Annotated in this window: 42 protein-coding genes and 8 pseudogenes; 16 read left to right on the forward strand and 34 right to left on the reverse strand. The window is 67.7% G+C overall.

Going from position 1 to position 45,924, the window contains the following annotated elements:
- Positions 1-1,513, forward strand: a 1,513-nt coding sequence (locus G205_RS22920) for an HNH endonuclease signature motif containing protein (protein WP_009358375.1), incomplete at its 5' end; no start/stop codon positions are given.
- 63 nt (positions 1,514-1,576) lie between these two features.
- Here the strand turns inward: G205_RS22920 and G205_RS13025 are convergent.
- A complete protein-coding gene (locus G205_RS13025) occupies positions 1,577-2,203 on the reverse strand; it encodes a TetR/AcrR family transcriptional regulator (protein WP_009358376.1) in 627 nt (208 codons plus the stop codon).
- 130 nt (positions 2,204-2,333) lie between these two features.
- Between G205_RS13025 and G205_RS13030 the strand changes: the two genes are divergently transcribed.
- The gene (locus G205_RS13030; RefSeq protein WP_009358377.1) at positions 2,334-2,600 is read left to right on the forward strand and encodes a hypothetical protein; all 267 of its coding nucleotides are present in this window, start codon (positions 2,334-2,336) and stop codon (positions 2,598-2,600) included.
- A gap of 48 nt (positions 2,601-2,648) precedes the next feature.
- Here the strand turns inward: G205_RS13030 and G205_RS13035 are convergent, their stop codons facing one another.
- From G205_RS13035 to G205_RS13100, 14 genes and pseudogenes are all read right to left on the reverse strand, one after another.
- Positions 2,649-3,581, reverse strand: a complete 933-nt coding sequence (locus G205_RS13035) for a 4-phosphopantoate--beta-alanine ligase (protein ID WP_009358378.1) — start codon at positions 3,579-3,581, stop codon at positions 2,649-2,651.
- A gap of 2 nt (positions 3,582-3,583) precedes the next feature.
- A complete protein-coding gene (locus G205_RS13040) occupies positions 3,584-4,477 on the reverse strand; it encodes a Rossmann-like and DUF2520 domain-containing protein (protein WP_009358379.1) in 894 nt (297 codons plus the stop codon).
- A complete protein-coding gene (locus G205_RS13045) occupies positions 4,470-6,113 on the reverse strand; it encodes a PH domain-containing protein (RefSeq protein ID WP_009358380.1) in 1,644 nt (547 codons plus the stop codon). Before G205_RS13045 ends, G205_RS13040 begins: the two co-directional genes overlap by 8 nt.
- Positions 6,110-6,622 carry a PH domain-containing protein gene (locus G205_RS13050; RefSeq protein WP_009358381.1) on the reverse strand — a complete coding sequence of 171 codons (513 nt, stop codon included), beginning with the start codon at positions 6,620-6,622 and terminating at the stop codon, positions 6,110-6,112. Before G205_RS13050 ends, G205_RS13045 begins: the two co-directional genes overlap by 4 nt.
- Positions 6,603-7,148 carry a DUF3180 domain-containing protein gene (locus G205_RS13055; protein ID WP_009358382.1) on the reverse strand — a complete coding sequence of 182 codons (546 nt, stop codon included), beginning with the start codon at positions 7,146-7,148 and terminating at the stop codon, positions 6,603-6,605. The genes G205_RS13050 and G205_RS13055 overlap by 20 nt, the downstream gene beginning before the upstream one ends.
- A complete protein-coding gene (folK, locus tag G205_RS13060) occupies positions 7,145-7,690 on the reverse strand; it encodes a 2-amino-4-hydroxy-6-hydroxymethyldihydropteridine diphosphokinase (RefSeq protein ID WP_009358383.1) in 546 nt (181 codons plus the stop codon). Before folK ends, G205_RS13055 begins: the two co-directional genes overlap by 4 nt.
- The gene (gene folB, locus G205_RS13065; RefSeq protein WP_009358384.1) at positions 7,687-8,118 is read right to left on the reverse strand and encodes a dihydroneopterin aldolase; all 432 of its coding nucleotides are present in this window, start codon (positions 8,116-8,118) and stop codon (positions 7,687-7,689) included. Before folB ends, folK begins: the two co-directional genes overlap by 4 nt.
- 14 nt (positions 8,119-8,132) lie before the next feature.
- The gene (folP, locus tag G205_RS13070; protein WP_009358385.1) at positions 8,133-9,053 is read right to left on the reverse strand and encodes a dihydropteroate synthase; all 921 of its coding nucleotides are present in this window, start codon (positions 9,051-9,053) and stop codon (positions 8,133-8,135) included.
- 11 nt (positions 9,054-9,064) lie between these two features.
- On the reverse strand, positions 9,065-9,709 hold the full coding sequence (gene folE / locus G205_RS13075; RefSeq protein ID WP_009358386.1) for a GTP cyclohydrolase I FolE: 645 nt from the start codon (positions 9,707-9,709) through the stop codon (positions 9,065-9,067).
- Between the two features lie 9 nt (positions 9,710-9,718).
- Entirely contained in the window at positions 9,719-11,782 is a 2,064-nt protein-coding gene (ftsH, locus tag G205_RS13080) for an ATP-dependent zinc metalloprotease FtsH (protein ID WP_009358387.1), read from the reverse strand.
- A gap of 189 nt (positions 11,783-11,971) precedes the next feature.
- Positions 11,972-12,343, reverse strand: coding sequence for a VOC family protein (locus G205_RS13085; protein WP_009358388.1), 372 nt, complete (start codon positions 12,341-12,343; stop codon positions 11,972-11,974).
- 3 nt (positions 12,344-12,346) lie between these two features.
- Positions 12,347-12,898 carry a hypoxanthine phosphoribosyltransferase gene (hpt, locus tag G205_RS13090; RefSeq protein ID WP_009358389.1) on the reverse strand — a complete coding sequence of 184 codons (552 nt, stop codon included), beginning with the start codon at positions 12,896-12,898 and terminating at the stop codon, positions 12,347-12,349.
- Between the two features lie 30 nt (positions 12,899-12,928).
- A complete protein-coding gene (tilS, locus tag G205_RS13095) occupies positions 12,929-13,993 on the reverse strand; it encodes a tRNA lysidine(34) synthetase TilS (RefSeq protein ID WP_200859162.1) in 1,065 nt (354 codons plus the stop codon).
- 138 nt (positions 13,994-14,131) lie between these two features.
- A pseudogene (locus G205_RS13100) lies at positions 14,132-15,206 on the reverse strand (zinc-dependent metalloprotease).
- Between the two features lie 514 nt (positions 15,207-15,720).
- Between G205_RS13100 and G205_RS21940 the strand changes: the two are divergent.
- Positions 15,721-15,867 (forward strand): hypothetical protein, encoded by a 147-nt coding sequence (locus G205_RS21940; protein WP_160166612.1) that lies wholly within the window; start codon positions 15,721-15,723, stop codon positions 15,865-15,867.
- A gap of 10 nt (positions 15,868-15,877) precedes the next feature.
- On the opposite strand, the gene dacB is transcribed toward G205_RS21940, so the two are convergent.
- Positions 15,878-17,398: a D-alanyl-D-alanine carboxypeptidase/D-alanyl-D-alanine endopeptidase gene (dacB, locus tag G205_RS13105; RefSeq protein ID WP_009358392.1), complete on the reverse strand. Its 1,521-nt coding sequence runs from the start codon at positions 17,396-17,398 to the stop codon at positions 15,878-15,880.
- 155 nt (positions 17,399-17,553) lie between these two features.
- Between dacB and G205_RS13110 the strand changes: the two genes are divergently transcribed.
- Entirely contained in the window at positions 17,554-18,042 is a 489-nt protein-coding gene (locus G205_RS13110) for an inorganic diphosphatase (protein ID WP_009358393.1), read from the forward strand.
- 197 nt (positions 18,043-18,239) lie between these two features.
- A pseudogene (locus G205_RS13115) lies at positions 18,240-19,581 on the forward strand (carboxylesterase family protein).
- Between the two features lie 9 nt (positions 19,582-19,590).
- Here the strand turns inward: G205_RS13115 and G205_RS20680 are convergent.
- On the reverse strand, positions 19,591-20,421 hold the full coding sequence (locus tag G205_RS20680; RefSeq protein ID WP_009358394.1) for an alpha/beta fold hydrolase: 831 nt from the start codon (positions 20,419-20,421) through the stop codon (positions 19,591-19,593).
- 125 nt (positions 20,422-20,546) lie between these two features.
- On the opposite strand from G205_RS20680, the gene G205_RS13125 reads away from it, so the two are divergent.
- Positions 20,547-21,245, forward strand: coding sequence for a DUF429 domain-containing protein (locus G205_RS13125; protein WP_009358395.1), 699 nt, complete (start codon positions 20,547-20,549; stop codon positions 21,243-21,245).
- A gap of 49 nt (positions 21,246-21,294) precedes the next feature.
- Here the strand turns inward: G205_RS13125 and G205_RS13130 are convergent.
- Positions 21,295-23,729: pseudogene (locus tag G205_RS13130) on the reverse strand (phosphoketolase family protein).
- A 179-nt stretch (positions 23,730-23,908) separates the two neighbouring features.
- Here G205_RS13130 and G205_RS13135 point away from each other — a divergent pair.
- The gene (locus tag G205_RS13135) at positions 23,909-24,508 is read left to right on the forward strand and encodes a hypothetical protein (RefSeq protein ID WP_009358397.1); all 600 of its coding nucleotides are present in this window, start codon (positions 23,909-23,911) and stop codon (positions 24,506-24,508) included.
- A 34-nt stretch (positions 24,509-24,542) separates the two neighbouring features.
- Here the strand turns inward: G205_RS13135 and G205_RS13140 are convergent, their stop codons facing one another.
- The 4 genes and pseudogenes from G205_RS13140 to serS form a co-directional block, all read right to left on the reverse strand.
- Positions 24,543-25,127 (reverse strand): histidine phosphatase family protein, encoded by a 585-nt coding sequence (locus G205_RS13140; RefSeq protein ID WP_009358398.1) that lies wholly within the window; start codon positions 25,125-25,127, stop codon positions 24,543-24,545.
- A 94-nt stretch (positions 25,128-25,221) separates the two neighbouring features.
- Positions 25,222-26,091: an HAD family hydrolase gene (locus G205_RS13145; protein WP_009358399.1), complete on the reverse strand. Its 870-nt coding sequence runs from the start codon at positions 26,089-26,091 to the stop codon at positions 25,222-25,224.
- A gap of 198 nt (positions 26,092-26,289) precedes the next feature.
- Complete coding sequence (locus G205_RS13150; RefSeq protein ID WP_009358400.1) at positions 26,290-27,303, reverse strand: hypothetical protein; 1,014 nt, start codon at positions 27,301-27,303, stop codon at positions 26,290-26,292.
- Between the two features lie 185 nt (positions 27,304-27,488).
- Positions 27,489-28,768 (reverse strand): annotated as a pseudogene (gene serS / locus G205_RS13155) (serine--tRNA ligase).
- Positions 28,769-28,860: 92 nt separating this feature from the next.
- Here serS and G205_RS13160 point away from each other — a divergent pair.
- Positions 28,861-29,915 (forward strand): annotated as a pseudogene (locus G205_RS13160) (diacylglycerol/lipid kinase family protein).
- An 88-nt stretch (positions 29,916-30,003) separates the two neighbouring features.
- Here the strand turns inward: G205_RS13160 and G205_RS13165 are convergent.
- The 3 genes from G205_RS13165 to G205_RS13175 all read right to left on the reverse strand — a co-directional run bounded on the left by G205_RS13165 (position 30,004) and on the right by G205_RS13175 (position 31,608).
- Positions 30,004-30,210, reverse strand: a complete 207-nt coding sequence (locus G205_RS13165) for a hypothetical protein (protein ID WP_009358403.1) — start codon at positions 30,208-30,210, stop codon at positions 30,004-30,006.
- A 91-nt stretch (positions 30,211-30,301) separates the two neighbouring features.
- Positions 30,302-31,282, reverse strand: a complete 981-nt coding sequence (gene pheA, locus G205_RS13170; protein WP_009358404.1) for a prephenate dehydratase — start codon at positions 31,280-31,282, stop codon at positions 30,302-30,304.
- Positions 31,282-31,608 (reverse strand): rhodanese-like domain-containing protein, encoded by a 327-nt coding sequence (locus G205_RS13175; protein WP_009358405.1) that lies wholly within the window; start codon positions 31,606-31,608, stop codon positions 31,282-31,284. The genes pheA and G205_RS13175 overlap by 1 nt, the downstream gene beginning before the upstream one ends.
- A 196-nt stretch (positions 31,609-31,804) precedes the next feature.
- On the opposite strand from G205_RS13175, the gene G205_RS13180 reads away from it, so the two are divergent.
- The 5 genes from G205_RS13180 (at position 31,805) to G205_RS13200 (ending at position 34,861) form a co-directional block, all read left to right on the forward strand.
- A complete protein-coding gene (locus G205_RS13180) occupies positions 31,805-33,211 on the forward strand; it encodes an amidase (protein ID WP_009358406.1) in 1,407 nt (468 codons plus the stop codon).
- Between the two features lie 126 nt (positions 33,212-33,337).
- On the forward strand, positions 33,338-33,565 hold the full coding sequence (locus G205_RS13185; protein ID WP_009358407.1) for a hypothetical protein: 228 nt from the start codon (positions 33,338-33,340) through the stop codon (positions 33,563-33,565).
- Between the two features lie 99 nt (positions 33,566-33,664).
- On the forward strand, positions 33,665-33,868 hold the full coding sequence (locus G205_RS13190; RefSeq protein ID WP_009358408.1) for a hypothetical protein: 204 nt from the start codon (positions 33,665-33,667) through the stop codon (positions 33,866-33,868).
- Between the two features lie 108 nt (positions 33,869-33,976).
- On the forward strand, positions 33,977-34,336 hold the full coding sequence (locus G205_RS13195) for a hypothetical protein (RefSeq protein ID WP_009358409.1): 360 nt from the start codon (positions 33,977-33,979) through the stop codon (positions 34,334-34,336).
- Between the two features lie 75 nt (positions 34,337-34,411).
- Complete coding sequence (locus G205_RS13200; RefSeq protein WP_035753026.1) at positions 34,412-34,861, forward strand: LapA family protein; 450 nt, start codon at positions 34,412-34,414, stop codon at positions 34,859-34,861.
- A gap of 86 nt (positions 34,862-34,947) precedes the next feature.
- On the opposite strand, the gene G205_RS13205 is transcribed toward G205_RS13200, so the two are convergent.
- Positions 34,948-35,541, reverse strand: a complete 594-nt coding sequence (locus G205_RS13205; protein WP_009358411.1) for a DUF4190 domain-containing protein — start codon at positions 35,539-35,541, stop codon at positions 34,948-34,950.
- A 57-nt stretch (positions 35,542-35,598) separates the two neighbouring features.
- The gene (locus tag G205_RS13210; RefSeq protein WP_009358412.1) at positions 35,599-36,171 is read right to left on the reverse strand and encodes a LysE/ArgO family amino acid transporter; all 573 of its coding nucleotides are present in this window, start codon (positions 36,169-36,171) and stop codon (positions 35,599-35,601) included.
- Between the two features lie 94 nt (positions 36,172-36,265).
- Here G205_RS13210 and G205_RS13215 point away from each other — a divergent pair, with 94 nt between their 5' ends.
- Positions 36,266-37,207, forward strand: coding sequence for a LysR family transcriptional regulator ArgP (locus G205_RS13215; RefSeq protein WP_009358413.1), 942 nt, complete (start codon positions 36,266-36,268; stop codon positions 37,205-37,207).
- A 528-nt stretch (positions 37,208-37,735) separates the two neighbouring features.
- Here G205_RS13215 and G205_RS22925 read toward each other — a convergent pair.
- Positions 37,736-38,095, reverse strand: a pseudogene (locus G205_RS22925) (nuclease-related domain-containing protein); the annotation flags it as partial.
- A 248-nt stretch (positions 38,096-38,343) separates the two neighbouring features.
- On the opposite strand from G205_RS22925, the pseudogene pgm reads away from it, so the two are divergent.
- A pseudogene (pgm, locus tag G205_RS13225) lies at positions 38,344-40,007 on the forward strand (phosphoglucomutase (alpha-D-glucose-1,6-bisphosphate-dependent)).
- Here the strand turns inward: pgm and G205_RS13230 are convergent.
- Positions 40,004-40,546 carry a 2'-5' RNA ligase family protein gene (locus G205_RS13230; protein WP_009358415.1) on the reverse strand — a complete coding sequence of 181 codons (543 nt, stop codon included), beginning with the start codon at positions 40,544-40,546 and terminating at the stop codon, positions 40,004-40,006. The pseudogene pgm and the gene G205_RS13230 overlap by 4 nt on opposite strands.
- 102 nt (positions 40,547-40,648) lie before the next feature.
- Entirely contained in the window at positions 40,649-41,254 is a 606-nt protein-coding gene (locus G205_RS13235; RefSeq protein WP_009358416.1) for a malonic semialdehyde reductase, read from the reverse strand.
- A gap of 193 nt (positions 41,255-41,447) precedes the next feature.
- Between G205_RS13235 and G205_RS13240 the strand changes: the two genes are divergently transcribed.
- Positions 41,448-42,806, forward strand: coding sequence for a uracil-xanthine permease family protein (locus G205_RS13240; RefSeq protein ID WP_235046913.1), 1,359 nt, complete (start codon positions 41,448-41,450; stop codon positions 42,804-42,806).
- Here the strand turns inward: G205_RS13240 and G205_RS13245 are convergent.
- The 4 genes and pseudogenes from G205_RS13245 to G205_RS13260 form a co-directional block, all read right to left on the reverse strand.
- Entirely contained in the window at positions 42,803-43,642 is an 840-nt protein-coding gene (locus tag G205_RS13245; RefSeq protein ID WP_009358418.1) for an SGNH/GDSL hydrolase family protein, read from the reverse strand. The genes G205_RS13240 and G205_RS13245 overlap by 4 nt on opposite strands.
- Positions 43,639-44,481: a GAF domain-containing protein gene (locus G205_RS13250; RefSeq protein WP_009358419.1), complete on the reverse strand. Its 843-nt coding sequence runs from the start codon at positions 44,479-44,481 to the stop codon at positions 43,639-43,641. The genes G205_RS13245 and G205_RS13250 overlap by 4 nt, the downstream gene beginning before the upstream one ends.
- A 169-nt stretch (positions 44,482-44,650) precedes the next feature.
- Positions 44,651-44,917 carry a hypothetical protein gene (locus G205_RS13255; RefSeq protein ID WP_235046914.1) on the reverse strand — a complete coding sequence of 89 codons (267 nt, stop codon included), beginning with the start codon at positions 44,915-44,917 and terminating at the stop codon, positions 44,651-44,653.
- 169 nt (positions 44,918-45,086) lie between these two features.
- Positions 45,087-45,766, reverse strand: a pseudogene (locus G205_RS13260) (GntR family transcriptional regulator).
- Positions 45,767-45,924 lie beyond the last annotated feature (158 nt).

Consider the following 45,924-nt stretch of genomic DNA (forward strand, 5'->3'; position numbering starts at 1 on the left):
CCCCGCCGCCGTAGCCCTCGCGGACCACTTCCTGGACCCCGACGCACCGAACCCGGCCCGCGGCTGCCCCGCCGCGAACCTTGTGCCGTCCCGGCTGCGGGCCAAGGTCCGGGCCTGGCGCGAACGCCACCACCCCTTATCCATCGAAAAACGCCACGCAAGGTCCGCGGTGGACCGGCGGGTCGAATTCACCCCGGACCGCGACGGCATGGCGTGGTTCGCGGTCTATATGCGGGCAGACTGCGCGTTGGCGGCCTGGAACAAAACTACAGCCATCGCCCGCGGCCTCCAGGGCCCCAACGAAACCCGCACTCTTTCCCAAATCAGGGCCGACGAAGTCGCCCGACGCCTCCTCGCCCCCGCCCAAGCCATAACTACCACCACAGACGCCAGCACCGGCGCCGGCTCCGGCTCCGGCTCCGGCTCCGGGCTGAGCATGGCCTCCCCGGCCGGCGGCGGGGACACGACAGGCGCCGGTGGCGGGGACACGGAAGGCGACGAGGTTCAACATGTTGCGGAGGAACAGTTCCCGGATGAATTCCTCGGGCTCGCCACACTCGTCGGATCAGACGAACCAGCAGCGGACCTCGGCATCCCCGACAACACTCACCTCGGAACCAACAGTCACATCGACGCAACCAGTAACCCTGCCACCCAGGACAACAGCGCCGGCCAAGCAGGAACCAGCACCAACACCAGCGGCCAGGCAGGAACCAGCATCACCACCACGTCCCCTGACGCCAGCCCCGAAACCGGGAACGTCCCCACACCCCGCACCGACGTCCTCGTCACCGTCCCCGTGTTCGCCCTGCTCGGCATGACTGACGAACCGGCCACCCTCGACGGCTACGGCCCGATCCCCGCGTCGATGGCCCGCAAACTCCTCGCCGACGGAGCAGAGTCCTTCACCCGCGTCCTCATCGACCCGCGCGACGGCGCCCCACTGGAAATCGGCCGCACCAGCTACCGGCTCACCAAAGCAATGCGGCAAGCCCTGGCCCTCAGGGACGGCAAATGTACCTTCCCCGGTTGCAACAACAACGCCCTCGACAACGAAGCCGACCACCTCCGAGCGTGGCAACACGGCGGAACCACCGGAATCAGCAACCTGGCACAACTCTGCCCAAAGCACCACCGGCTTAAACACAACAGCGGCTGGACACCCACCCAAGCAACAAAAAACGAACCACCAAGCTGGACCTCACCCACCGGCCGCACCTACCCCGCCGAACAACCCGACCGGGAACCAACCACCTGGCCAGACAACGTCCTGCTCAAGGAGATGAATACTGTGCCGCATCTGCTGGATCCCCCATGTGAAGAGCCATCCTGGGAAGAACCAGAAGACGACAACCTCATCGACGCCGACGACATCGCACCCTACGACCCCGTCTGGGACGACTTCTACAACATGCCCATCGAACTCCCACCGGATCCAGAAAAGGACCTAACCCTCAGGGGCAGGACCCTTAGCGATTGGGCTTCAGGCGTCCCATCCTTGCTTCACACCTGAACGCGCCCGAAGAACCCAGCTACGGCTGAAGCCACGCAAACCTGCGGTACGACGGTTAGCGAATCAGGAACCGGGCCGGTGGTGCTCAATCAGCCAGCCCGCCATCTGCTGCGCGCGCTTGTTGGCTTTCATGTCACCCTCGGTAGCGGAAATGATGGACCCCTTCATGAGGATGTGCCAGGACCGGGAAAACTCCTCCGGACGGACTAGCCCGGCTTCCTCCGCCAGCACCTGCACATGGCCCCGGATCTTCGCCAGGTAGTCGATGCTGGCCTGGCCCAGCGGGTGGGCCGGACCCATCTCCAGCAGGACGTTGATGAAGGAGCAGGCCTCGAAGTCTTCCCGGAGGAACCAGTCCCCAAACACGTCGAAGATGGCCAGCAACTGCTCTTCGGGAGTGCTGCCGCGGCGGCGGGCCTCGGAAACAATGGCTTTGACGGTCCACTCTTTGTCACGCTGCTCAAGGAAGGCCAGGACCAGGGAATCCTTTGACGGGAAGTGCCGGTAGAACGTCGCCTTGGCCACGCCCGACTTCTCGATCAGCTCGTTGACCCCCACATCGCGGACACCCCGCCTGGAGAAGAGGTCATAGGCGACCGTCAGGATTTTCTCCACGGAGCCGGCAGGACTGATCGCCGCATCTGCCGCCGGAGGGGCGGCAGGCGGTGTGAATTCTGCCTCGGGATTCATTGCAATCCCAGTCTATCGTGGGGAAGACAGACCGGTCTTTCCCGCTGTAATGTTTTTCCTACGCGCAGTGCTACGGACACCGTGGAGGCCAGCCACACCGGCCACTTCGGATTGGTGCAAGGAGGCCCCTATGTCAGCAGAGCGGTTGTTCCAAAGCGTGCCTTCGGATCCCGACCCCTGGATGGCCGGCGATACCCCTGCCGAGATCAGGCAGTTCGCCATCGAATCCCTCCGGTGGCAGGCACAGGAAATCATCGACGAACTGCTCTGCAGCAAGGATCCCAGCGAAGAGCTCTCCCGCGCGAGGCTACGACGGTGCGTGGCCCGGAACCCCGGCCGCCCCGAACGGGCACTCCTCGAACAGCTCATGACCAACCGCGAGCACCCCGGACTGTAGCCGGCGGAAAGGCCCCTTGCGCCCGGGTCGCGGTTCCAGGGGTGCCGGTCACGAATTCAGGGGCGCGTTGTCGATCAGGCGTACCGGCCCCACCTTTGCGGCGATGAGTGCCAGCGCCTCGCCACGGAACGGGGTCTCGCGGCAGTTCTCGGCAAGCGGCTCCAGGGTGGCGGGATCCACCACATCGAAGTAGTCCAGCTCCACGAGCGGTTGGGACTTCACCAGGTCTACGGCCGATTCCAGGTCCAGCGGCTCCCGCGCGGCAGCCCGCGCCTCCAGCAGCCGCAGCGCCCGGGACAGCACCAGCGCCGCCTCCCGCTCGTCGTCCGAGAGGAACCGGTTACGGCTGGACAGCGCGAGTCCTTCCGCGGACCGGACGGTGGGAACCCCCACAATCTCCACCGGGAAGTTCAGATCAGCCACCATGCGCCGCACCAGCGCCAGCTGCTGGGCGTCCTTCTGCCCGAAGTATGCGCGGTAGGCCGGGAGCCGGGTTCCGGCACCATCGGCTACTGCCGGACCGGAACCGGGGAGCCCCGCGGCAGGGATGCCGTAGTGCAGCAGCTTGGCCACCACGGTGAGGGCGCCGTCGAAGTGCCCGGGGCGGGAGGCGCCCTCCCACTTCTCCCCCAGCCGTCCGGACGTGATCCGCACCAGCGGTTCCCCGCCGGGATAGACCTCCTCCACCGAAGGCGCGAAAGCCAGGTCCACGCCTTCCGCGTCCAGCAGCGCAAGATCCGCGTCCAGCGTGCGCGGATAGCGGTCCAGGTCCACTGCATCGCCGAACTGCAGCGGGTTGACGAAGATGCTGGCCACCACCACATCGTTCTGCGCGACGGCGGCACGCGCCAGGGCGGCATGGCCCTCGTGAAGCGCGCCCATGGTGGGCACCAGGGCCTGGGACACGCCCTGCTTGGCGGCCAGGAGCCGGGCACTCTCGGCGTGCAGTTCCGCCACTGTGGTCACGAGCTTGATGGGCATCGTCAGTCCTCCCTCTGTTCCAGGGCGTGCCGCAGCCCGTCCAGCTGATCGGGTTTCAACAGTCCGCGCCCTTCGGCCCGCCGCGCCGTGGCCCGTGCCATCGCCAGGTAGGCCTCCAGCACGTCGCCCTGCCCGCCACCGTCGTACTCGCGCAAAGCTTCCGCGTGCGCTCTCACCGTTCCGACGTCGCCCCGCGCCACCGGTCCGGTCAGGGCAGATTCGCCCGAGGCCAGTGCGTTTTCCAGGGTGGCGCGCAGCAGCGGGCCAAGCATGCGCTCGGGCTGCTCCACGCCCACCTCGCCCAGCAGCTGGGAGGCCTGCGCCACTAGGGTTACCAGGTGGTTTGACCCGTGCGCCAGCGCTGCATGGTAGAGCGTGCGGTCTGCCTCGGCGATAACCACCGGTTCCGCCCCCATCTCCACCACCAGCGCTTGGGCAATAGGAAGCATGGCCGCGTCCGCGGTGACCCCGAAGGTGCAGTCGAGCAGCCGGGTAAGGTCAAGGCTCATCCCGGTGAAGGTCATGGCCGGATGCAGTGCCAGCGGAACCGCACCCGCGGCACGCACGGGATGCAGGACGCCCACCCCGAACCGGCCCGACGTATGTGCCACCAGCTGGCCCGGCTGCCACGCACCCAGGGTGGCCAGCCCGTCTACGAGATCCGGCAAGGCATCGTCCGGCACCGCGAGCAGCACCAGTTCCGCGCGCTCCACGATGTCCTGCACCTGCAGGACCGGAACGCCGGGAAGCAGCGATTCAGCCCGCTCACGGCTTGCATCAGACACCGCAGACACCCCGACGACCGCATGTTCCGCTGCGCGCAAGGCGGCGCCAAGGACCGCCCCCACTTTCCCTGCACCAATGATTCCGACGCCGAGGCGTCCGGGCTTAGCCATGCTGGCGGCCTTCCTGTTGATCGTGGGCAGGGCTTTCCGCGGGCTGGACCACCGGCCCCGGTTCAGCTGCGGCCGGTGCTGGTTCAACTGCACCCGGCGCCGGTTCAACAGCACCCGGCTGCGGTTCAATCCCTGCCGGTGCCACCTGCCGGAGCCATTGTTCTGTGGTTTGCCGCTTCCTGGCGAGCCTGGCCCTGGCTGACTGGGCGTCGAACAGCGCGAGTGCCTCGTGGCTGTCCGCCTGGGCCAGCCGGGGAGTGACCGGGCCCGCCGTGGTGTGCAGGACCAGGTCGGCAACACCGAACCGGCGCGCCAGAGGTCCCTGGTGCAGCGCCATGGACTGGGTTCGCTGGTGCGGCACCACCACAAGTTCCCGCCACCACCGGCCGGAGCGGATGAGCAGGGCAGTGCCGGTGGCCGTGAAACCGTTCCGGCGCCAGCCCAGCGGGGCAAGAAGCCGTGCGCGCCGCGGCGTGGTGACGAAGCCGCCCTCGGAATCCAGTCCGGTGAGGCCGGCACCAAAAACAGCAGCCGGCTGGTCCGTGCCGGGATCCGGCAGCACCAGCGCGAGCATGCCCATGACGTCCTCGAGCTTCCCCACGGGCAGGAGCGTGGTGCGCGATGTCCCCTCCCCCGCGTTCTCCGCCAGGCCGTAGCCGGCAACGTTGACCTGCATCCGGTACCAGCCGAACGGCCGCCACAGCGGCGGCTGGGTGATCTTCAGGGCCTGGATCCGGCCGGGCGGGAGCGTCTGCGCCTGCGTGTCCAGCAGCCCGTACCGGAGCCGGATGCCGTCCGGCGAGATGGCGGCAGTGAAGTTGTAGCCCTTGTTGAACAGGTTCCAGTAGCTCGCCGCGAGGCCCAGAGCCGCCGGAATCAGGTACAGGTAGAACCCCTGGTTGTCCGTGACGGCGGACAGGACCACGGACACCACGGCGCCCAGGGCCACGAAAAAGCTTTGCTCACTGAGCAGCAGCGAACCGACAAGGCGCGACGGCGGCACCGCAAGCACCGGGAGTTCCGGCGCCTCGGGCGCGGCCTCCCCCGCCCCTTCCGGGCCGAGGTCCACACCTGCGGCCCGGGCGAGGATGGTGGCGCGGAGCTGCCGGGCCTCGTCGATCTTCAGGTAGGCCAGGCGCACGGCTGACTCCCCGGCGTCGGCCACCTCGAACCTCAGTTCGGCCAGGCCGAAGATCCGGGCGAGCAGCGGCTGCACGATGTCGATGGCCTGCACCCGGTCCAGCCTCGCCTGCCGCTGCTGGCGGAACAGGAAGCCGGTGTTGACCCTGACGTAGCCGCCGGATACCTGGTACTTGGTGAAGTACCAGGTGAGGACGAAACCCAGCACGGTGAGCAGCAGCACGGTCCCGCCGCCGGCCAGCAGGAACGGCGCCCGGCCTGCCAGCCCTTCCTCGAACACGGGCCGGCCCTGGAGCGACCGCTCGAAAATGTCGCGGCCGAAGAAGAAACCGATCGCCACCAGCGCCAGCCAGCCCCGGACGAACGGCGAGGCTGGGTGCACGCGCAACCACTCGCCGTCGGGCGCCAACTGGCCTGCAGCGGGCGGCGGGGAGGCGGCCGGCAGGGGCGCGTTTGCAGGCCCGCCCGGGCCGGGGATCCGCCCGTCAGCGGTCACAGCCCTGCCAGCCTGGCTTCGCCCCGGGCTGCCAGCTGTTCACGGAGCCGGGCGCCTTCGGCTGCGGGCAGGCCCGGGATCCTGGCGTTGGTTCCGGGCGACGCGGTATGCAGCTTGAGCGTGCACAGGCCAAGCCCGCGTTCCACCGGCCCCACCCCGATGTCCACGTACTGCATCCGGCCGTACGGAACGGCCATAGTGCGCTGGAAGAAGATTCCGGTGCGGATCAGGAGGTCGTCGTCCCGTTCTGCATAGCCAATGGCGCGGACCTGGCGCGGGATCAGCACCAGCCGCCAGACAGCAACCACGAGCATCCCGGCGGGAACGGCGACGGCCAGCCAAAGCGGCGGCCAGATCCACCAGCCCAGGAGCACGAACACCAGGGGCAGGGACAGCAGCAGTACGGCAACCACGTTGCCCAGGGCCCACTCCACCAGGCGGACCGTGACGTACTTGGGCGAGACCCGCTGCCAGACGATGCCCGGCGGATCAATCGCCCCGGTATGCATATTCGCCTTCCCCTGCGGCCTCCCCGCGGACCGCGCGGCCGGGCTTGCCGTCCACGCCCTTGGTGTCGCCGTCCTCCGGCGGGATCCGGCAGAAGCGCTCCACCAGCAGGCCCACCACGATCATCACCAGTCCGCCGCCGGCCATGGCCAGGGCCAGCCAGGTGATGCCCTGGTCGCTGCGGAGGCTCCAGATGCGCAGCTGGTCCAGGAAAATGCCCACGTGCCAGCCCAGGAGTACGGTGCCTGCGTAGGCGCATGCCTGGGCGAGGACCAGGGTGCGGGCGGCCAGGAGCGGATCCAGCACGGTCTTCTTTTTGGTGCTGTCCTTGAGGCTGTTGCGCCACCGCAGGACGCGGATCCCCAGGATGAGGGTGATGGCCACGATCACGCCCATGGTGGCGAGGGCGGTGGCAGGCAGGACCGGAGTGGCCATGCTGTACCGGCTGGTGACCACTGTGGCCGACCAGCCGGCAACGGCCAGGATGACGCCGATGACCAGGAGGCGCAGCGGGCTGATGGGCTTCATCGTTCCTCCACCGCCCCGGCCGTGGGCATACCGTCGAAATCCCCGAAGCCGTCGAACGGCGCCAGGTCTTCGAAGTCGTCAGCCCGGGCAGCCAACGCGCTGATGCGTTCACCCTCCAGCGTTGCGGCGGGTTCAATCAGGGACCAGGGGTACAGGACGAAGGCCCGGCTGGCGGCCCGGGGATGCGGCAGCGTGAGCACGGGGTTGTCGCTGCGGAGGTCCCCGTAGGTGATGATGTCGACGTCGAGCGTCCGCGGTCCCCAGCGCACCTCCCGTACCCGGTGGTGCTTGTTCTCCACCGCATGGCAGTGTGCCAGCAGCTCGAGCGGGGAAAGGCTGGTTTCCACCGTGATGACCATGTTCAGGAAGTCGGGCTGGCCTGGCGGGCCACCCACCGCTTTGGTCTGGACGATCGGGGACACGTCCAGGAGCCGTACTTCCGGCGGGTCAACGAGGTCCCCCACCGCTTCGGACAACGTGTCGTTCCGCTCCCCCAGGTTGCTGCCAAGGGCCAGCACCACCTTGGCATAGCCGGCATTCACGCCGTATCCCCCTCCACGGGCCTCTCCCCGTGCGCGGACCGTTCCCGCCGGGCCGGCTGTTCCCGGTGCACGGGCTTCTCGCGGTGGACAGAGACTGCCACATCGCCGAAGGGCACCTCGATGGGTGCCTGCGGCTTGTGCACGGTGATGTCCACCGCCCGGAGTGGGAATTCCGCCAGCAGGCTGTCGGCAATCCTGACAGCCAGGGCTTCGATCAGATTCAGCGGTTCACCCGAGACCCATTCGGTAATACGCTGCGCAACCTCGCCGTAGTGCGCTGTGTCGGCGACGTCGTCGGATTCCGCCGCCTTGGCGAAGTCCAGGTACAGGACTGCGTCCACGACAAAAGGCTGGCCGTCGCGGCGTTCGAAATCAAAAACGCCGTGATGGCCGACGGCGGTCACACCGGTCAGCGTAATCCTGTCCATGGGTCCCCCGGCCCTTACGTCGTTGTGGAGGCGGCCGCGAGGCGGGCGGCGACCTTGACGGCGTCCAGGCTGGCGCCGACGTCGTGCACGCGGACCGCCCAGGCGCCGCGGTAGGCGCAGATGGCGGTGATCGCGGCGGTGGCGGAGTCGCGCTCCTCAGGAGAGGCAGACTTGCCGGCCACGGTCAGCAGGGTTCCCAGGAACCGCTTGCGGGAAGCACCTACCAGGACCTTGTGGCCCAGGCTGTCCAGCTGGTCCAGGTTCTGCAGGAGCTCCCAGTTCTGCGCGTCGTTCTTCGCGAAGCCGAGGCCTGGATCGATGATGATCTGCTCCTGGCTGACGCCCGCGGCGTAGAGCTTGTCCCGCACGCCGGCGAGTTCGGCCACCACTTCCCCGGCCACATCCGTGTATTCCGCTAGGGAATTCATGGTCCGGGCGTCGCCGCGGCGGTGGGTGAGGATGTACGGGACCTTGGAAGCGGCCACGAGTTCGGCCATCTCAGGTTCGATGCTGAGGCCGGAGATGTCGTTGATGATCGCCGCGCCGGCGGCCACTGCGGCAGCAGCGGTGGAGGCGTGGGTGGTGTCGATGCTGACCAGCGCCCCCGCCTTGACCAGGGCCTCGATGACGGGAATGACGCGGCGCTGCTCTTCTTCCGGGCTGACGTCCTCAGCGCCCGGGCGGGTGGATTCGCCCCCGACGTCGATGATGTCCGCTCCGGCGTAAAACATACGCAGGCCGGCGGCGATGGCGCTGTCCGCGGTGGCATGCTTGCCGCCGTCGCTGAAGGAATCGGGCGTGACATTCAGGATTCCCATGACCAGGGTGCGGTCGGTGGGAAGGTCTTCGAAGCGCGCTGCCGGGCGCGGTTTGCGCAGGATGGGCAGCGGCGAGGTTGCGGGCCCGGTTCCCGGGGCTGCAGCTAGTGAGTCCATGGTCTGTTTGGTTACCTTCCGAGGATGAGGCTCATGGCTTCGGCACGGGTGGCCGGGTCATGAAGCTGCCCGCGGACCGCGCTGGTGACGGTCTTCGCTCCGGGCTTGCGGATACCGCGCATTGACATGCACATGTGCTCGCATTCGACAACAACGATGGCGCCACGCGGGTTGAGGTGGCGGACCAGTGCTTCGACGATCTCAGTGGTGAGCCGCTCCTGTACCTGGGGGCGGCGGGCGTAGATATCCACCAGCCGGGCCAGCTTGCTCAGCCCGGTGATTTTTCCGTCATGCGAGGGGATGTAACCAACGTGGGCCATTCCGTGGAACGGCACCAGGTGGTGCTCGCAGGTGGAGTAGAAGGGGATGTCCTTGACCAGGACCAGTTCCTCGTGGTCCAGGTCGAAGGTGGTGGACAGGACGTCCGCCGGGTCATGGTGCAGCCCGGCGAACACTTCCGCGTACGCCTTGGCCACCCGTTTCGGGGTGTCGACCAGGCCGCTGCGGTCGGGGTCCTCGCCGATGGCCAGCAGGATTTCGCGGACGGCCGCCTCGATCCTTGGCCGGTCCACTTTCTGGTGCTTGGAATGGGAGGAACCATCCTCCGCCAGGGTGTCGGCGGAAGCGGGAACGTCGTCGTCGTCGAAGGAAGTCACGAAGAAAGCTTAGCCGCGAAGGGCGTCAGGCCCCGAGTCCGTGACCCCGCCCTTGAACGGTGCATCCTCCGGGACGCCCTGCGGATGCGGGGGCTGGGCGTCCAGCGGCTCGTCCAGGCGGGCCTGCTTGGCTTCCTCCTGCGCCTCGCGTTCGGCCCGTTCCCGCGGCGTTTCCACGGGCCCGGCCATCTGCACCGGCCGGGTCTCCTTGGACAGCCACACCTCGCGGAAGTCGCGCTTGCGGACGTCACGGAAGATGTCGGCAATCTCGGCCTGGTTCAGCGTTTCGCGTTCCAGCAGTTCGAGGGCCAGGCGGTCCAGGACGTCGCGGTTCTCGGTGAGGATGGCGTAGGCCTCGTCGTGGGCCTGGTCGATCAGGCGGCGCACTTCCTCGTCCACCACATAAGCGATCTGGTCCGAGTAGTTGCGCTCGTGCCCGGCGTCGCGGCCCAGGAACGGCTCGCCACCGCCCTGTCCGAGGCGGACGGCGCCCACGCGCTCGCTCATGCCGTATTCGGTGACCATCTTGCGGGCGGTGCCGGTGGCCTTCTCGATGTCGTTCGATGCGCCGGTGGACGGGTCGTGGAAGACGATCTCCTCGGCCACGCGGCCACCCATGGCGTAGGCCATCTGGTCCAGGAGTTCGTTGCGGGTTACGGAGTACTTGTCGTTCTCCGGGACCACCATGGTGTAGCCGAGGGCGCGGCCGCGGGGCAGGATGGTGATCTTGGTGACCGGCGCGGAGTTGCGCAGCGCGGCCGCCACCAGGGCGTGGCCGCCTTCGTGGTACGCGGTGATCTTGCGTTCGTGTTCCTTCATGACCCGGCTGCGCTTCTGCGGGCCGGCCATGACGCGGTCGATGGCCTCGTCCAGCGCACGGTCATCAATCAGGTTGGCGTTGGAGCGGGCCGTGAGCAGCGCGGCCTCGTTGAGCACGTTGGCAAGGTCCGCGCCCGTGTAGCCGGGGGTCTTCTTGGCGACTGCCTTGAGGTCGACGCCGGGGGCCATCGGCTTGCCCTTGGCGTGTACCTGCAGGATCTGGTCGCGGCCGATCAGGTCCGGGGCATCCACGCCGATCTGGCGGTCGAAGCGGCCCGGACGGAGCAGCGCGGGGTCCAGCACGTCGGGACGGTTGGTGGCGGCGATGAGGATCACGTTGGTCTTGACGTCGAAGCCGTCCATCTCAACCAGCAGCTGGTTCAGGGTCTGTTCGCGTTCGTCGTTGCCGCCGCCGATGCCGGCACCGCGGTGGCGGCCGACGGCGTCGATCTCGTCAACGAAGATGATGGCCGGGGAGTTGGCCTTGGCCTGCTCGAAGAGGTCGCGGACGCGGGAGGCACCCACACCGACGAACATTTCCACGAAGTCGGAACCGGAGATGGAGAAGAAGGGGACGCCGGCCTCGCCGGCGACGGCGCGGGCCAGGAGGGTCTTACCGGTGCCCGGAGGGCCGTAGAGGAGTACGCCCTTGGGAATCTTGGCACCGACGGCCTGGAATTTGGCGGGTTCCTGCAGGAATTCCTTGATTTCCTGCAGTTCCTCGACGGCCTCGTCGGAGCCGGCGACGTCCGCGAAGGTCACCTGCGGCATGTCCTTGCTGACCATCTTGGCCTTGGACTTGCCGAACTGCATGATCTTGGAGCCGCCGCCCTGCATACGGGTCATGAGGAACCAGAAGAGTGCGCCAAGGAGGATGACGGGGATCAGGAGGGACAGCAGGCCGGAGAACCAGTTGCTCTCGATGGGCTGGTCCGTGTAACCCTGGGCCGGACGGGCATCGGTGACAGCTTTAACCACGTCTTCCGCGCGGGCGTCCACGAAGAAGAACTGGACGCTCTTGCCCTTGTCCTGGCCGTCCAGGTTCAGGTTGTCCCGCAGCGTCAGGTCAACCCGGTTTTCGCCGTCGAAGATCTTTGCCTGCTCCACCTGGTCGCCGGCGAGCAGTTCAAGGCCCTTGTCGGTGTCGATCCGTGCCGCACCGCCGGGAGCCAGCGTCGCAAAAGCCACCAGGAGCAGACCGACCACGACGACGATCCAGATGCCCGGGCCCTTGAAAAAGTTCTTAGCTTTCATCTGTTCGGGGGCTGGCCCCGTCCCTTCTGGTAGTGCTGCACGGCGAGTAGTTTGCGCGCGTGATGGTGCTGCGTCAGCTTCTAGCTATACACCGTCCGGAGTAGATCACGCATGGTGAAAAGCAAAAGTTCCCTGTAGGCGTACGGGCGCCGGGGCTGGCCCGGGGACTGCTGGGTACACACGCGGCACCTACACGTGCTGGTCCAGGTAGACGGGGTTGCCGTCCGGATCTGCCAGGATCGCGCTTGCGGGGCCCGTTGTTGCCTCGTCCGCCTCGGCGTCGAACCTGGCGCCCTGGGCCTTCAGCTGCCGCTGGAGTTCACGGACATCCGTGAACGACCCGAGCGCTTCGGCGTCCTGGTTCCAGCCGGGGTTGAAGATCAGCACGTTTTTCTCAAGCATCCCCTGGAACAGCCCGATGTTCGCGTGGCCGTTCTTCATGATCACCCAGTTCTGGGCCGGATCCCCGGCGTACTGCGTGAAGCCCAGTTTCCCGTAGAACTCCATGGACGCCGCAAGGTCCTCCACGGCGAGGCCTACCGAAAAAGCGCCGAGTTCCATGGCTTACTCGTATACGTGCGGGGCCAGCGTGCCCACGAAGTCCAGGTTGCGGTACTTCTCGGCGTAGTCCAGGCCGTAGCCCACCACGAACTCGTTGGGGATGTCGAAGCCCACGTACTTGACGTCGATTTCCACCTTGGCGGCGGTGGGCTTGCGGAACGCGGTGCAGATTTCCACGGACGCGGTGCCGCGCGATTCCAGGTTGGTCTTCAGCCAGGACAGGGTCAGGCCGGAGTCGATGATGTCCTCGACGATCAGCACGTCCTTGCCCATCAGGTCCGTATCGAGGTCCTTGAGGATGCGCACCACGCCGGAGGACTGCGTGCCGGAGCCGTAGGAGGAGACAGCCATCCAGTCCATCGAGATGTGGCTGTGCAGCGCCCGGGCCAGGTCGGCCATGACCATGACAGCGCCCTTGAGCACGCCCACGATGAGGATTTCGCGTCCCTCGTAGTCCTTGTCGATCTGGGCTGCGAGTTCGGTGATCCGCTGCTGGATCTGTTCCTTGGTGTAGAGAACGTGCTTGAGGTCTGCCTGGACGTCGTTTGAATCCACCAATGGCTCCTGTGTAGATGCGGGGTGCGACTATTTTGTGGGCGGCTTTTGATGCCGGAACACTAGCTTCCCACAGCGCGGCCCTCCACGGGGAACGGATCCGGGCTGATCCGGCCCGGCATCGTCCGGGGCGCTTTCCAGTTCAGCCAGCGACAACCGGTACACGCCTACTCCGCCAGGAAGCTGGACGGGACCCGCGGAGCCCTGCCGCCGCAGCAGCGCCTCCGCCGCAAGGAGCCGCTGGTAGCTGGGCTGTTGCCCGCCGACGTCGGCCGCTGCCTTGGCGATCACGCGGAACCGGATGGCGGGGGCCAAGGCGCGCAACGCCTCCTCGGGGAGGGCGACGTCGGGACCGGTCCGCTCGGCCAGGGCGGCGTAGGTGCTTTCGGCCACATCCTCGAGGTAGTCGGCGTCGAGCTGCAGGATGGCTGCCGTCCGGGCCAGGGATTCGGCAACGCCCGGACCCAGCTTCTCCTCAAGGTGCGGGAGGACCTCCACCCGGGTGCGGGACCTGGCGAAGGACGGGTCAGCGTTGGTGGGATCGTGCCAGGGCTCCAGTTCCTCCACGGCGCAGATCTCCTCGGTATCCGCGCGCCGGAGGCCCAGGAACGGCCGCAGCAGGACGCTGTTTCCCTGGCCCCGGCGGGCAGGCCGCATGCCGGCGAGGGAACGGGTTCCCGAGCCGCGGGCAAGCCCCAGCAATACCTGTTCGGCCTGGTCATCGAGCGTATGCCCGAGCAGGATTGCGTCAGCGCCCTGGCCGGCAGCCGCCGCTTCCAGGGCTTCGTGCCGCGCTTCCCGGGCCGCGGCCTCCGGGCCCATGCCCGCGCCCGCCACGGTCACGGCGCGGATCTCCACCGGTGACAGTCCAAGGTCCGTCAGCGCCGCTGCCGTGCGTGCGGCCACGTGGCCGGAACCTTCCTGGAGCTGGTGGTCCACCACCACCGCACCCACCGTCACCGGGTGGCCCTCAACGTGCCCGCGGCGTGCGAAATAGGCTGCGACGGCGGCGAGCGCCAGCGAGTCCGGCCCGCCGCTGCAGGCCACCAGGACGTGGCGGGGATACCCGGCCTGCGCCAGGGCGTCGCCCAACATCTTGCGCGCGGTGCCAACGACGGGCGCCAGCCTGCCGGGCCGCCGTCGTCCTGTGCTGATGGTCCTGCCTGTGCTGATGGTCCTGCCGGGGACGCTTGCGGGAGCGGCAGCCGCAGGAACAACTTCAGCCTCCGGCAATTACAGTCCCATCCGCTCAAGCCACAGCTTGGCGTCGTGGATCTCAGGCTCGGTGGCAGGTGGTCCACCGACTCCCAGACCCGGTTGAACCCTTCCATCCCGGCAACGTCCACCACGGCGCGGACAAACCGGGCGCCATCGGAGTACTGGCGCATCTTGGCATCGAGTCCCAGGAGCTGCGGATGAACTTCTCGATCACGCCGCGGTCCTTGCCGCGGTCGTTGAAGCGCTGCCGGATGGTCTTCACGGACGGCACAATGCTGGCGTCGACGGCGTCCATCACCACGTTCGCGTGCCCCTCCAGCAGGCTCATCACGGCCGTGAGGTGCGAGATGGCGGCCTTTTCCTCCGGGTCCTGCAGCAGGTCCAGGATGGCGCCCCGGCCGGGGGTGGTGCCGGTGGCCGTGCGGTCCTTCAGCGAGCGGGCGGCCGCCGTGGCCCGCTCCATCAGCGAGTCGACGTTGCCCAGCAGGTGCCCGCTGAGTTCGTCGATCTGCTGCAGCATGTGGTGCCGCAGCCAGGGGGCAGCGGCGAACTGAACGCGGTGGGTCTGCTCGTGCAGGCACACCCAAAGACGGAAGTCCTCCGGCGTGACGTTAAGCTCGCGCTCCACGGACACGATGTTGGGCGCAACCAGCAGGAGCCTGCCGCCCGACGGCGCGTTGGACCCTTCGGCCATCGCTGCGAAGGGATCGTACTGGCCGAGCACCTTGCTCGACAGGAAGGCAAGGACGGCGCCCAACTGGCTTCCGGTGATGGCGCCGCTGACGCTGGCTGCCGCAGGACTCAAGGTTCCGCGGCGGCTTTCAAGCATCTTCTCCATGGCGGGCTTCAGCATCACGGCGAAGCTCTGGGTGTTGGCCTTCGCCCAGGATGCCCTGTCCACCACGAGAACTGTGGAGTCCCGCAGGTCCCGCGCGGCTTCGAGCCCGGTGATTTCGTGGACATGGGATACGGAGGCGTCGGCGAGTCGGCGCAGGCTGTCCACGGCTTCCGCGATTTCCGCCTGGTTCAGGACCGGCCCGGCAGGAGCCAGCCGCGCCGCGGTTGAGGCGGCAAGGTCCCAGTTGATCAGGGATTGGGCAGAAACTGGCTGGGCTGAACCTGGCTGGGCAGTGTTCGGCTGCGCACTGGTGGACTGCCCGTTCGTGGACAGGGCTTCCGACCCGTCCGATGAGGCAAGGTCGATGCGGACTCGCGTGCAGTGGACTCCATAGGTCCCATCAGAACACAGCAGGCCGTGGATCGTCCTTAAGTTCGCTGACCGGCGAACCGCACGGGACTTCCCTGCCGGCGCGGATTCACGCAGTCCGCTTCACAGAGTCCGCGCACACAGTCCGCGCACAGGATCCCGAAAGCCCTTGCCTAAGAGGGCCCGGCAATGTTGTTGCTATCAAGCCGGCGGCCCGGTCCGCACGAACGGCCGGTCCGCACGAACGGCCCTGGCCCGCATAACCGGCGCTCGCCCGCGCCGGTTATGCGGTCCGCGGCCGCTTATATCCGCTGAGCCCATGTCCCCAGGAGGTAACCATGATTCCCTACCGCCCCATTGCTCCCCTGACCGCCGGTCCGCGCAAGGCTGGACATCGGTGGTTGCCGCCGTCGTCATGGCCGCCTTGCTGGGCACCGCTGCCCCTGCCGCCATGGCAGCGGAGGCGGCACCGCCGTCGGGTGCGGCGTCCGCCAGCGTGGCGCCGCAGCTTGCGGCCACGGAACCGGTCCGCCGCGAGTCTTAGCGGCAGAGTCCTAGCGGCAGCCGCAGGCGGCGAGGGCCGTGGCCGCCCTGTCCAGTGCCACCTTGTTGCCCGCAGCACCGGGCGTGAGTCCGTTGCCGATGAAGGAGAACACCAGGAGGCGGCCATCCGCATCCACCACATAGCCGCTCAGCGCCAGCACGGTGTTCAGCGTGCCGGTTTTGGCCCGCACCAGCCCCGCGCCGCCCGCGGTGGTGCCTTCCCCGTACCGGGTGTCCAGGGTGCCGGTCAGGCCGGCCACGGGGAACCCGTCCAGCGCTTCCCTGAGCCTGGCGTCGGTGCCGGCCGTCATGGCACGGACCACCTCGGCGAACTGGCGGGCGGAGACCTGGTTGCCCATCGCAAGCCCGCACACATCAACGAGTTTCATGGAGTCGGCCGGGATGCCGGCCGCTGCCACCTGGGCCTGGACAGCCGCCGTGGCGCCGTCGTTGCTGCCGGGCTGGCCGGTAGCTAGGGCAGCCAGACGGCCCAGTGCCTCGGCGAGGTAGTTGTCCGATTCCCGCAGCATCAGGTCGACCTGCTGGGCCACCGTGGCCGATTCCACTTCCGCCAGGACGGCAGGGTCCGCGCCAGACCCGCCGTCCGCCCCGCCTTGGGCCGCCCCCGGTGAACGTTCGACGCCGGCCGCCACAGTAAGTCCCGCGGCCGCACCCGCTTCCCGCAACCGGGCGGCGAACTCTTGGGCGGCGGTGATGGCCGAGTCCTGCGGGCGCGGTCCGGTGGTGACGGCAGGATCGAAACGTGCCGAGTTCAGTGCCAGCGGATAGAGCGGCGCCACCTCGCCGGCGGCAACATCGCCTTCCTGCCAGGCGGGGTTGAGGGCAGGCCCGGTAAAGAGGGAATCGTCCACCAGGACTTTGACTTCGCCGGTTGTTCCACGTGCCTGCAGCCCCTCCACGGTCCGGGCCGCCAGGGTGGCAAGGCCGGCGTGGCCCAGCACTCGCTCCGCGTCGGATTCCCCGGGGCCCAGCAGGACGTCCCCGCCGCCCGTGAGAACCACCTGGCCCGCGGCCGGGCCGGCAGTCACGGTTGTGCTGAATCGATGCTCCGGGCCCAGGGTGCGCAGCGCCGCCATCGCCGTCAGCAGCTTCATGTTCGACGCCGGCACCCGGCCTTCGGAGGCACCCCTGTCGAAGAGGACCTGGCCCGTGAGCGCATCCTGGACGATGCCCGTGAACCCGCCGCCGCCGTCGGCCTTTAACAGGGGGTCCACCTGGGCGGTGAGCGATTCCCGGGACGGAACCGCGGCGGATGCGTCCAAAGACCGAAGGCCTTGGTGCGGGGAAAGAGTGGCGGGGGCCTGCTGCCACTCCGGAGCAGCAGGCGGCGGGGCGGGCGGCTCCGGGCCAAGGAATCCGGGGGCCACGAGCAGTACGGCGGGGATGGCCAGCACCACCAGGAGTGCGAGGAGCAGGGCCTGCGGCCAGGTGCGGCGCGCACGCTCCCCGCCGTCAATGACACCCCGGCGGATGCGGTCAGGCCACGGATCCGTGCCGGTTGTTTTGGTCATGCTGGTGCTGGTCCTCAAGTCCTGAAATTTCCCCACAAGTTCCTGATTCCAGGGCCTCTCGCTATATCCTCAATTGTAGTCGGCGGCACGGACACTCCTTTTTGTGGGCCCGTCAAGTGTGCCGCGCACCCCCTGCAATTGCCGAGGAGCATTCCATGAAGCACGACGTGACCATCGAGATCCCCAAGGGATCGCGCGTCAAGTACGAAGTTGACCACGAGACCGGCCGCGTCCGCCTGGACCGCGTCCTCTTCACCGCCATGCAGTACCCCACCCACTACGGGTACTTCGAAAACACCCTCGGCGAGGACGGCGATCCCCTGGACGCCCTGGTGCTCCTGCAGGACTTCGACCTGCACCCCGGCGTCATCGTTGAGTCCCGCCCCATCGGCGTCTTCAACATGACCGACGACGGCGGCGGAGACGCCAAGATCCTGTGCGTTCCGGTGGATGCCCGCTTTGACCACATCCAGGAAGTCAGCGACGTCAACGAGTTCCTGATCAAGGAAATCGAGCACTTCTTCACCCGCTACAAGGACCTGGAGCCGGGCAAGTGGGTCAAGGCCGAGGGCTGGGGCGACCGCGCCGCCGCCGAGGCAGAGCTGGAAGCGTCCATCAAGCGCTACGTGCCCACCGCACACTAGTCCCCACCGTCCCCCCTACCTCGCTTCGCTCGGCCAGGGAACCCTGACGGCGTGGGCCCAGTCATAGGACCGACGGCGGGTGCCTGGTTCGCAAGAGCCGGGCACCCGCCGTCGGCCTTAACGTGACGTTTTTGTCCATGTATGGCGGCTTCCCAAGCCCGCAAGTCGCCTTACGTGGACAAAAACTCAAAGGCAGGATGTGGAATCGTGAACCTGTGATTTCCGAGGCTATCTTCAGTCCCCCCTGCGGTCCCGTGCTCGGCTGGCGCGACGGGGACGTCCTCCGCGCCACCGGTATCCCCTACGCCACCGCCGCCCGGTTCCAGCCGCCCGTCCCGGTTCCGGACTGGACGAAGCCCTTCTCCGCCACCTCGCTGGCGCCGGCATGCCCGCAGGGGCCGGTTCCCTTCCTCGACGACGTCCTGGGCACCCGGTACGGCGAACTTCCCGGCAGCGAGGACTGTCAGAACCTGTCCATCACCATGCCCGGGGATGCCGCCGCCGATGAACGCCTGCCCGTCATGGTGTGGATCCACGGCGGCTCCTACACCACGGGCTCGGGCGACCTCGCGATCTTCGATCCTGCCGTGCTGGTGGCCGAAAACCGTGTGGTGGTGGTTTCCGTGACCTACCGGCTGGGGCTGTTCGGATTCCTGGCCACGCACAACGGCCGGCCCGGAAACCTTGGTTTGCTGGACCAGCTGGAAGCCTTCAGGTGGGTGCGGCGGAACATCGCTGCCTTCGGCGGCGACCCCGGCCGGGTGACCGCGTTCGGCCAGTCCGCCGGTGGTGATGCCATCGCCCACCTCATGGCGACGCCGGAAGCGCCGTCGCTCTTTCAACGGGCCATCATCCAGAGCGCACCGCTGGGCATTGCCCGGGGCCGCGCGAAGATGAACCACGCCATGGGCATCGCGGCCGATGCGGTCACCGAGGACACTCCGGCCATGGAGGTGGTGGAGCGGGAAGCGCATGTTGCCCAGGTGGCCCGCAGGTTCGGGATGCTGGCGGCGATGCCCTTCGGTACCCAGTACGGTCACGCGCCGCTGCCCGAAGAAGAGGACATCGAGGCAGCTGGAACCGTTCCGCCCCGGGCATTGACGTGCTGATTGGGCATACCTCGGAAGAAGCGCGGCTGTTCCTGCCACGGAACCGGCTGTTGATGCGGGTGCAGGGCGTTCCCGTGGTGGGAGCCGCGGCGGTGCGCGCTGTGGACCGGGTGGTCACCGAAACCGTGTACGGCAGGGCGGCCCGGAGGTTTGCCCGCCGCCACGCACGCGCAGGCGGCCGTGCACACCGCTACATCCTGCACTGGCACGCGCCGGGCAACATTTTTGGCGCTGCCCACACCATCGACCTTCCGCTGCTTTTCGGCACGCGCAGCACGTGGGAGGGCGTCGGCCTGATCGCCGGTGCCGGCTGGGACGAGGTGGACGCGGTGGGCAGGCAGGTGCGGGCGCTTTGGGCAGCTTCGCCCGCGGTGATGTGCTGGGTGACGCGGGCGGAATCCCGGGGGCCCTCACCTACCAGGCCGCCTAATCCCGGAGTTCAGGCCGCGCCGGCTATGTTCCTGATGGCCTCCACCAGGATGTCCTGGCGCTGGAAGTAGGCGTTGTGCCCGGCATCCTCGACCACCAGGAACCGGGCGCCGGGCACTGTTGCGGCAACGTGCTCGGCTCCGCGCCGGATCCGCGGCCTTTCCTGGTCCCCGATCAGCACCAGCAGCGGGCTGGCTACTGATTCCAGGCCCTGCTGGAACCACTCGACGTCGGCCGGGTCGGCGCTGAGGAATTCCCCCTGGCTTTCCTCAAGGCTGCGGGGATGCCTGGCGGCCTCGATGGCGGTGGCGGTGGAACGGATCCGGATGTAGCGGGCATAGTCGCGCGGGTTGTCGGCGACCCACTGCTCCGTGAAAGAGTTTCCGACGCCCAGCCAGATCCGCTCGTCGTCGTCCAGTGAGCTGAACACCTCGAATTTTTCCGGCTGGCCGGCCTGTCCGGGAGGCGGCACCACCAGCGGCCAGCCCATCCCGCACACCACCAGCGCAGCAGCACCGTCGGGGTGGCGGACGGCCCAGCGGAGTGCCGTCATGCCGCCCATTGACTGGCCCACGATGACCGGCTGCTCAAGGCCGAGGGCGGTGATGAAGGCGTCCAGCTCGGCAACCCGGTCCACCAGCGGCCCCCGCCGCGGGGAGTTGGAGGACCAGCCATGGTCGTAGGTGTCATAGGCCAGGACGCGGAAGCCCTGTTGCAGTTCGCTGATGATCGGCTCCCAGCATGCTGCCCCCGAGGCATGGCCGTGGAGCAGCACCACAGGGCGGCCGCGGCCGGAGTCCGTGTAGTGGATGTCGTTGCCGAGTACGTCAAGCCATGGCACGGGGATGGGTCCTTTCACGCAGGGTCGGCCGGGCAGCCCACCACGCACCAGAGTTGCAGAACCCGGGCAGGGAGTCACGTGGTGTCCGGCGCCGGCCGGACCAACCGAAGGTAGACTCTGGTCACGTGAAGACGCTCGGCGTGGACCTGGCTGCGGCCACGAAGAAGACCGCGGTGGCTGTCATCGAGTGGAGCGGCGGTGCAGCGAAACTGGTGCACCTTGAACTCGATGTGGACGACCAGGGGATCGTGGACCTGTTCGGCACCTGCGACATGGCCGGCGTCGACTGTCCCGTGGGCTGGCCGGACGCGCTGGTCCCGTTCCTCACCGGGCACGCAGCGTTCGACGCCGGACCGGTCCTGGCGCACGACGGCATAGCCGGGCGGCGCCTCCTGGCCTACCGGGACACCGACCGGTTCGTCACCGCACGCACGGGCCTCATCCCGCTGAGCGTCTCCGCGGACCGGCTGGCCCATCCGGCCATGCGCTGCGCCGTGATCCAGGCAAAAGTCGCGGCGCTCCATGGACCGCAGGCAAGGGACGGCTCCGGCCGGCTGGCGGAGGTCTATCCGGCGGCTTCGCTGAAGATCTGGGGGCTCAACGGGCGCGGCTACAAGGGACGCGGAATTCCCGAGGCGGAACGGCTCGGGGTGCTGCTGGACGCCCTGCGAAGCCAGGCGCCTGGCTGGACCTGGCCGGGTACGGGGACAAACTGGCCGGATCGGACGACCTGTTCGACGCCGTCGTCGCTTCGCTCACCGCCCGCGCCGTGGCCCGCCGTCGCACGCTCCTGCCCGGCGAAACCCAGGCCGCCGCCGCGCTGACGGAGGGGTGGATCCACCTGCCGGCCTGCTCGTTGGAAGAGTTGGCGGACTAAAGCCGGTCAACCCCCAGCTTCCAGTCCCGGATCTCCTCCAGGTCTTCACCGTGCTCCCTGGTGTGGTCCCTCGCCCGCATGCGCCGGTCCTGCAGGTCCTGCCGCAGGAGCGAGTGCTTCTCGGCCAGCCCCGGAACGCGGTCAATCGCATCGATCGCCAGCTGGAAACGGTCGATGCCGTTCAGCATGGCCATATCGAAGGGCGTTGTGGTGGTTCCCTCCTCCTTGTACCCGCGCACGTGCATGCCTTCCTGGTTGGTGCGGCGGTAGGTGAGCCGGTGGATCAGCGCCGGGTAGCCGTGGTAGGCGAAGATGATCGGCTTGTCCGTGGTGAAGATCCCGTCGAAATCCCGTGACGGGAGCCCGTGCGGGTGCTCGCTCTCGTCCTGCAGCCGCATCAGGTCCACCACGTTGACCACCCGGACCTTCAGCCCGGGAACGCCATCGCGGAGCAGTTCCGCCGCGGCCACGGTTTCCACGGTGGGGACGTCGCCCGCGCAGGCGAGGACCACGTCCGGCTCCTCACCGGGGACTTCGGACCCGGCGAACCCCCAGATTCCCAGCCCGCGCCGGCAATGGTGGGCGGCATCGGCCGGTCCCAGCCAGGTGGGGGACGGCTGTTTGCCGCTGACCACGATGTTCACGTAGTCCGTGGACGCCAGGCAGCCCTCCATGACGGACAGCAGGGTGTTCGCGTCCGGCGGCAGGTACACCCGGATCACCTCGGCTTTTTTGTTCACCGCATGGTCGATGAACCCCGGGTCCTGGTGCGAGAAGCCGTTGTGGTCCTGCTGCCAGACGTGCGAGGACAGCAGGTAGTTCAGTGACGCCACCGGCTGGCGCCACGGCAGCTTGCGGTGGACCTTGAGCCATTTGGCGTGCTGGTTGAACATGGAGTCGACTATGTGGATGAACGCCTCGTAGCAGCTGAACACCCCATGGCGTCCGGTCAGCAGGTAACCCTCGAGCCAGCCCTGGCACAGGTGCTCACTCAGGACCTCCATGACCCGGCCGGACCGGGCGAGGTGCTCGTCGACGTCGTCGATCCGGTACTGCCACACCTTGTCCGTGACCTCGTAGACGTTCTGCAGCCGGTTCGACGCCGTCTCGTCCGGGCCGAAGAGCCGGAAGTTTTCCATGTTCAGGGAGATGACGTCCCGCATCCATGAACCAACGTGATCATGGGACTCACCCGCTCCGTGCCGGGGGCCGGAACTTCCACCGCGTGGTCCCGGTACTGGGGCAGTTTCAGGGCGCGCCGGAGCAGGCCGCCGTTTGCGTGGGGCGTGGCGCTCATCCGGAAGTTCCCGGTTGGCGCCCCCTCGGCGACGTCGGGCCGGAGCCGGCCGTCGCCGTCGAACAGTTCCCCGGGGCGGTAGGACTTCAGCCACTCCTCAAGCTGCCGCAGGTGGTCCCCGTTGGTCCGCACCTCCGAGAGCGGGACCTGGTGGCTGCGCCACGTGCCCTCCACCTGCTTCCCGTCAACGCTGCGCGGCCCGGTCCAGCCCTTCGGCGAACGCAGCACGATCATGGGCCAGCGGGGTGCGGCCTGGTCCGTGGCATTCCGGGTTTCCGAGTTTTCGGCGGGGGCCCGACAGGCGTCCTGGATGGCACGGATCTCCGCCATGCAGCGGTCCAGCGCTTCTGCGAAGTCACGGTGCGCTTTTTCAAAGGCGTCGGGATCGTCCACAGTGACGAAATAGGGCTCGTGGCCGTAGCCGCGCAGCAGCTGTTCCAGCTGCTGCTCCGGCATCCGTGCAAGGACGGTGGGGTTGGCGATCTTGTAGCCGTTGAGGTGCAGGATGGGCAGCACGGCACCGTCGGCTGCCGGGTCCAGGAAGTTGTGGGAGTGCCAGCTGGCGGCCAGCGGCCCGGTTTCAGCCTCGCCGTCGCCAATAACCACGGCGGTGACCAGTTGCGGGTTGTCGAACACCGAGCCGTAGGCGTGGGCAAGCGAGTAGCCAAGTTCACCGCCCTCGCTGATGGAGCCGGGGCTCTCCGGCGCGGCATGGCTGGGGATGCCGCCCGGGTAGGAGAACTGGCGGAAGAGCTCCGCCATGCCCTCGGCGTCATTGCCCACGTGGGCGTAGATCTCCGAGTAAGTGCCTTCCAGCCAGGCATTGGCGACGACGGCGGGACCACCATGGCCGGGTCCGGCCACAAAAAGCATCTCGGTGGAGTCGCGGCGGATCACGCGGTTCAGGTGGGCGTAGACGAAATTAAGTCCGGGGGTGGTCCCCCAGTGCCCCAGCAGCCTGGACTTGGTGTGCTCCGCTGCGAGCGGTTCACCCAGCAGCGGGTTGGAGCGGAGGTAGATCTGGCCAACCGAAAGGTAGTTGGCGGCCCGCCACCAGCGGTCCACCAGTTCGAGTTCTTCCTGCCCTGCGTCGTGCTGCACTGGATCGTCCTGCACTGCGTCGTCCTGCCCCATGCTGCCGGTCATAGCCATCCTCACGTCGCGTCCGCCGCCTTCCGGCAGCCGTCACTCCATCGCAACAGATGGGCCGGGCAGAGGCAACTGCCAGCGGCAGGATCGGGTCCGTCTTACGGCTTGACCAGCCGTAACACTCGAGTTCCGGGATTCCTACCACCGGGTAGTGTGTAGCCAGAATGTTCACGCTGACTATCAATCAAACGGACAGCCGGCGCGATGGGGACCGGGTTCCGCAGCTTCTCAAGGACCTGCGGCATATTCCGGCGCGCCTGGACTTTGACCGCTCCGTGGAGGACGAGGTTCAGGGCATCGTCGACTGCCCGCACCAGGCGGTGGATGCGGCGCTGATCGCCCTGCGCAGCGGCTTATGGTATGTGGGGATCGGGGTGGGACCGGTGAACGAGCCGCTGCCCAACCAGATCAAGGATGCTTCCGGACACGGCCTGGTCTACGCGCGGCGGGCAGTGGACCGGCTGCGCAGCAGCAAGGACCGCGTTCCTGTGGCGGTGGAGGGTCCGCTGGCCGACGTGGCGCACGACGCCGAGGCGGTGCTCCGGCTGCTCGGCCATATTGTGCGCGACAGGTCCGGCGCCGAGTGGCGGGTGCTCGACCTGCTGACGCCCGGCGTCCGCGGGCAGCAAAAGGCTGTGGCGCAGGAACTGGGCATCACCACCCAGGCCGTCAGCAAGGCGGTGGCGCGGGCGCAGTGGAACGAGGAGCACGCAGCACGGCCGGCGGCGGCCCGGCTGCTGGGACTGATCCTCGAGGTGCGCTGACCGGCAAAGCCGCCGGCCGCCGTCGGGACTGTATTTAGCTTGAGGTGGCCGCCAGCACAGGTTCCCCGTTGAAGTATTCAAGCTGCCAGCCGTCGATGGTGTGGTGGTGCGCCAGGTTGAGGACGGCGTTGTTGACGCTCGTCAGGGTCTGCCCGGTGGCGCGGCTCAGGGTGACGCGGAGCAGCGTGCCGTGCGTCACCACCAGGAGGCGCTGGCCGCGGAACTCGTCGGCGAGGGCTTCCAGCGCGGCGAGGCCGCGGGTTGCTGCCTCGTCCTCGCTCTCGGCGCCCTTGAAGCCGCCAGGAACGCGCAGGGCCTCCAGCTCAGGCCCTGCCTGCATGCCCTCGGCCGGGCCGAAGCTGCGCTCGGTCAGTTCCGGTACGCGCCGGGCCACTGCCAGGCCCAGGCCTTCGGCGATCAGGTCTGCTGTTTCGGCCGCACGGCTCAGCGGCGAGGAAACGATGGCGTCCCACTGGTACGGGGCGAGGACGGCGACGGCGTCACGCGCCTGGCCGCGGCCGACGTCGTTCAGGGGAATATCAGTGGCTCCCTGCAGCCGGCGCTCGGCGTTCCAGTCAGTCTGGCCGTGGCGGACGAGGGCGAACGTCGTAGGGGTCATGGTTCCTATTCTGCCTTGGCTGGCGGCGGGGTCAGGACCAGGCAGCCCTCACCGTCCGCCCGCAGCCGGTTCACCGGGCCTTCCGGACGGATCCCTAGAGGAGGCTGCGCAGCACGTGGGCGGCGCCGTCGTCGAACACCGAGTGGGTGACTTCGTCAGCGACGGCCAGCACTTCCTCCGGCGCCTGGCCCATGGCCACGCCCCTGCCTGCCCAGGCAAGCATCTCGATGTCGTTCCGGCCATCGCCGATGGCAACGGTGAGGTCCGGATCGATGCCCAGCTGGAGGCGGAGGTTTTCCAGGGCGCTGGCCTTGGTAACCCCGGCTGCGGCAATGTCCAGCCACGCGGTCCAGCCCACCGAGTAGGTGACGCCGGCAAGGCCGATGTGGCGGATGGCCTCGTTGAACTCCTCCGGCGTGTTTTCGGTGCTGAACACCACCACGCGCACTGCCGTGGCTTCGAGCATGGTATGGAAATCCACACCTACGGCTTCCACCCCGAAGCTGGCGTCCTGGAACCGCTCGGTGGAGAGGAAGTTGCCGTCAGCGTCCTCCAGGGCGTACTTGGCGGACGGCAGCCGTTCCCGGAGGGCGCGGAGTGCGGGGGCGGGATCGAAGGTTGCCTTGTGGATGACCTCGTAGCCGTCCTCCAGTTCGGGGTGAAGGCGCAGGGTTACGCCGCCGTTGCAGCACACGGCGTAGCCGCGCTCGATCCCGATCTTCTCGATGATGGGCAGGGTGGCATTCAGGGACCGGCCGGTGGCAATCATGACTTCATGTCCCACGCCCACTACGGCCTGCGCAGCTTCCCGGACACCCGGCGACATGTGGCCGTCATGGTTCACGAGCGTGCCGTCCACATCCAGGGCGATCATGAGCTTCCGGCCATTCTGGCCCTCGGTGTTGTTCTGGTTGTCTCGCCGGTCATCGTTGCCGGCGACTGTGTTTTCAGTCAGCGTTGTCATTCATCTAGTAGAGCAGAAGGCCATGACACCGGGTAGGACGCGCGCCACAGGTTGGCTGAACTCCGGGTTAATACTCACAGGTTGTCCCCCGTGTGAGTGTTTACCTTGGCAGCTCCACCGCCTCAACCCCTGGCTTGTTCGCCGTTCCGTGCCTTGATGGTTAGGAGTCGCGAACAAGCCCGGGAACGGCGCCGGGCCTCAGCGTTTCTGTCGTGGACGGAGGCCGGCAGCCAGGAGCTTGCGCTTAAGGCGGTCCGGGCTTTGGACATCACTCCAAGCCCACCGCACGAAGGTATACCCCAAGGCGCGGATCCGGTCTTCCCGGAGTTTCTCCCGGTAAACAGCTTCGTCTGCCGAGATCCCGCCCCGCATTGCCGGGTCAACATACTTCGCCTTGCCATCGAACTCGCCTACGACTCTTTGCCGCGGCCACCAGAAGTCACTCCTGCCGATGAAGCCGTTCCGGTCGTTAAATACCTGCTGGAGGACCGGCTGCTCGAATCCAAGGAACTCAAATGCAGCCCGGCTGTAGGATTCGCCCACCGATTCCGGCAGCGGGCTTGCCAGCGATGCCACGAACTCTGCCCGTTGCCGGGCCGCTTCATTAGGCTGCGCCGAGATGGCGGCTGCCACTTCAGGCACGGACATCAAACCTGACCCCGGCGCAATCGTCCATTGGCCACTTAGCCTGCGCGCGGCTCCGTCCGCCACAACCAACGCCTCGCTGAGCGCTGCGGAAGCCATAATGTCGGCCGTCACCTGGGCCAGTCCCACACAGAGGAATTCACCGTGGCGCACCGGCTCCATTCCCGACCTGAGGCAGTAGCGGAGCGGATATGAGCGAATCTTCCGCGCCTCCAAGGCCGTGCTGTCCTCGCCCAGCACCTGAAGTGACGACTTCCTGGCACCGCTGCGTCCCGGCTGTGTGGTGGCAAGCTCAACGAAAGCCGGAGTGCCGAGAGTGGGCAGCCCGCTGGCCAGGGCAGCGGTTTGTCCGGTCAGTACTGCACCGTTGATTGACCTGGTGATTGCCACCGTCGACCAGGCGAAGCGGTGCGACGGTTGGGCCGCTACCCAGTCATTGGTGGGCACATAGAAACCACGCCGGATCCGTACCAGTTTCCCGGCCCGGAATTCCCGGTGGATGCGGTCGGTGCCGGATCCTGTGCGCAGAACAGCGGCAGAGTCGATCAGTCCAGGCGGAACGTCCATCCCTCCAGAATGATGGCCGGACAGCCGGCGGTCAGGGGGACGGCCCTGCTATGTGGATAGCCGGGGAAAACGAAGGGCACCGGCAAACCATAGAGTTGCGCATCGGTCCCAGGCTTGTTCGCACATCCGGCCCTTGAGGGCACTGATCCGCGGACAAGCCTGGGAGCGACCAAACAAACCCGGGGCTACAGGACCGGAAGCACCTCGAGGCCACCCAGGTACTTCTGCAGCGCCTTGGGGACGTTCACGGAGCCGTCAGCGTTCTGGTGGTGCTCCAGCAGCGCCACGATCCAGCGGGTGGTGGCCAGGGTGCCGTTGAGCGTGGCAACAGCCGGGTGCCCTTGGCAACACCATCCGCATTAACAGCCCGCTCACGGATGTTGAGGCGGCGGGCCTGGAACGTGGTGCAGTTTGAGGTGGAGGTCAGCTCGCGGTAGGCGCCCTGCGTGGGGACCCACGCCTCGCAGTCGAACTTGCGGGCGGCGGAGGTGCCAAGGTCGCCGGCGGCGGTGTCGATGACGCGGTACGGCAGCTCGCACTTGGCCAGCATTTCCTCTTCCCACGCCAGCAGCCGCTGGTGCTCGGCGGCAGCTTCCTCAACCGTGGTGTAGATGAACATCTCCACTTTATTGAACTGGTGCACGCGGATGATGCCCCGGGTGTCCTTGCCGTGCGATCCGGCCTCGCGCCGGTAGCAGGAGCTCTGCCCGGCGTAGCGGATGGGGCCCGCCGAGAGGTCCAGGATCTCGTCGGCGTGGTAGCCGGCCAGGGAAACCTCGGAGGTGCCCACCAGGTAAAGGTCGTCTTCGGCGAGACGGTAGATCTCGGCGTCGTGCTTCACATCGAAGCCGGTGCCCTGCATGGTTTCGGGACGCACCAGGGTGGGGGTGATCATCGGGACGAAGCCGTTCTCGATGGCCTGGTCCATGGCCATCTGCAGCAGGGCCATCTCCAGCCGGGCGCCCACGCCGCGGAGGAAGTAGAAGCGTGCGCCGGACACCTTGGCGCCGCGTTCCATGTCGATCGCGCCGATCAGCTCGCCGATCTCCAGGTGGTCGCGCGGCTCAAAGTCGGGAAATTCGCGCGGCGTACCGACGGTCTTGACCACAACGTAGTCGTCCTCGCCGCCCTCGGGAACGCCGTCCTCGATGAGGTTGGGGATGGTGCGCAGGAGTTCCTCCTGCTTGGTCTGCGCGGCATCGGCTTCGGCGGACGCCGCCTTGACCGAGTTGGCCAGTTCCTTGACCTCTGCCAGCAGGGCCTGCTTCTCCTCGCCCTTGGCCTGCGCCACCTTCTTGCCGAAGGCGTTCTGCTCGGCCCGCAGGTTTTCGAAGCGGATCAACGCTGCCCGGCGGGCGGAATCCGCGGCAATGATCGCGTCCACCACTGATTCGTCCGCGCCGCGGGCGCGCTGGCTGGCCCGGAACTTGTCCGGGTTTTCGCTGAGGTCTTTTACGTCGATCACCATCCAAGGGTATCCAAAAGAATGCACGACGTCGGGCGGTTACGGAGCGTGCCGGAACGGGCCGCCTTCCGCCGGGCTACTGTTGAACCACCATGAGCGACTGGATTCTCTACCTACTGATCGGGGTGGCGCTTGCCTTCGCCATCTCCAGCTGGTGGGGCGTGCGCAAGCTCAAGGCCCTCCACGTGCGCAGCGCAGTGGGCGGGGACGCCCATGAATCCGGGCTCACCCGGCAGCGGGTGGCGGTGATCCTGAACCCCATTAAGGCGCGGGCCGACGACGCCACCTACGCCATCCGGCGTGCCTGCCAGACTGCAGGCTGGGAAGAGCCGGCGTTTTTCGAGACCACCGCGGATGATCCCGGCTACTCCCAGACGCGGGCCGCCCTGGCAACCAAGCCCGACGTCGTCCTGGTGGGCGGCGGTGACGGCACGGTCCGGGTGGTGGCCGAGTCCCTGGCGCACACCGGCGTGGCCATGGGCATCGTTCCGCTGGGAACGGGAAACCTGCTGGCACGCAACCTGGAGCTGGATGTCAACGATCTGCAGGGCAACGTCCAGATTTCGTTGTTCGGCCGGCAGCGCTTCATCGACACGGCGCGGATGGGAATCACCAATTCCCGCACCGGGCACTCCTCCGAGCACGTCTTCCTGGTCATCGCTGGAATCGGCATGGACGCCGAGGTGCTTGCCGACACGAATGACGGACTGAAGAAGGCCGTGGGCTGGCTGGCCTACACCGAGGCCGGGATGCGGCACCTTCCCGGCCGGCGGAAGAAGGTTTCCATCTCGCTGGACGGCGGCCCCGAACAGGTCCGGAACATCCGCAGCGTGCTCTTTGCCAACTGCGGCCTGGTCCCGGGCGGCATCGATTTCATCCCGCAGGCGATGATCGACGACGGCATGCTGGACGTGGTGGTCATGAGCCGCGCAGTGCCCTCGGCTGGCTGCTGATGTACATGAAGATCATGTTCAAGCACAGCGGAAAGCTGCCGATCATGACGGTCTACCGCTCCGGCAGGATCGTGATCGATTGCCCCGAGCCCATGCCCACCCAGCTCGACGGCGACACGTCAGGTGAGGCCACGCGGCTCACCGTGCAGGTGGATCCACGGTCGCTGCTGGTCAGGGTCAAAGGCCGGATGTAAGGACGACGCCGGCGGGTCCGGCGGGTGCCTTGGGGACGGATACGTTATGTGTTGGGTAGTCCGGAGTGGGGAAACGGCTGGCGGGGTCCTAGTCGCTTGAGTCCTTGGCGGCCTCGGCGGCGGCCTTTGCTGCGGCGCGGGCTTCGGACTGCTCGCGGATCATGGCCTGCTCCTCTTCGAAGCGCAGGCGGTCAGCACGGTCTGCATCGTCACCGTCCCAGTCCTGGTTATCGGCGGTGGGCCGGGGATTGACGATCATTCCCTGGCCATCGTTCTCGGTGCTGCTGCTGGTCATGACCCGCTCCCTTCGTTAGGGGCCATCCGTATGGATCAAGTAAGCATACGCACTGTCCACAGCCCCGGGAAGTACCCGGAACCCCAATTGCCTACGCTGTGGGCGAAGCGGCGGAAGCGCTTTCCGCCGCTTCTGATGCCGGATCAAGGAGGGACTCCACCCATGCACGCGCCGCAGCAAACGCGGCATCCGAGGTGTGGGCTTCCTCCGCAGTCTCCTGGCCGTCGGCCCGCGGGTAGGAGCCGAGGAACCGGGTATTGGGGCTGATCCGGTGCAGGCCGGCAAGGGCATCCGCAACCCGGGCGTCACCAACGTGGCCGTCGGCGTCGATGCTGAAGAAGTAGTGCCCCAGGTACTGCCCGGTGGGGCGGGACTCGATCCGGCTCAGGTTGACGCCGCGGCTGGCGAACTGGTCCAGGATCTCCATCAGGGCACCCGGGCGGTCTTCCGGAAGGGGAACCACCACTGTGGTCTTGTCAGCGCCAGTCCGCTCGGGGAGCAGGCCGGGCCGGCTGACAAGGACGAAGCGGGTCACGGCCCCGGGGTTGTCCCCGATGTTCTCAGCCAGCACGGAGAGTCCCGGCTGTTCGCGCGCCACGAGCGGCGCGCAGATCGCGGCGTCGTAATGGCAGTCGTCGGCCAGCAGGCCCATTGCTGCGGCAGCCGTCGAAGATCCGGGCACGTATTCCGCTGTCGGCAGGTGCCTGTCCATCCACAGCCGGCACTGCGCCCAGGCATGGCCGTGGGTGGAGACCCGCCGCACGTCTTCCAGCCGGACACCGGGCCGGGCCACCAGGACGAAGCTGATGGGCACCAGGACCTCCCTGATGATCCGCAGTTCGGTGCCGCCGGCGATGGCGTCCAGGGTGGCGGTGACGCCGCCCTCCACCGAGTTCTCGATGGGAACCATCGCGGCGCCGGCGGATCCGTCGCGGACGAGGTCCAGCGCGGCGTTGACGTTCGACGCCGGGATCCGGGTGGCCGCCGCGGCGTCCGGAACCTGCATCAGGGCGGCCTCGGTGAAGGTTCCTTCGGGACCGAGGAAGGCGTAGGTGGCCGGTGTGGCGGGCATCAGAGGACGATCGGCTTCAGCCCGTTGTCCGAGACCAGGGGTTTTCCGAGCTCCAGCCACTGGTCCATGCCGCCGGCCACGTTGATGGCGGTGTAGCCCTGGCCGGTGAGCCACTGCGCCACCCGGAACGAGCGTCCGCCGGTGCGGCAGATGATGTAGAGGTCCTCGTCCGGGTCGAGCTCGTCGAGCCGGGCGGGGATCTGGTCCATGGGAATGTGCACCGCCCCCTCGGCGTGCCCCGCCACCCATTCATAGTCCTCCCGGACATCCAGCATCACGGCGCCGTCGGGGATGTCGTGGACGGGAACGGTATCGAAATCACTCATGGCAAGTCCTGTCGTGGCGGATCGGAGTCAGCTTAAAGCCTAGTGCTTTGGCCGTCGCCGGGCCCTGCGGAGCGGGCAAGTTACTCTTCTAGGGAATCCAAAGGAGGACGCGTGCCCGCAGACAAGCCCGGCATCCCGGCCGGCTCCACAACGGCCCGGACCGGCGCCGCCAGCCAGCGCACCGAACCGAGGCACGGTGGCTGAGCTCCACGAACTGTCCGCCGTCGAATTGCGCGGCAGCCTGCGGAATGGAGACGTTTCGGCAGCGCACGTTGCCGCCCATTTCCTGGCGCGGATAGAGCAGCGCAACCCGCTGCTTGGCGCCTTCATCACCGTCACGGCAGACCAAGCTATGGCGGAGGCGGGTGCCGCGGATGCCCGGCGTTCCGGCACGGCCCGGGAGGAACTGCCCGTCCTGCATGGCATGCCGCTGGCCTTCAAGGACCTCACGGACGTTGCGGGCGTCGTCACCACCCACGGAAGCGCCGCCCTGGAGCACAAGCCCGCACCGGCGGACGCGCCCCTGGTGGCGCTGATGAAGGACGCCGGCGTGGTCTGCCTGGGCAAGACGCAGGTTCCCGAGTTCGGACTGACGGCCTACAGCGAAAACCGGATCGCGCCGCCGTCGCGCAATCCCCACGCTCCCAGCAGGAGCTCCGGCGGGTCCTCGGGCGGCAGCGCTGCCGCCGTGGCGGCAGGCCTGCTCCCCTTCGCTCCCGGGACCGACGGCGGCGGTTCCGTCCGCATCCCCGCGGCGGCCTGCGGGCTGGTGGGACTGAAGCCGGGCAGGGGCCTGGTGCCCGCCGGGGAGAGCCAGGGGGATCCTGCCCGGCTGGTGGTGCCGGGGCCACTCGCCAGAAGCGCCGCGGACGCAGCGCTGTTGCTGGATGCCATGGTGCCCGGCGGCGGGTACCTGCGGGCGATCGGGCAGGAGCCGCCCCGGCTGCGGATCGGCGTCACCCTGGACAGCCCCTGGTCCGGCACGTACCCGTTCACGCCGGAGCGGGAAGCGCTGGACGCCCTTGAGGCCGGGGAAAGGCTCCTGGCGCACGCCGGGCATGCGGTTGCCGACGCCGCCGTCCGCTATGACAACCGCTACCCGGAGGCTTTCACCACCGCCTGGACCGCGGGAGTGGGCGCTGCCCGGATCAGCCCGCAGCGTGAAGCCCTGCTTGCCCCGCTGACGCGCACCTTCCGCCGCCGTGCCCAGCAGCGCAGCCCGGCCAAGCTTGCCGAAGCACTCGCATTCCTGCGGAAGTTCCAGCAGGACACAGTGGCCCAGTATGCGCAGTGGGACCTGATGCTGATGCCGGCGTTAGCCCAGACGCCGCGTCCGGTGGGCTGGTTCACCGGCACCGCACACGGCGGTGACCGCTGGCCTGCCGCGCAGTGGCCGGGGGACGCCGACGGCGACTACCGGCGGCAGTGCGAATTCGCCCCATGGTCTTCAATGGTCAATGTGTGCGGACTGCCAGCCATCAGCGTCCCCGTGCACTGGACGGGCACGGCCCCCGGCCAGGGCCTTCCGATGGGGATCCAGCTGGTGGGCCAACCGGGTTCGGAGCTGCTGCTCCTGCAGGTGGCGCGCCAGCTGGGCTTCTAGCAGGCCTGTTGTTGACCTGCACCTAACGCAGCTTTAACCCTCCTGTAACCCGGCAGGTACAGACTCTTAAGGGCGTCACCCGATTGCATCCTCCACCTGGCCAATGCTCGACGAGGAGTTGCCCGCATGAACGCTGAAATCCCCGCCCCTGCCACCGGCAAAACCCGCTCCTTCGGGAATTCCCGGCCGGACCTGAGCAACGCCACGGTCCGGGAAGACCTCGCCATGACCGGCCGCTGCGCCCTGGTGCACCTTCCGACCGGCAGGACCTGCCTCCTCCCGCTCCGCCACCAGGGGCCGTGCGAATTCCACGGACCGCAGGAGGCCGAGTCGGTGGCAGGCGCGTCCTCCTGACGGGCCGGCGTCACGCGGTCCCGAATGTAGCCGCAGGGTGTCGACTCCCCCGCGGATCAGGAGGACGATTAAAGGGCAGTCACTATGAGGAGGTCTGTGATGTGCTACGGATACAACAAGGACTTCGGGTGGGAACGCAAGAAGGAAGCCGACCGCCGGCCTGAAGCCAAGCAGGACACTCCGGCGGAGACCCCGGAGCCGCGGATCAAGGCGCAGGACTACACGTTCTGGGCCTTCCCGAACTGGCGCAGGACGCCAACTCCCCGCACCCCCTCCGCTGAACGGAGCAGGGAACGGGTGTAACGCGCCGCTGACCACAGAAGGGCCTCTGCTGGAGGCCCTTCTGCCGTGCAAGGCGCTTCCGGGCCGGCCCGTACCCGAGAGACTGGCCGGAGACAGGAGAATTGACGCATGCAGGGAAAGTTCGTGCACGTGGCGGCCCTTCGACTGGGCTCCGACGCCGATCCAGCAGCGCCGGGGGCAGCAATCACAGAAGCTTTGTGCGGCAGCTGGCAGCACCCTCCGCCCTGCCCGCTCGCCGCCCACCACACGGCAACCGAACTGGTCGCCGGAACGCTCAGGCTGCGGACCATCTTCGCGGCGGACGCCGCCCAGGAGGATGAGGTCCGCCGTCGGATCGGGGCGGCCCTCGGCCGCGGATCCATGGCCGGCCCGGACGGAAAATCCTCCCGGTGGACCCTGTTGGAAGCTGCACCGGGCGAACTCACGGCGGCGGAACGCGAGCATGTGGAGCGCATCGCCGGCACGTAGCAGTGTTGTGCCGGCCGAAACCCTCCGGCTAAGGTGGCATGGTAAGCATGCTTATGATCGCGGAAGGGAACGGTAATGAGTGCTGGACAGTACACACCGGGGACCGGGGGCCAGCCAGAGCCGGGGCCCGACGGGAGCTACCAGGCTGAACGCGCCGGCGGAGCCGCCGCTCGGAACCAGGGGCAGGCAGGTGCGCCCGCCGGTCCCGCGCCCACAAGTCCCGTGACGTCCGGCCCTAAAGCCTCACAGCCCGCGGCGGCCGAACCGCGGGTGACGCGCGCCGGCGTCGTCTGGGCTGCCGTGGTGGCGGCGCTGGTCCTGCTGATCCTGCTCATCGTCTTCATCCTGCAGAACCAGGACCTGGTGCTGGTCCGGTTCCTTGGCTTCGAAGGTGCCGTCCCGCTGGGCATGGCCCTGTTCATCGCCAGCGTTACCGGCGGGGTCCTGGTGGCGGTGGCCGGTGGCGCCCGCATTCTTCAGCTCCGCGCCAACGCCCGCCGCGCGCGGACCGGCCAGCGCAGGTAGGCCAGCGCACCAACCTACGTTGCTCTATCACTTGTGGTCCCTAAGCCCCGGGTTTAGGGACCACAAGTGATAGAGCAACCTGGGATTTAGTAGGTATATGATCCGCTGGAGCCTGCGTAGGCAAGCCCGATGATGAGCAGCAGCCAGAACGCCCCGTAGCCCAGCAGGCACAGGTAGCCCAGCACCAGTCCCGTGATGGACATACCCTTGCCGGACGGCTCGCGCTTGAGCGCCATATGCCCGGTCACAATCGCCGCAATCTGCGGGAGCAGCAGCCACCCCATGATGACGGAGGCGATGCCGCACACCATGCTGGCGATGCTCAGCGTCTTGGGCTCGGCAGGCGCACCGTAGTAGGAAGGCTGCCCATAGGGGCCTGCCGGCTGGGAGTATGGCGCGGTTCCCGGCGCGTACTGGCCGCCGCCGTACTGGCTTCCACCGTATTGTCCGCCGTACTGGTTGCCCTGGGCGTAGGGTCCCTGGCCATAGGCCGGCTGGGACGGCGCGTCCGATCCGTACGGCGCGGACGGCGCGTCCGATCCGTACGGCGGCACGAAGCGGGGCGGCTCGTACCCGGACGGGGTTTCAGCGCCCGACGGCGGTACCCCGGGCTCGGAGGCGGGTTTGCGCGAGGAGTCGGGCCACTGGGAATCAGGGCGCTGGGAAGGCTGGTCAGTCATGGTTTTCCCCCTGGAATTTTGGTTCCAGCCTATCGCCTGCCCCGCTTCCCGGACCCGTCAATGCAGGACGAGTTTCACCGCCAGGGCGAGCATGACGATACCGATCACCAGGTCCACCACGCGCCAGGTCCGGGGGCTGCCCAGGACGCCTGCGAGCGCGCGCGCACCGTAGCCCAGCGCCGAGAACCACAGGACACTGCCCGCTACCGCCCCGCCGGCATACACCCACCGCAGGTCCGGGCCCTGCTGGTTGGCGAGGCTGCCCACCAGCACCACGGTGTCGAGGTACACGTGCGGGTTCAGGAAAGTCAGCGCCACCGTTGTGGCCACCACGGATCCCTTTGACCGGGGCGGTTCATCGTGGAGGCCGGAGGGCTTCAGCGCAGCGGCAAACGACCTGATGGCGAACCACACCAGGTAGACGGCGCCGCCCCAGCGCAGCACCTCCAGCGCCTCGGGGAAGCGGGTGACCAGGGCGCCGATCCCGGCGGTGCCGCCGAGGATGAGGGCGGCGTCGCCCACCATGCACACGGCCACGACGGCGCCGATGTGTTCCCGGCGGATCCCCTGCCGCAGGACGAAGGCGTTCTGCGCGCCGATCGCCACGATCAGAGCCAAGCCCGTCAGCATTCCGATGATTCCTGTCATCCACATGCCTCCGACGGTACGGAGGTAAGAAGATGAAGACAAACGATTGATTCTTAGGGATCATTAGAATTACTTCATGAACTTCGAACACCTCCGCGCCCTCACCGCTGTCATCGATGAAGGCACCTTCGAGGCTGCTGCAGACCTCCTGCGGCTCACGCCGTCGGCTGTCAGCCAGCGCATCAAGGCACTGGAAGCTTCGACAGGCCAGGTCCTGGTGCGCCGCCGTGTGCCCTGCACCGCCACCGACGCCGGGGTGGTGCTGCTTCGGATGGCGCGCCAGGTGCAGGTCCTGGAAGCGGAAGCTTCGGCAGCCCTCGGCAACGGCGTCGCGTCGCGCGCCCAGCTGCCGGTCGCCGTCAACGCTGATTCGCTGGCCACCTGGTTCGTTCCGGTCCTGCACGAAGCCGCAGGCTGGCAGGACACCACGCTCGACCTGCACGTCGAAGACCAGGGCTACAGCAGCCAGCTCCTGCGCCAGGGCGACGTCATGGGCGCCGTGACCTCCGATCCCGTCCCCGTCAACGGCTGCCGGGTGGAACTGCTGGGCCATATGCGGTACATCCCGGTGGCCGCCGCCGGCCTGCACCGGCAGTTCGGAGGTGCCGGCGGTGCGGACTGGGCGGACATGCCGGTGCTGAAGTTCAATGCCAAGGACAACCTCCAGCGCCAGCTGCTGGCGGCCAAGGGCGTGGAACAGTCGCCTCCGACGCACACCGTCCCCTCGTCCGAGGGCTTCCTGGCAGCCATCAAAGCCGGGCTGGGCTGGGGCATGGTTCCGGAACTGCAGCTTGGTAATGAGCTGTCCGAGGGGTCACTGGTGCTGCTGCAAGAGGACGTCCACGAGGACGTGCCCCTCTACTGGCAGTCCTGGACCCTCGACTCGGCGCGGCTGCACCGGATCACCCGGACCATCCGGGACGCCGGCCGTCACCGGCTGCTGCCCGCCGCGGCGGAGCGCAGGACGGGCAAGGGGCCTAGCGGGTCCAGTACGGCAGGACGTACACGGCGAAGATAACGAAAGCAGCGAGGAGTGCCAGCCTGCCGGCACTTGTTCCGCCGTGCGGATGTGCTTGATGCTCCTGCCGGGCCGGGCGGTTCCCGGTTGGCTGCCGCCGGGGAGTCCACGCCCGGCCGGATGCCGCGCGATGCTGCCGCTGCGGGTCCGGTTGCCGCCCGCATTGGCCCCCTCCGCGCGCGGGCCTTCCGTACGCTGGCTTTCCGTGCGCTGGCTTTCCGTATGCGCGCCTCCGGGTGGCAACCCTCCCGCCGGGCGGACCACGGTTCCAGGCCGCACATTCCGGAAGGCAGTGATGCCGGGCTCCTGTTCGTGCGTGAGCTGCTGGCCGAGGTGCTCGTACAGCCCCACCACCGCCTTCTGGTCCAGCACGGCCGGCAACGACTCGATGGCCCCCACGACGCGCTGCGCCCCGGCGACGGCGACGTCGGAGTTGGTGACGCCGAACAGGTCCGGCTGGGCGGCCATGCAGATGAGCGGCCGGACCAGCCTGCGGTACGGCGGAGAAAGGATGGACGCGACGGCGGCACACTGCGCCAGCGCACCCTCCACCGCCTGGGTACGTGCGTAGCGGCCCTGCCAGAGCACCCCGGATGCCACCCGCACCTCACCGGTCCAGTTCTTGGCATCCACCACCACAACGCCGCCGGGGCCGACCAGCACGTGGTCCAGGTTGGCCTTCGGGCGCCCCGGCCAGTGCACGTCGTGCAGGACGTACCAGCCGCGGGGAACCAGCTCACTCAGCTTGTCCGCCACCACCCGTTCGCCCGCGGCCCCCGCGTCCCACGCCTTCGTGGCACGCTCGGCCTGGTCGAGCTGGCGCTTGAGCCTGGCAACCCGCTCAGCAGCCAGCCGGGACTGCTCGGCCGCTCCGTCTCCTGCCCCCATGGTTGGTCCCTGCTTCCCTGCCGTCGCGACGGCGGCGGCAGGCCGCCGTCGTCCTTGCCTGCGGATGTTCTTCCGGATTTTCCGAAAGTAACAGGGCGTGCAGGGGCCGGTATATAAGTACTTTTCGCCCGTGTACTCAGGTTGGCTACTTGGTTCACGGCCCTGCTGTTGATGACGTGCCGCCGTCACAGGGGCCGGAATGTGGGCGGTTCGTTTTGACTGCCGCGAGGTTCTGGCATGCTGGTGCCATGGCTAGCCGCGCGGGCACACTTGCCCAACCCCAGGACCTTGTTGACATCACTGCGCTCCTCGACGCGTACTACGACATCACGCCGGACCTCGCTGATCCGGGGCAGCGCGTTGTGTTCGGCACCTCCGGGCACCGCGGATCCAGCCTCAAGGCGTCGTTCAACGAAAAGCACATCGTTGCCATCACGCAGGCCATCGTGGAGTACCGGGCAGCGCAGGGCGTCACCGGTCCCCTGTTCCTGGCCAAGGACACGCACGCGCTGAGCGAACCGGCGCAGAACAGCGCGCTGGAGGTACTGGCTGCCAACGGTGTCCAGGTCCTCGTCGACGCCCGGCACGGTTACACCCCCACGCCGGCCCTGAGCCACGCGATCCTCACTTACAACCGGAAGGCCGCACCCGGGGCACCGCAGGCTGACGGCATCGTGGTGACCCCCAGCCACAACCCGCCCGCGGACGGCGGCTTCAAGTACAACCCTCCGCACGGCGGCCCCGCCGACTCCGACGCCACCGGCTGGATTGCCAACCGCGCCAACGAACTGCTCGAAAACGACCTCCGCGGGGTGAAGCGGATCCCGGTCGCCGAGGCCCTGGCCGCCGACACCACCGGCAAGTTCGACTTCCTCAGCAGCTATGTCGACGACCTGCCGTCCGTGCTCAACCTTGACGCAATCCGCGAGGCCGGCGTCAGGATCGGCGCCGACCCCATGGGCGGGGCGTCCGTTGACTACTGGGGCGAGATCGGCGAGCGGCACCAGCTGAACCTGACCGTCGTGAACCCCACCGTGGACCCGCAGTGGGCGTTCATGACCTTGGACTGGGACGAGAAGATCCGGATGGACTGCTCGTCGCCGTCGGCCATGGCATCCCTCATCCAGCGGATGTCCGACGCTTCCTCCTCCGGCCAGCCGGCCTTCGACGTGGCCACGGGCAACGACGCCGACGCCGACCGGCACGGCATCGTCACCCCCGACGGCGGCTGATGAATCCCAACCACTACCTCGCCGTCGCCATCGACTACCTGTACCGGAACCGCAGCGGCTGGAACCCTGCCTCGGTGGTGGGCAAGACCCTGGTGTCCTCCTCCATCATCGACCGCGTGGCACAAAGCCTGGGCCGGAAGCTTGTTGAGGTCCCGGTGGGCTTCAAGTGGTTCGTGCCCGGCCTGCTGTCCGGCGAGGGCGCCTTCGGCGGCGAGGAATCGGCCGGCGCCTCGTTCAACAAGAAGGACGGCAGCGTCTGGACCACCGACAAGGACGGCATCCTGCTGGCCCTGCTCGCGTCCGAGATCACCGCCGTCACGGGCAAGTCCCCGTCCCAGCTGTACAAGGGCCTGACGGACCGGTTCGGTTCGCCGGTCTACGCCCGGATCGACGCCGCCGCCACGCGCGAGCAGAAGGCCAAGCTGGGCAAGCTGTCCGCTGCGGACGTCACCGCGACGTCCCTGGCGGGCGAGGAGATCACGGCGAAGCTCACCGAGGCGCCGGGCAACGGCGCTTCCATCGGCGGGCTCAAGGTGGTCACGGAGAACGCCTGGTTTGCTGCGCGCCCGTCCGGCACCGAGGACGTGTACAAGATTTACGCCGAGTCCTTCAAGGGCGAGGAGCACCTCAAGCAGGTGCAGGCCGAGGCCAAGGCGCTGGTGGACGGCGTCATCGCCTAGGCGGTTTCCTTCCCCGGATCCAGGGTCCACAGGCGGAGGACGCGCCGGATGGTGTGGTCACCATCCGGCGCCATGTCCACCAGGGCGATCCGGTCCAGCACGACGGCGTCGCCCGGGTTCAGCCGCTTCAGGCCAGGGCCGGTGCCGTGGTGCGAAACGTGCGGGCGGTAGCCGGAAAGGGTGTGGCGCGGCGTAAGGATCCTGCCCTCCACGGCGGCGACTGCCTGGACCAGGGCCTCATGCAGGGCCTGGAGCGCCGGATGCGGCTCCACCAGGCTGACGGCCACGGAACCGTTCCGCCCGAAGGCCGCGTCCTCCGCTACCGCCAGGCGGGCGCCAAGCGCGGCCCGCGCAGGAGCGTCGGCAAGGGCGGCGACGCGATCCGCCGCGTCGGCACTGTCCGGACTGCCGGCGTCGAACCTCACCAGGGTGATGTGCAGCGGCCAGTCCGTGCGCGGGAAGACGGCATCCCCGGCCACCGGTTCGACGAATGCCACGAAAATGAGGTTGCGCGGTGGCTTCCGGAGCTGTGCAGGCATGGCCCCAGTCTCCCACCGCCCCCCCTTAAACACCGATGCTCTATCACTTATGGCTCCCATTTCGGGCGGATAAGGACCATAAATGATAGAGCATCGGAAGTATTAGACGGTGCGGACGACGTCCTGGTAGGCGAACTTGGGCTTGGCTTCGCCCCAGGCGTCCTCGCCGGGCTGGCCGATGTTGACCACCAGGAAGCTCTTCTGGTCTCCGGCGGGGAAGAAGGCCTCGTCGATCGCGCCGAAGTCGGCGCCGGTCATGGGGCCTGCCGCGAAGCCGAGGGAGCGGACGGCCAGGATGAAGTAGCCGGCCTGCAGGTGCGCGTTGTTGTTGCCGGTGGCCGCGGCCAGTTCCGGGTTGGCGTCGTACATGGCCTTGGGGGCGTTGTAGCCCGGGAGGAAGTTGTCCCACTGGCCGGCCCAGTCGGTGTCGTAGCTGAGGATGGCCACCAGCGGGGCGGAGGCGGTCTTGGCGCGGTTGCCGGGCATGAGCGCGTCCACGAGCTTGGCGCGGGCTTCGTCGGAACGGACGTAGGTGATGCGCAAGGGCTGGGAGTTGAAGGCGGTGGGGCCGAACTTGGTGAGTTCGTAGATGGCCTGGGCCTGTTCCTCGGTGACTTCACCGGTGAAGGTGTTGGCGGTGCGGGCCTCGGCGAAAATGGCGTCGACGGCGGCCGAATCGATAACCGCTTCTTCGTGGGCAATGGTCATTTGCATACCTTTCGCTGCGCCTCCCCGCCTGCCGGGTCGGCCTCTTCGCTGTCCATACTTGCAACTTCAACCTCTGCTCTGCTCTTCCCGAAAATCACGTGACCTTAGCCACAGCGGCCGGGACAAACGGCTTGGCGGTATTCTGGTGGCATTCATCTTCGCCATCGGCGGCACCCCTGAAAGGCCCCCTCCCATGAGCATGCTCGGAATCAAGTGGAAGCTGCACGGCACCGGCAAATCCATCAAGCCAGGCCACGTGGTGGCCCCCGATGAACGGCTGGCCTGGCCGCTCACCATCGGCGTGGGCATGCAGCACGTGGTGGCCATGTTCGGCGCCACCTTCCTGGTGCCCATCATCACCGGCATGCCGCCGGCCACCACACTCTTCTTCTCCGGCATCGGCACCCTGCTGTTCCTGGTCATCACCAAGGGCCGGGTGCCCAGCTACCTGGGCTCGAGCTTTGCGTTCATCGCCCCCATCATGGCGTCCCAGCAGCAGTTCGGCGTGCCCGGCGCACTGGGCGGCGTGGTCTTGGCCGGCGCCCTCCTGGCCCTGGTGGGTGCCATCGTGCAGAAGTTCGGCGCGGAGTGGATCAACCGGCTCATGCCGCCCATCGTCACCGGCGCCATCGTGGCGCTGATCGGCCTCAACCTGGCCCCCGCCGCGAAGCAGAACTTCGCCGCCGCGCCCGTCACCGCCGTCGTCACCCTTGCCACCATCATCCTGGTCAGCGTCCTGTTCCGCGGGATTTTGGGCCGGCTCAGCATCCTGGTGGGCGTGGTGGTGGGCTACCTCGTGGCCATGCTCCGCGGCGAAGTCAGCTACGACAAGATGAACGCGGCGGCATGGGTCGGGCTCCCCCAGTTCCAGACCCCCGAGTTCCATATCGGCGTCCTGGGCCTGTTCGTGCCGGTGGTCCTGGTGCTGGTGGCGGAGAACATCGGCCACGTGAAGTCCGTGGCCGCGATGACCGGGCAGAACCTCGACGGCGTCTCCGGGCGCGCGTTGATGGCCGACGGCGCCGCCACCGTCCTCGCCGGGATCGGCGGCGGTTCGGGAACCACCACCTATGCCGAAAACATCGGCGTCATGGCTGCCACCAAGGTGTACTCGACGGCGGCCTACTGGGTGGCCGGCATTTTCGCCATCCTGCTGAGCTTCTCACCCAAGTTCGGTGAGCTGATCGCCACCGTTCCGCCGGGCGTGCTGGGCGGCGCGGCCACCATGCTTTACGGCATGATCGGCATCCTTGGCGTGAAGATCTGGGTACAGAACAAGGTGAACTTCTCCAACCCGGTGAACCTGACCACCGCAGCCGTGGCGCTGATCATCGGCATCGCCGACTACACGCTGACCGTCGGCGAACTCACCTTCACCGGCATCGCGCTCGGTTCGGCGGCCGCGCTGGTGATCTACCACGGCATGAAGCCATCGCGAAGGCCCGTGGAACCGTGGCGGAACCGGAGTCCGAGCAGGCGGGACTGCCGCCGGCTGCCAAGGCCGCCGCCAACGCTGCCGCGAAGCGGGCTCCCAGGAAGCGCTAGGAGCTAGGCCACTTCGTCAGGGCGGTTGAGGCCATGGACTGGCCCGGGCTTGGGCCGCTTCGCTGCCAGGGACTCGTCGGACCCGTGCGGCAGGATTCGGTGCAGCATCCAGGGGAAGAAGTACTGCCGGGCCCACACCAGATCTTCGGCCCGCGCCTGCGTCCAGCCATGGGCCGGTACCGGCCGGGGCTCAAGCGGTTCGAGGGTATGCGGCACTCCCAGCGCGTTGAGGGTGCCCACGGCAACGGCGTGATGGCCCAGCGGGGACAGGTGCAGCCGGTCCGGATCCCACATCCGGACGTCCTGGAGCCCGGGCAGGCACCACAGGTCAACCATGATGGCATGGTGGCGCAGCGCGATCTTGTGCAGGTGCTCGTTGTAGATCGCCACCCTGCCCCGGATCTGGCTGAAGACGGGGATACCACCCCAGTCCGGCCCTGCGTACAGCAGGACTGTGGCTCCCGTGGCGGTTAGCCTTTCCATGGCCTGGTCCATGTGCCTGGCGAGCTTGTCCGGATCGCCGCGCCGGAAGATGATGTCGTTCCCGCCGCCGGACATGGCAATCAAATCCGGCTTCAGCGCCAGGGCCGGGGCAAGCTGACCATCCACGATCTGGCGCAGCAGCATTCCCCGGACCGCGAGGTTGGCGTAGGCGAAGCCCGGCTGGCCGGCGCTGAGTTCCTCCGCCACCCGGTCGGCCCAGCCCCGGAGCCCGCCGAGGCTGCGCGGCTCGGGATCGCCCACACCCTCCGTGTAGGAGTCGCCCAGTGCCACGAACCGGCGCCAGGGGTGCGTGCCTCCGGTTTCCGTGACCGCCCGCAGATCCTGCTTTTCCGTCGTCATGCCGTCCTCCTTCGCACGGTTGAACGCGGCCGCTGCTTCTTTGCGGCGCCCGCCGCCGGTGGCGTCTCTGACTCTTGCTCCAGCTCCGCCGGCGCCAGCAGGCGGAAGTCCTCGACGCCGTCGGGCGGTTCCTGCCGGAGCCCGGAAACCTCCGGGCCGGGCCGGTCCATGGCGGCGCCGGGCACCACGACGTTCAGGGCCGCATCCCGCAGGTCCAGTTCGTGGTGCAGTGCCTGCGTCTGCAGGAACCGCAGGGCGCCTTCGCGGCTGAGGCCGTACTCATTCATGAGGCTGCGCACCGCCAGGTCAACGAGCACCAGCGAGCTCTGCACGACGGCGATTCCCGCCGTCGTCTCCGCCCGCTCGGCCACATGCACCACCACGCGCAGGGTGCGCGCCACCTGGTGCACGTAGCTCCGGATGCGGACCAGGTCGTCGCTGGTGAAAGCGTGGGGTACCGCAGCGTAAAGGTTGATGGCCGCGCTGGTGCCGCCCTCGGACACGATGGGCGCGGAGAGCAGTGACTGCACACCGTGGCCGGCGGCCGCGTTTGAATAGCCGGGCCAGCGCCGGTCCCGGCTGAGGTCGGACAGGAGGACGAATTCACCGGTGCGTAGGGCTTCCATGACCGGCCCGTCCGCAAAGGAGCACTGTTCCCGGTCCGCCTCACGGGCCTGCTCGGTGCTGGCGGCGAGCGTGTGCGCCTTGCCAAGGCGGAAAAGCGTGGCAGCCCAGGCGATACCGCGGCGTTCACCCTTGATGTCTGTCATGAAGTCGCGGGTGACTTCCCAGAGGTATGTCTCGACGTCCTTGCTGTCGAGAACAGGCTCCGGCGGCATTGGAAGAGGTCCCCAGCCAACCTGCCCAGTGGGTTCAGCGGCCATTCTCCATGCCTCGCTTGAAGCGCTGCGGCCTACTGCAAAACCTAGTTCTAAGGATACGTCCCGCAGCCACGTTGCAGGGATTCCGGGAAAACTTTGGGGCTTTCCGCAGCGGTGACTGCCCGGCTCAAAGCCAGACCTGGTACCCGGTCGACTTGTCGAAGAGCCTGCGGGTGGTGATGCCTTCGCCGGCTATCCACAGGACTGAACCGTCCTCCGCAGCCTGGTCCACCACCCCGCTGGCCACATACTCACCCCCCAGCCACACCTCCACGGTATGGCCGGCCAGGCGCGACCAATCCTTGCGCAGCCCGCGGTTGGTGCCGGGCGCCGCGTCGTCTTGCTGCGGGCTGCTCACGGCCGCCGGCAGGTCGGCCAGTACGCACAGGTTCACGGTTTCCTCCATCGCTGGGCCTCAGTCGAGCCGCCTATTAGGACTTGAACTGATATCTCGTTGATATATCAGAATGGAAACCAAGTATGTTCCAAGTCACAGCGGGAGTCAATCGCGGTTCGCCGACAGCAGCCGTAATGGAGAACCCGCCACGCGGCAAAGCGCGGCTTTAGGCGGCGAACAGGGCTTCGCGCACCGCCCGCTCAAAGCCACTGACATGCACCCGCGCGAGTTCCGCGGCCTTGTCCTCATCCCCGTCAATAACGGCATTCAGCAGGTTCACGTGTTCGTGCACATGCAGGGACAGGTCGGGAAGGCGGTCGATCACCATGCACCAGATCCGGGTGGCAAGGTTGTCGTAGCGGATCAGGATGTCCTCGAGGTGTGGGTTGGCAGCGGCGGCGTAAATACCTGGTGCACGCGGGCGTCCAGGCGGAGTGTCTCCGTGACGGAGGCGGCCGCGACGTCGAACGCCTCAACATCCTTGAGGATTGCCCGCAGCTGCTGCCTGACCGCCTCGGTGGCAACCCTTGCGGCGCGGGCAGCCGCGAGGGGCTCCAGCTGCGCGCGGATCTCGGAGATGAAGGACAGGTCTGTGACATCCACGCGTGTGGCGAAGGTGCCCCGCCGCGGGTACGTGATGACCAGCCGGTCCAGTTCCAGCCGCTTCAGTGCCTCACGCACGGGAGTGCGTCCCACGCCCAGCGACTTCGCCAGCGCCTCGTCGTTCAGCAGCTCGCCGGGCTTGATGTCCAGCACCAGGAGCCGGTCCCGGATGCTTTCGTAAGCGACGTCGGCCAGGGACTTCCTGCTGCCCTCTTCCGCGGCCGCCAAAGTTTCCAGTGCCATGCCAGGACCCCTTCCCCTCGCCTAAAAAATTAACTATTGACCTGCGTCACAGTCGAGTATACGCTGGGGTCCAATCTAATATATCAGTTCGCTACTTTTGAATATATCTAAAGGAGGAGGGGCCATGACCCTCATGCAGACAGAGGCAACCGCAGCCG

Source organism: Arthrobacter nitrophenolicus, assembly GCF_000332815.1.
Classification (GTDB): Bacteria; Actinomycetota; Actinomycetes; order Actinomycetales; family Micrococcaceae; genus Arthrobacter; species Arthrobacter nitrophenolicus.

Excerpts from the sequence above, each read along its gene's own strand:
- G205_RS13025 (WP_009358376.1), bottom strand. The coding sequence starts at position 2,203 with ATGAATCCCGAGGCAGAATTCACACCGCCTGCCGCCCCTCCGGCGGCA.
- G205_RS13030 (WP_009358377.1), top strand. The coding sequence starts at position 2,334 with ATGTCAGCAGAGCGGTTGTTCCAAAGCGTGCCTTCGGATCCCGACCCC.
- G205_RS13035 (WP_009358378.1), bottom strand. The coding sequence starts at position 3,581 with ATGCCCATCAAGCTCGTGACCACAGTGGCGGAACTGCACGCCGAGAGT.
- G205_RS13040 (WP_009358379.1), bottom strand. The coding sequence starts at position 4,477 with ATGGCTAAGCCCGGACGCCTCGGCGTCGGAATCATTGGTGCAGGGAAA.
- G205_RS13050 (WP_009358381.1), bottom strand. The coding sequence starts at position 6,622 with ATGCATACCGGGGCGATTGATCCGCCGGGCATCGTCTGGCAGCGGGTC.
- G205_RS13055 (WP_009358382.1), bottom strand. The coding sequence starts at position 7,148 with ATGAAGCCCATCAGCCCGCTGCGCCTCCTGGTCATCGGCGTCATCCTG.
- folB (WP_009358384.1), bottom strand. The coding sequence starts at position 8,118 with ATGGACAGGATTACGCTGACCGGTGTGACCGCCGTCGGCCATCACGGC.
- folP (WP_009358385.1), bottom strand. The coding sequence starts at position 9,053 with ATGGACTCACTAGCTGCAGCCCCGGGAACCGGGCCCGCAACCTCGCCG.
- ftsH (WP_009358387.1), bottom strand. The coding sequence starts at position 11,782 with ATGAAAGCTAAGAACTTTTTCAAGGGCCCGGGCATCTGGATCGTCGTC.
- G205_RS13085 (WP_009358388.1), bottom strand. The coding sequence starts at position 12,343 with ATGGAACTCGGCGCTTTTTCGGTAGGCCTCGCCGTGGAGGACCTTGCG.
- tilS (WP_200859162.1), bottom strand. The coding sequence starts at position 13,993 with ATGTTGGGCGACGCCCTGGCGCAGGCCGGGTATCCCCGCCACGTCCTG.
- dacB (WP_009358392.1), bottom strand. The coding sequence starts at position 17,398 with ATGACCAAAACAACCGGCACGGATCCGTGGCCTGACCGCATCCGCCGG.
- G205_RS13110 (WP_009358393.1), top strand. The coding sequence starts at position 17,554 with ATGAAGCACGACGTGACCATCGAGATCCCCAAGGGATCGCGCGTCAAG.
- G205_RS13135 (WP_009358397.1), top strand. The coding sequence starts at position 23,909 with ATGTTCACGCTGACTATCAATCAAACGGACAGCCGGCGCGATGGGGAC.
- G205_RS13140 (WP_009358398.1), bottom strand. The coding sequence starts at position 25,127 with ATGACCCCTACGACGTTCGCCCTCGTCCGCCACGGCCAGACTGACTGG.
- G205_RS13145 (WP_009358399.1), bottom strand. The coding sequence starts at position 26,091 with ATGACAACGCTGACTGAAAACACAGTCGCCGGCAACGATGACCGGCGA.
- G205_RS13150 (WP_009358400.1), bottom strand. The coding sequence starts at position 27,303 with ATGGACGTTCCGCCTGGACTGATCGACTCTGCCGCTGTTCTGCGCACA.
- G205_RS13165 (WP_009358403.1), bottom strand. The coding sequence starts at position 30,210 with ATGACCAGCAGCAGCACCGAGAACGATGGCCAGGGAATGATCGTCAAT.
- pheA (WP_009358404.1), bottom strand. The coding sequence starts at position 31,282 with ATGCCCGCCACACCGGCCACCTACGCCTTCCTCGGTCCCGAAGGAACC.
- G205_RS13175 (WP_009358405.1), bottom strand. The coding sequence starts at position 31,608 with ATGAGTGATTTCGATACCGTTCCCGTCCACGACATCCCCGACGGCGCC.
- G205_RS13185 (WP_009358407.1), top strand. The coding sequence starts at position 33,338 with ATGAACGCTGAAATCCCCGCCCCTGCCACCGGCAAAACCCGCTCCTTC.
- G205_RS13190 (WP_009358408.1), top strand. The coding sequence starts at position 33,665 with ATGTGCTACGGATACAACAAGGACTTCGGGTGGGAACGCAAGAAGGAA.
- G205_RS13195 (WP_009358409.1), top strand. The coding sequence starts at position 33,977 with ATGCAGGGAAAGTTCGTGCACGTGGCGGCCCTTCGACTGGGCTCCGAC.
- G205_RS13200 (WP_035753026.1), top strand. The coding sequence starts at position 34,412 with ATGAGTGCTGGACAGTACACACCGGGGACCGGGGGCCAGCCAGAGCCG.
- G205_RS13205 (WP_009358411.1), bottom strand. The coding sequence starts at position 35,541 with ATGACTGACCAGCCTTCCCAGCGCCCTGATTCCCAGTGGCCCGACTCC.
- G205_RS13210 (WP_009358412.1), bottom strand. The coding sequence starts at position 36,171 with ATGCTGACGGGCTTGGCTCTGATCGTGGCGATCGGCGCGCAGAACGCC.
- G205_RS13215 (WP_009358413.1), top strand. The coding sequence starts at position 36,266 with ATGAACTTCGAACACCTCCGCGCCCTCACCGCTGTCATCGATGAAGGC.
- G205_RS13230 (WP_009358415.1), bottom strand. The coding sequence starts at position 40,546 with ATGCCTGCACAGCTCCGGAAGCCACCGCGCAACCTCATTTTCGTGGCA.
- G205_RS13235 (WP_009358416.1), bottom strand. The coding sequence starts at position 41,254 with ATGACCATTGCCCACGAAGAAGCGGTTATCGATTCGGCCGCCGTCGAC.
- G205_RS13240 (WP_235046913.1), top strand. The coding sequence starts at position 41,448 with ATGAGCATGCTCGGAATCAAGTGGAAGCTGCACGGCACCGGCAAATCC.
- G205_RS13245 (WP_009358418.1), bottom strand. The coding sequence starts at position 43,642 with ATGACGACGGAAAAGCAGGATCTGCGGGCGGTCACGGAAACCGGAGGC.
- G205_RS13250 (WP_009358419.1), bottom strand. The coding sequence starts at position 44,481 with ATGCCGCCGGAGCCTGTTCTCGACAGCAAGGACGTCGAGACATACCTC.